This window comes from Paenibacillus sp. fava2, from assembly GCF_058313675.1.
The window spans coordinates 57,672-114,210 of the sequence record NZ_JBZFQH010000002.1 but is presented as its reverse complement, the minus strand read 5'-3'; the positions used below and the strand labels follow the sequence as shown (position 1 = coordinate 114,210).

The window sequence follows — 56,539 nt, the reverse complement described above, 5'->3', positions numbered from 1 at the left end:
TATGCTTGACGGCCGGCTGCGCTCTTACAGAGCTTCTTCAGTTATCCATCTACAATATCCGTTTGATTGTCTGTTGCTGAGCTGCGGTCGGCTTCTTGTACGTATAGAACCATCACTCGTTATCAAAGTAAGAGTATCCTTGTTAATCTAACCAGCTGCGGATCGTTCGAATTTATGGGGAAACTGCTTCGGGGATGAAGAGCAATCAACAAAACTATCATTCAGATATTCAGTGCACTCCCCTTTCTCTAGCCGGGGAATCAAGGAATGAACGTAACCGATTCGCTTCAAAACAGCATATTTCAGAATGAAAACTGCTGACACCCTCTGTAGATATTTTCGATCGTAAGATAAAAACATCGGACATCTTATCAGACAATTTCTCTGACAGTTTGTATCACATTCTATAAGGAATATTGCTACTATTGTCGGACAATTCATCTGACGCATTTGCAGACAGTGAAATTACCTCTTTCTTAAAAAAGAGTAACGTTTGCTGACATTCTGGGCCGAGTTATTCAGAGGGTAGATTCCCTGGATCCGGACGTTCTTCACTGTTAGTCCTTTCTCTCACTAAGTCGATCTAACTCCCTTTGTTGAGAGTCTTCTTATATCACAATCATTGCTCCATAGCTGCCCCGTATATAGACTATCAGATCTTTTCAGGGAGAAATGAATCGAACTTATTCCCTCGCGCTTTAATGATGGTTTGTTTCAAAATCGTATATAGTAACTACAATAGAAGATATAATAGAAACCAAAAGAGTATCTTTAACGGAACATCCGCTAAAAACCCTTTATATTAAAGGTGTTTTTAATAGATACTATAATAGTATCTATTAAAGTATTTTTGTTCTATTCGTTAATAATTACCTAGAACAAACATTGCATTTCAACAGAATACAGTCAGAAAATACGATTTTTTCCGTCAAAATTCGATATGGAAACCAATTTAGAAACCGTAATAGTAACTACAAAAAAAGCTTGATATATAAGGGTTTTTTAGAGGTTGATTATTTATTATTTACTTGATATAATTATTGCAGTAACTGTAATGGTATCTATAAGAACGGAGGTGGTGATTTTTTAATGGAAATACAACTTCACCAAAAGTACATAGGGGTTGAATTCAGTCAGGAGCAGCTGTCTATGTTCACAGATATCGTTGAGTCAGACATAGCTTTGAAGAGAATTCTGCTAGCTATTGGCCAGCATGCGGACTCCCATAAGAATGATGAACTCAATAGTGGAATCTCGATTAAGGAATTGGCGGAGAAGGTAAAGCTCCAACGAAGAGTGCTGAAAAAGGGGAAAAAATACGAAACAGTTGAAGCCAATATTGACCGGAAGCATGCGGAACGTATCGTCGATTCACTGCTGAAAATGACCTTGTGCTACTATAAGTCCTTCCACCCTACCAAGCTTGTTTTCTTGACTCCGCGTGGTCGTAATGTCGCCGGAGAAGTTATTCGCAGAACACGAAGTATAAATTCAAATTAGTCTGAAACCATTCTATATTAAGGAGTGAATAATTTGACATCATATCGTGAAAACACCCCCTCTATTCCAATGACAATCGTAGGATTTGGACAAGCCGGTACACGTATTGCAGACAGGTTCGCAGCATATAAAACTATGGATGGTTCTCCTTCATATACTACGCTTGCTTTAAATTCAAACGATGGAGACTTGGAAGAACTCAAATTTATTCCGCAGGATAACCGGTTGTCTTTGAAGCTTGGGGGATTGGGAAAAAACCCGGAAAAAGCCTTGACCATTCTCGAAGAGAATGCGCAGGTCAAAGAATCTCTAAAATCATTCATCACAACAAAGGTCGGCGTTAAGGATCAGCTCGTACTGTTTATCGCAGGACTTGGCGGTGGTACCGGTACTGCCACCATTATTAAAGCGATTGATGAATTTCATGACCACCATAATATGAGTAAGGTCAGAAAGGAAATGCAAGCAATCCGAACTACTGTTGGTGACCTTGAATTTAGAAAAAACATTAAAACCTACCAGCAACAGGCTTTCATCAAAGTTAAGGATCAATTTGTTAAAATCGGAGTGATTGCCACAATCCCTGTTCGTAGTGATGGTCCCGATGTTTTGCGGCAAGTCAATGATTTTGCTTCCCGGATTTGGAACATGGCTAAGAATCCCACGAAAGGGATCGCCTTCGTCACCTTCCCAGACAACCAGATGTTCTATGATCGTTTTGTTGCGGAACAAGGAACCCTGATGCCAAAGATTAAGAACTATAGGGATTTCGCAAATAATGAAATCAGTTCAATTCTTCATGAACTTAACACTGGCACGAATGGTAGTGGGACGTCAGTCATTTTTGACTCGAATGACTTTAGACGTATTGTGCTTGAAAAGGTTGGATGCTTGGTCATGAATCGGGTAGAAACAAACGTTAAGGCTATTTCCAATAGTGATGACCTGACCAAGTTGTTTGTCGATTCCCTGGATAGTAATAACCTGCATGACTCTATCGCACTTGTAGAGCATGCTGAAGATGGGTCATCCCAGTACGCCAAAATTCAGCATGTTGGACTGTTAGGAATTATTCCTCCAGACCTAAATAAATTTGAAAGCTCCTTTATTGATAATGCGAAAGAAGAAGTAGCAAGTAGGCTGCCTCTGCTTGGAACTATATTTTCCGGTTATTTGAATGAGCCGAATAATTTTAAAGCGACTGCGTTTTCATTTTATAAAACAGAAGCTCTCCCTTCCCGGCTCTCTAAGGGACTCGTAACAGAGTATGAAGAATATATGGCCAAACAAAGAGCTGTGACCTTTAAAGAAGAGTCTATCCAACAAATAGCTGCGGCCCAAGAAGAAGTATTCGATTTTGATATGGACCTCAGTGAATTTGGTATTGATGGTATTGACGATCCAGATGCCCAAGCTACTGAGTCAGATAAATCCAGCGATGACTTAATTGATAATATGGACTTCTCTGATATTGATCCTAACTCGCTCACTTAAAGCTAATAGTAAAATGGCGCACTAAGACTTCCTCTAAGTCTTGGTGCGTCTTTTTATGCATTCTAGGAGTCCTCTTCCCCACCCGCGCATCCCTATCCAAGACTACCCGACATTAATTCATTGGTCTGCTTGTACTCCACTCAATATTTTTATCTAGTCTAGGCATACCATCTGCAGCGCCGGCTGGCCTCCTGGAACTGGACGGTTTATCGGACGCCGGGCGAACGGCTTGATTTGTTTCTTCTGCTGAAGATCTGTGCTGATGCACCTGGATGTATGGATGCAGTTGTGATCGCCGCCTGACGGCCTGCTTTTTTGATCTGGGCACACTAGCTGCAGCGCGGCTGGCCTGCCGGCATTGGACGGGTTACCGGACGCCGGGCGGTCGGCTTGATTTGTTTCTTCTGATGAAGATCCGGCGGATGCACCTGGATGTATGGATGCAGCTGCGGTCGCCGCCAGACGGCGCTGGTTCATCGATCTGGGCACACCAGCTGCAGCGCGGCTGACCTGCCGGCACTGGACGGGTTACCGGACGCCGGGCGGACGGCTTGATTGTTTCTTCGTCTGAAGGTCCGGCGGATGCACCTGGATGTTGGTAGCAGCTGCGGTCGCCGCCAGACGGCGCTGATTCATCGATCTAGGCACACCAGCTGCAGCGCGGCTGGCCTGCCGGCACTGGACGGGTTACCGGACGCCAGGCGGACGGCCGTTTCTGCTGCAGATCCTCTTTGGATGTATGGATGCAGCTACGGTCGCCGCCAGACGGCGCTGGTTCATCGATCTGGGCACACCAGCTGCAGCGCGGCTGACCTGCCGGCACTGGACGGGTTACCGGACGCCGGGCGGACGGCTTGATTGTTTCTTCGTCTGAAGGTCCGGCGGATGCACCTGGATGTTGGTAGCAGCTGCGGTCGCCGCCAGACGGCGCTGATTCATCGATCTAAGCACACCAGCTGCAGCGCGGCTGGCCTGCCCGCATTGGACGGTTTATCGGACGCCGGGCGGACGGTTTGATTTGTTTCTTCTTCAGAAGATCCGGCGGATGCACCTGGATGTTGGTAGCAGCCGCGATCGCCGCCAGACGGCGCTGATTCATTGATCTGGGCACACCAGCTGCAGCGCGGCTGGCTTGCCGGCACTGGACGGGTTACCGGACGCCGGGCGGACGGCTTGGTTTGTTTCTTCGTCTGAAGATCCGGCGGATGCACCTGGGTGTTGGTAGCAGCTACGATCGCCAGACGGCCTGCTTTTTTGATCTGGGCACACCAGCTGCAGCGCGGCTGGCCTGCCGGCATTGGACGGTTTATCGGACGCCGGGCGGACGGCTTGATTTGTTTCTTCTGCAGAAGATCCGGCTGATGCACTTGGATGTATGGATGCAGCCGCGATCGCCGCCAGACGGCGCTGATTCATTGATCTGGGCACACCAGCTGCAGCGCGGCTGGCCTGCCGGCACTGGACGGGTTACCGAACGCCAGGCGGACGGCCGTTTCTGCTGCAGATCCTCTTTGGATGTATGGATGCAGCTACGGTCGCCGCCAGACGGCGCTGGTTCATCGATCTGGGCACACCAGCTGCAGCGCGGCTGACCTGCCGGCACTGGACGGGTTACCGGACGCCGGGCGGACGGCTTGATTGTTTCTTCGTCTGAAGGTCCGGCGGATGCACCTGGATGTTGGTAGCAGCTGCGGTCGCCGCCAGACGGCGCTGATTCATCGATCTAAGCACACCAGCTGCAGCGCGGCTGGCCTGCCCGCATTGGACGGTTTATCGGACGCCGGGCGGACGGTTTGATTTGTTTCTTCTTCAGAAGATCCGGCGGATGCACCTGGATGTTGGTAGCAGCCGCGATCGCCGCCAGACGGCGCTGATTCATTGATCTGGGCACACCAGCTGCAGCGCGGCTGACCTGCCGGCACTGGACGGGTTACCGGACGCCGGGCGGACGGCTTGATTGTTTCTTCGTCTGAAGATCCGGCGGATGCACCTGGGTGTTGGTAGCAGCTACGATCGCCAGACGGCCTGCTTTTTTGATCTGGGCACACCAGCTGCAGCGCGGCTGGCCTGCCGGCATTGGACGGTTTATCGGACGCCGGGCGGACGGCTTGATTTGTTTCTTCTGCAGAAGATCCGGCTGATGCACCTGGATGTATGGATGCAGCCGCGATCGCCGCCAGACGGCGCTGATTCATTGATCTGGGCACACCAGCTGCAGCGCGGCTGGCCTGCCGGCACTGGACGGGTTACCGAACGCCAGGCGGACGGCCGTTTCTGCTGCAGATCCTCTTTGGATGTATGGATGCAGCTACGGTCGCCGCCAGACGGCGCTGGTTCATCGATCTGGGCACACCAGCTGCAGCGCGGCTGACCTGCCGGCACTGGACGGGTTACCGGACGCCGGGCGGACGGCTTGATTGTTTCTTCGTCTGAAGGTCCGGCGGATGCACCTGGATGTTGGTAGCAGCCGCGATCGCCGCCAGACAGCGCTGATTCATTGATCTGGGCACACCAGCTGCAGCGCGGCTGGCTTGCCGGCACTGGACGGGTTACCGGACGCCGGGCGGACTGATGGAACTGTGTTGAGTTACCAGGTACATAGGGAAGGGAGGGAGTCAAAAACTCCTGATTAACAGTAACTACTATCATTCATCCTCCTTGATATACAACTATTGTGAAATATTCATATAATGAAAAATTCACAATAAAAGCAGCCTGTAGTATGTATTAAGCAACTAAGCAACAGGGGGAGCCCCCCAACCAAAACACCTACCCTGTGGATAATTCGATAAGCTGAATTAAATATCCACAATCCGCTGAGAAAAGGTAAAAACGCTAATGCGTTTTCGCCGTTCCGGCTGATTGAAAACATTCTCCCCACGCCCGCCCCTACATTAAAGGTGAATTGAACTGCACAAAAGGCATTTCGCTTTGTTCTTTTGAGAAGGGGTGATGTGGACACAATTCACCTTATCCCGAAAGGTAAGCAACATCGGTGGTCGCTTACTGGGATAAGGTAGGTTTAAACAAACGGGTCAGCACTATCGGCGGCTGACTGCCGGAATTGTTTCTACCACGCGCTTTTAGCGCCTATTGATCGATTACTCTAACTGGTTACGGTTCCTATGACCAGTCTGCCACTACAGCATTCAATAGCTCATTCAAACCGGGGTCTAGCCTCCCCTGAACAGTTTCCAGCAGGGTTCTATCGGCTCTTTACCTCGTACTATTCGGAACGGTCGTTTCCCTGGATGGAGTCACATCCATATGGGTTACACTTCGTTTTGCCTTACGTTGGACTAGCTTTCGCCGGGGTTATGTGCTTGGAGACACGCCCAACATGCCCCCGTCCGTGCGATTGTCATCCCGACTGAAGGTAAACGGGGGCTAGGCCGGCTTCACTTTGCATCTGGTTAGGATGCAAGTGTGAGCCACGGATGAACGTGGCAACCCGGTAATAACCGCACGCTTGGGGTAAGGCTCCCTCCTGTACGATCGACAGTTTTTTTACGTGTTATTCCTGCCCGTTTTGTAACATAAACCACGGAGCTACGCTGTGCTCAGCAAGGATTAATTCCTATTCTTAAAAAAGACAATAGGAAACTAAGCCTTCAAAGGTCGCCAATTTGTTAAAAAATGTAAATCGACAGAAACCCAAGGCGTTATCATATTTTATTATGGTAGAGTTAGCTCGAAAGCCGCTCTCTAATTTTGGCAATAGAAAACCAGACCCCATGCCCTCAAATTTTCAAAAAAATCGAAAAGAGAAGGGGGGTAGCCTATTGATTTTTCACTTTTTTGGCAGCCAATCGGTTATGTACGCTCCTTCCAGCGCGGCCCTGGCCTTGGGGCTGAGTCCCTTAGACAACTAAAAAAGCCCTGTGTCTACCGAAATTGATCCGGTGGACACAGGGCTTTACGTTTGTCAGCAGAATGACCTATGAAACTTCTCCCATTTTGCTTCAAACGCTTGAAAGGACTGCGTTTGATATGCTAGAATAGTGTCATCAAGTTGTATAAACACAACCTAATCAATATTCACTGAAAAGAAGGTCATCGTAAGGCGCCTGTTTCTCCCGAAGGACTAGTTCGGTAGGAGCAGCTGAAGGGTTGGTAGCCCATGAGCCGCTGAAACGATGGCTTTTTTTTATTGTCAAGGGTAGTTAATTTGAAAGGTTACCAGGCATCTATCATTTTAGGACGCCTATTAACATTTACTATAGCACAGCTGCAAAAAATCATAAAGTCGAATTTTGGGTATAATTAAGAACCTTTCTCGAAATTGCCGTAAATTTCTAAATTCTTGATATGATACAATCATCAGTCAGTCCGGCCGATTCTTATATTTTGCGCTGGACGGGCGATAGGAGGGAAGCCGGTAAATGAAGCAAATGTTGCGAAAACGTGAGTTAATCGATGCTGTGAATGTACCCAAAAGCACGGTTTCCGATTGGATCATTGAATTTCATATGTTTATTCCGACGACAAAAGAGGGCTCTATCACCTATTACCGTCCCGATTGCATTGCAGTTCTACTTGAGATCAAACGGCTGCGGGAAGAGAATTACGCAAAACCCGAGATTCTTCGTGAATTAATGAGCCGGTTCCCTATTACCGTAGAGGGAGCCGCTGCGGATGAAATCCGTATAAGTTTAGATAAAGAGCTTGAGTCTACATATCCTGATCCTCATGTGACTACTCGTATGATGGAGGAAATTACAAAAACGGCTCTTGTTGTGGGTCAACATTCTGAGGACCTTCAAAAGCACCAGGAACGTTTGGACGGCCAAGATCTTCAGTTATCCGATCATACAGCTGCCATGCTGGATCTGCAAAGAAAACTAGATGAAGTGAAAGCCGAATTGGCCAGTACCCAGGAGCACTTGCGTAAAAAAAGTCGTTGGTGGAATCGTTGGTTCTGATAGGATAAAGTGGATCCGCTGAAGGTTGGTTTTTTTGAGAAATGAAAGGAAGAGATTAGTGCGCTTATTAAATCGTTCTATTAAAGCATTTCCGATAGAAGGGTGGATCACTCCGGATCCAAAGAATTCAAACCTTCTGGATATTGACGAATCTATAGCGGTTATGAAGTTCCTTAATCCACTAATTGAACGGTCTTTCGAATACGCTGACAATGAGCCGCGAGACCAGCGGAGAACAGGCGGTAACACGAAAATGGAACCTGAAGCCAGTTTTCTTGATGCTGCTAGCGGTGAGCGTGCTATCGTTGAAATCAAACAATTCCCTTACGAAGCGCTTCAAGCTAAGGCAGCTCTATTGTTTAAACATCCTTATTTTTTTAATTTCTTTTTGGAGACTCACAAAAAATATTCTGACTCCGAAAGCTGCATTGTCTTTGATTTTTCTGTTAAAGATGTAAATGTGTCTCCAACATTAGCGATCAACGATCTGATGAAAATAGATCCGTTCGAAGGTGTTTCTAACAAATATCTCAATTTCAAGGCATCTAAGTGGCCTCGGAACACATCATTCACGCTAAATAATGGTGAGAAACTACACTTTGCAGAACATCCCGACAAGTTTTTTGTCATCGAGCATGAAGCAACCCCTATTTCTGAAGATCAGGCCGTCCAAGAAGCTACTAACTTTGAACTTTACGCCGATTTGCTTTACCAAAAATGGATATTAGGTAAATGGGATATGAAGTTTAATCAAGATGAATATAGAGAGTACAAGAAATATCTTTATCTTAAAATTAGAATGGAGAATTCGAAACACTACGCTATATCTACTGGGTATTTTTCGTTACAAGCATTCGGAGACGCTTTTTTGAAGCGTTATGGTAAGACTGAAAGTGTCAGCCAGCTGGACGGTATTCTTTTTAATGTGGGCAATCACTATCAGCTTGTAGATTGCGCTGAAGAGGGGTTTACGTGGAGGGCGCTGCAGTTTCCAGAGTCCTGAGCCCCCGTAAAAGCGTATGTGCGAGACGATTCGCGTTCTAGCAATATTCCTCTCACTTCCTGAAATCAAGAGCTCTAAAGCCGTTTAAGAACGCCTGAAGCTACAACAAAGCCCCGGTCTAATGAGATCGGGGCCTTTCTTTATTCTTCCGGACTTGTAAGATACCGATTCAGGAGAGCCCAGACTTCCTTGTGCGTGTACATATTCGTGTCCGCACTTAATTCCGCCGGCACTTCAAGTCCAAATTCCTTCTCACACCAAATTTTCACCGTTTTGAGCTCTCTGCCTTCACCAACAGTGCCCATTATCTCTATAAGGGATAATTGCTTCTTCTCTGCAGTAAGCAATTTTTCATAATGTGCCTCTTTGTTACCCTCGAAAGTTTCCATCAATTTCTTCATATCCATACTTCTCAGCTCCTTTTCTTATAATTCCATCCCTAAATTTCTTATCGGTTGAATATGTACCTGACTGGCCTGATCTAACATCATATTACGGGTTTGTTTAGACAAATAAGGCGCATTTTCAAACCGTATTTGCTTGATGTCATTCCCGCCGTGCACCTGGTACCGTAATGTTTCATGGCCATTCACCTTCTCATAAAAATAGCGGTCTACCTTTTGATGTAGAAGCTCGGCTGTCACTTGGTTCCCAGTAGGTAGCCCATCGGCTTCCTTCAGAATATGCAGCAGCTGCCGCGGCTCTGCTGGAGTGATCCACTTCTCCTGATTCGTTCCTATATTTGCCTTATTATAAAATTCAGCAAGCCTGGATTCGTTGATCTGCAGGACTTCCCCTTTATCCCTTACATAAAACTGTGAGGGATGCCTTTCCGTTGTGTCGTAGAGATATATCGAATCAACCAGGTTCTCGATCTGCTTAACTGTCTCCGGCACCTTTTGATGACTCTCACGTATGACCGACTCTGGAACGCGGCGCTGTTCGATGATGAAGCGCTTTTCTGCTCTTTGCAGGGCTTCATCCAATGAAACATCCGCAATCACGACAGAGACTTTATATCCATGGCTGCGGGCTAGACCAATCATGCGCTCGGCGCGCCCCGCTGATTTCATTGTTCCATCCAGGAGGATATTAATATTCTTTTCTAAGCCTTTGGAAAATAAGGCCTCAGCAATATCGCTACTTTCTTCATGCAGCCGGCTGGCCGTTGTATTCGGATCCTGCTGCAGAAATGAAGCGTGCTCCGGTAGCATTGATTTTATCGTATCTGAATCGATATGTATGACATGCTCATTGTCGTCTGCAAAGCTCTGCAGAAGTAGTTTAGATATCGATGTCTTTCCGGATGCAGATCCGCCGCCTAAAAAAATAACTAATGACTGGTCTGCAGGTGGCTGAAGGTGAGCCGTAAGATCCTGAATGATACGCTGATGAAGCATTTGGCGAAACTCTGTGTATTGGCCATTAAGAAAATATGCTTCCTTCGTGGTTTGGAAGTCCAATCGGGTTCCCCCATTTCGATGTATAATCTATCAATAATTATATCACCGCACTCAGGTAAGCAACTATAAACAATACCTCAACCTCATTGATTTAGATCACCCTAATTTGCTGCTAATTTTGTATTACTGGCAAATCAATGTTCGCCATTTCGGATGAACCAAACGAAAAAGCTCCAGGAGTGCCTTATATTCAAGTTGTCCCACACGGCTACCCGTAATACCCAGCGCCTGCCCTATAGCCTTCAGCGATTCTTTCTGACCGCCCCAGAGTCCAAAACGGCGGCTAATGATAGATTGTTTCCGTGTATCTCGCATGAAAGAAACATGCGTTTCAAAAATCCCCTTAAAGATCACTTCCTCTTCAGATGTTAACTTTACTGTTTGTTTTGGGTTTGTACGTGAACGGCCATAATACAGATCCTTGCAACCCTTTGTAAATACAATCATTTGCTCTTCGGTCATTGTATTATCCTCCTTAATTGTAGCCGGTCACTGACCGGCTACGTTTTTTATATAGCTTTATTTCAGAGAGGATCCGCAGCCTCCCATACTGAATTCATAATGGTTTAACGGTCCTAGTATCCAGTTTTAGCACTAGATCAATCACTTTTTTACGAATAGTCATGTTTTGGCTCACAGCCTTTTGGAGAATCTCTTTTCCTTTCTCCGGAATTAAACCTAAACCGTATTCCAGCAAGACTTCTTCAGCCTGCTGCAGCGCATCCCGCGCCTCCAGGATGTCAGCCCACAAACCGGAATCTTCAATGAGCTTTGAACAATCCTTCATCGCTTTTTCCCGCTGCTGCTCATCGTTAATAGCCCAGCTCGCCCGCGGAATGCTACCATCCTCATTCCGGATTTGATTCGATGAAATATACGCTTGTTCCATGACTTTATACTGCAGTTCTAATGCTTCATGAATAGACTTGGCCAAAAGGTAAGATTCTTGCTCTTGGTTACTGTTCTTAACCATATACCCGCCTCCCCTTAAACCCGCCTTCAGCTACTGACCCAGCTGCAGCAGGAAGATTTAAACTTACACGTTAGTCCGATGCTTCGCCGGGGTTGAAATCACCTCGATGAGCAGCAGCGCTATGATTAATAGTAAAGATAGGACTCCCCCAACCAGGAGAGATCCGTAAATAGTTTTCATGATTAACCCCTGATACCGCTGCACTTCTTCCAGAGGAAGATTATGTTTTTCGGATATTGTAAGCATCTGGTTAAACAAAGTGATTGTGGAGAATTGCAGAATAATAAAGAACACGCCGATAGAAATAATTAATTTTGTTCTCATTCCATCACCTTCCGTAGTGAAAATCTTATTTTGGGATCCGTCCATAGCCTGCAGTACAGAATAAACGTGACGAGACAACTGCAAAAACCAAAAAAGAAGGGAGCCGCAACGCAATTTCTACGGCGCTGCGGCCAGCGTCATGATTTATATCCATTCTGTTTTTTAAACAAATTGATCTTACTGGTGTAATTGTTTATCAGCATATCGAGTTTCATCGACAGTTCAAGTAAATCCGCGCTTACTATTCGGAGATCCCCGCCTCTTCGGTTCAATTCCTCCCGAGTAACGTCCACTTCAGCCGCAAGTTGATCAATTTCTTCTTTAGTGACAGGCCGCTCTGCATTTTGTTCACTCATGAATATTTGTCCCCTTCCTGGGACCGGGGATTATTTCCCCCGGTTACCCGCATACAATTCATTCGCAATAAAAGCAAACGCCTCATCCACCGTAGTCCCACGGTCATCTAGGAAGTTCTTCTGAAAGAACACTTCGATTACACGCATTTTCAGCTGCTGCTCAGGCGTTAAATCCAGATGGATATTATCCTTAGACTTAAGTGGGAAATTCACCACATTGTTTAGTGGTTTTCCCTCCTGCACCTGGTTACTACTCATAGCATGGATACTAACCAAAGGAGCCGGCTTCTTTTTCCGATGATCCTCCATCGGCCGCTCTTCTCGCATGAGATCCGGAAGATCCAGAGGTGCAGTACCCTCCAGAATACCTTCACTGATTAAGTCAATCTCTGCCTGAGCACGCTGGGGAATGTTAGCATCATTGAAACTAATCCCTCCTGCAGCATCCATATAATCTACAATTACACGCCGGCGCTCGTCGGATAGTTTACGACTTGTATTTAAATACCTAGCGCCGATGTAGGTTACACCCTCCCACTCATATCCGGTAGCTTTGTAATTGTCATCATGCGACCGAATCAAGGTATAACTTGCGAATCGATTTAGCACTTTTTCAATATCGAAAGTCATCGGCCCATCCGTCCACGCAACACGAACTGTATCGTAATCGGAAGTTAAGGAAAACTTCACTTTTGGAAACAATGCCTTAAGCGCCGCACCTATATGCTTTTTTGTCTCTTTACCGCTGATACTTACCTTTTCCATGGAAGATCATCCCCTTTTATTTGTTGAAAAACACTTGTGTTTATGTGAACCACCCCCTAACATCCGGCCACGTTTGCCGGGCTAGCCCGAGCGGCAATGAGCGGAAATCTTTAGGGGTAAGAACGAAGGTGTTACTTGTGAGCTTTCTGCTTTCGTATGAACTTTTCAAAGAGCAAACATCCGTGTAACGTAGCCGTCATAGCCCGATTAACCATGCCGGTTCTTGCCGTGCAAGGGTTTGCCCGAAGGGCCGGTGTTCTCGAAGAGATAAGCCGCCCTTGCACGGCAAGGTTCGGTATGGTTGGCTAAAATGACGGATACGTTACGCCTTCGGATGTTTGCGGCTGAAAAGGGCAGGAGAATGCAGATCGCTGTAACCGCCGCGTGATGCACCCCGTCCGCCTGTCTTCTTTGATTCCCCCCACAAGAAAGGGCCGGGGCATTCTTTCCCCGGCCTTGCACTTTGACCTTGACCTTTAGCCCTTCCGTGCCGCCGGGTACCCCTTTTTGCAGAGCTTGCGGCGCAAAAAAATTCGGAATGGAACAGACAGGGCGTCCTTCCCTGGCTGGTCGCTTCCGAATTTGCGGGGTGGCGGGGTTTCACGGCTGAAGAATTGGTTTGTTTTCATCATTTCAATTCACCTGAGACTCAAGTAAAAAAGTACTCTACTGAATTCTAGTTAACATATTTTAGGGCATTTGATATGTTATAATCGCCGGGTGTACACGCACATTAACCATTAAGGGAGAGAATCAAATTTGCCAGGACGACTAAACAGAGAATTTTCAGGCTTACAGCCAGACGTACAGAGGAAGCTTATATCCCAGTTCCGGCGAATTATAAATGCCGAAAAGAAAAGGGTACCAAGAACGGGTGGAATATATGAACCCATTCTGAACAAATTCGATATCGTGAAGGTCAGTATGATCGGAATCGGTAACGTCATGAACGATAACCATTATGCAGTCGTGTGGGATGCTCCGATCAAAAGCGAGACTATTGTAATTCTTCCAATCACAAGCAACGTAGAGCCAGGGAGAGAAAAATTCTCCATCGGTCCGATTATTGGATTACCGGAACCCGATCATTCGATTGATGCAAACCAGCCTCAAACCATTACCCGGAAAAGCATCATTGCTTATCCAACGAAGCCGGATCCTACAGGCATACCCGTGCACGTCAATCTTACTCAGACACAGCAAATGAAAACATTGGACCTATTTCACAAATCTATACTGAAGGAACCAATGTTAAAAACCGTCTTACTTGAGAAAACAGGAAATATGATGCCTACCGGACTAGATCCGGAAACACGGAATGACATAGACCGGCCTGTGAGCTATTTTATGCACCATGATTTTTTATTTTATAAGCTCCCGGAAAGCGAACAAGTGAAGACGATTCCTGTCACCGCGCTGGTAATGCCAATATCTGAAAAAAGAAGGCTTCTTAGAGAGTTGGCATCAGAGGATGTAACTGTCCGTGCAGCCGCAGAAAGTGTTATCGCAAACAAAATGAGGCAACGAGCTATTGCGGAAGCCGCCGCGGGGATCCCTGAAGAGAGCCTTGACAACTAATGGATATATGAGGTATTATTCGTTTACAAGGTTATATGAGTCCCGATCGGGAGCACTGAACCATTTAGTTTTAAGACGCTCGGTAGAGCTGAAAAACCCAAGGCCAACAAGCCTTGGGTTTTTCTTTGTTTTTCTACCTGCTCGTCCTCCGTAAAATCGTCCCAGTGCAGACAAACATTTTCATTTTGAGAATCGGTAGTAACTTATATAGATACATCTACAGAAACTATAAGCACAATCACTGAAAAATCGCTCTATACCAAGACTTTTATGCAGTTACTACACGGAACGAAAACTAACATCTTTTATGGATGATAATGGGGTTTAGAAAGTGAATTTGTGATGTTGATACTACTTTAGATACATCTATAGTATCTATATAAATCAGTGAATTGAGTAGCAATTCACAACCTATAGCGTCCGGAACGGACGCCCCGACTGCCGTGGCGGAAAATCCGACACGGCAGTCGGGCCGCGCAAAGCCTTGAAAAAACATGATCCATAAAAAAAAGAGCACGGTGCATTTATGCCCGCGCTGCTGCCTGTTCATCGAAATGTGCTTCTAAATTGGAAAGCTTAAGTTCACGAAAAACCCGGTTTAAAACCTCTTGCCCTACATTCCCTTTTGCACTCTCAATAAGAGAAATGCGTTTTTGAGTCGTTTCGGCCCGCTCTGCAAGTTCTTGCTGCGACAGATTTAGCTGCATCCTACGCGCGTACACGATATTCCCTATCACAACAGAAAAGCTATCAAGGTAATCCCGGACTTCCGGGATTTCCCTGGCTTCCTTCATCAGCTCTTCAAAATCTTGTCCTAATCTTCTTTCCATACGATCATCCCCTAAAGTAAATAGTTTACTTCCGGTGGGTCAAAAAACCCGAATATGCGTTTTCGGCCTCCATTACGATTCGTTCAAAATCGGGATCGTGTGTAGTCTGCTTAATAACAGCCCTCACGAAAACCAAAACTTGCTGATCTTCTTCGTAATGTTCAAAAAATACCGCCCGGAAGGCTCCCGTCCCCTGCCAGTTCACTCGGAACTCCAGCAGTGGAACATGATCCCTTAGCTTCTTAACCAACATAATAGTGTAAGGACGTCCATCTTCTAAGTGCGTTTCAAAATATTTTTTAAACGCTTCCTGCAGACCATAATTCCTTAAAAACTCCAATCCGCGAAGAACGAGCGAATAGAGCTGCAGGCGATCTGCATCGTTCTTTCCAGCCTCTCCAATCTGACGAATCAGAGTAAGCACAGGTTTATCACCTGTTTGTGAATCAGTTAGAAATTCAATTGTTGTTTTCATTATATCCTTTACGACATAAGATAGTCAAACGATCTGCGATCTTATGTCATTCCCCCCCTTCGTATTTGTCCCTCTCCCTCCATTATCTTTGAAGGTCAAGCTTTGGGCGATAGAAAAGTGGTCGGACCAGGTTTGACCTCTCACAACATTGAGTCTTCTCGTCTGACATTGTGTTTCAAGTCCTTGAATCCTTCCAAGCCGCTTTGTCTGTACCAGTTCTTGATATATGCTTTTGAAGCCAATGCCTTTCCATGGATGTCCGATCACCTCTTCTGTAATCACCCACTCCTTCAATATTTGAGGATGATGCTCTCCCAGGGTTTCTATTTCCTTTCGGGAAGCAAACGGGCAGCCTGCGCAAGCACAACGCTTTACAAAATGATAGACCTTGTTGTACGGGGCTTTCATCCAGAAAATCAGTTCCCAAACCTCTTCAATCGTAAATTCGAGCGCTGGGCGCTGAGTAATCCGCATTATAGTTTGATTCTTTTCTTCATAGGGCAACAAGGAACGGCTGGCCGACTCTGCCCAGCGCTCTCCGGAAAGCATGAGGGGGGCAGGATGCCGCACATCTATCGGTAATGCCTTGTGCTTGGATTCCCGGTAGGCTTGCCGTTCCTCTTTGGTTAGTTGATCCTGACCAAACATGGAACGGAATTTCGCTACTCCTACACTGCGGATCTGATCGAATCCGTTAGCATCCAGATAATCACGCTGCGGAGTCATCTTGCAATTCTTAGTGCAATGCCGAACACCCATTTTTGGCCAAAACGGCATCCGATGCCGCAACAATTGGTGAATCCCTACAGATTCAACGGTTGTAATCGGTACGTTGATCCATTTTTCAAATATTGGTTGAAAAGCATATGTTTCCGGCCATTCATCTTGGGTATCTGCAAACATGGCCATAATGCTTTTTCTCGGATACCGCATGGCCGCCATGATAAAAATGAGTTCGCTATCCTTCCCATTAGAAAAAGAAATGCAGACCTTCTGTTTAGAGGCAAGGGATGGAAGCCTATCTAAACTAAAAATGACTTTTTGAGCTAACCCCTCGGAGATTTGACCAGCCGCAGCTGCTGCCCTTAGCTTCCCGATCCATTCCGGGTAAGAATAGTCCGGCATACGTTCTGAAGGGGTATAGCCCTCCGGAACCGAAAATGTAAAATGCCCTTCACCTGTCGGCCCTTTACAACTCACCACCAGTTCATTATTTTCATTAATTTCAAACAGCGACATGACCGGGCGCATTGTTACATTTCCTCGTCTTGAGCGAATGGCTCAAAGTCAATCCAAAAATCATCAGGATAAGGATCATCTGCCCCTATCATATGCCCAACCAATCCAGTATCCATTTTCGGGTAAAGAGCATCTAATTCACGCGTATTCATGTTGTTCCCCATCCTTATACATTTAGTGATAAAGCAGAAATTCTCTATTGTTAGTAAAAATGCTTGATAATCGATTTGTATTTGAAATCCTCAATCTGCTTGCATATACTCAGATCCCACCTAAAATCCGGCCACGCCTGCCGATCTAGCCCGAGCGGCAATGAGCGGAATCTTTTAAGGTCTTGCTGGTGGAAAGCGCAGCTTTCCGCCGCGGTCGATCGTGGTGGAGCGTATGGGAGTTTTCAAGGAGCGAACATCCGTGTAACGTAGCCGTCATAGCCCGATTAACCATACCGGTTCTTGCCGTGCAAGGGTCTGCCCGATAGGGCCGGTGTTCTCAAAGAGAAAAGCCGCCCTTGCACGGCAAGGTTCGGTATGGTTGGCTAAAATGACGGATACGTTACGCCTTCGGATGTTCGCGGGTGAAAACGACCAGGAGCGCAGCCCGGCTGCTGCGGATGTCGCTGCGCTGGCCGCCAGCTGCTTTTGATCTTTGGGGTTTGGCATGATGGCGTAGCCATGATGCCGCTCTGCTTCGTGGTCCAGTATTGGAGCACAGCGGAAATTCTGGACCGAGCTTTCCCCTGCAGCTCTTTTCTTTTGAGAAGGGTTTAGCATCCCTGAAATACTTCGCCCGGTCCAAGTGGATTGAGCCGGCATGTTTTTGCCGGGGAGGGCCGCTTGGGCCACGCTTCTATCCGCAGGCACCGCCCCGGGGCGGTGGCTTCCTTGACGCGGTAAAAAAGGCCGGTTTCCCGGCCCTGTATTAATTCCAAAAGAATTTTTTCAAATACCATTGACCGCTTGCCTTATTGTAGTCAAAGTGGAAGCTCTCCGGATAATTGATAACCACATAAATATCTGTAACGTCCTCCGACACCTCTTTATAGGCCCTTACCATACTCCCGTTCATCTTTATCACAATCTGGGGTAAATGCTTGTAAAGTGAGCGGTCTGGTATCATACTGATCCGGTAAGAACCTGAAATTTTATAGGTATTCTCTCGAAGCACTTCTCCAATTTCTAAGTTCATTTTCCTCATCCAGGATCTGAGGGACTCTGGATTAGTGGTAGAATAAAGGCTGCTGGATCTGTGATATACGCTATAGTTCACTTTGCCTGCACCGTCCTTGGAAACATGCAGCGTCAACTGATCATAAAGTGATCCTAAATATCTTTTTTCCTCAGGAAGCTTTACGGGTTCGATCGGTTGAAGTAGCTCTGGACTAATACATTTTTTACCTGCACTTGGATAAATCAAGTCATTCAAGAGCAATAAATACTCGGTCGTTGATCCATAGACGATCTCTTGATATTTTTCGGGCTTAATATGAGAAGGCAGGCTTTTACAAATCCCCGCGTAAAATTCGCAATGGTCCTCCACATGTTTGTACAAATCACCCTCGAATCGATCTCTTTTTGTTAAATCGTAAGTTCCAGAATAGATATCTCCATTGGTAAACACAATGGTAAAATCCGTTTTATCATAGCCTTCTTCCGGAGCAGTGAAGGCCATTCTTTTCAGAACCTTATTTGCTTCTTCCCAACCGTAAACAACATGCTTTTTTCTGGTTTCTTCTATTGGACCCTCTGCCCGGATAATCGAAATCCGGTTTATTGCCACCTCAGTCGTATAACCGTATTTCAGTACACGGCGAAGCTGCCGATACTCCATATCATTCAAAGCGCTGTATTCTGGCCCCCATCCGGTTGGATCGGTTGCATGAGCATCTAGGATATTGCCGATATTTGCAAACTCAGGCAATAAACAAATCGCCTCTATTGCTGCAGCCTGTGATTTCTTAATCGTTTCTGGTCGCATTGTTTTTGTCATAATAACCATTCCCTTCGTATTCGCAGATGATTTATAGATTGTCCTAATTCAAATCTGGCCTCGTTTGCCGGTCTAGCCCGAGCGGCAATGAGCGGAATCTTTAAAGGTCTTGCTGGTGGAAAGCGCAGCTTTCCGCCGCGGTCGATCGTGGTGGAGCGTATGGGAGTTTTCAAGGAGCGAACATCCGTGTAACGTAGCCGTCATAGCCCGATTAACCATACCGGTTCTTGCCGTGCAAGGGTCTGCCCGATAGGGCCGGTGTTCTCGAAGAGATAAGCCGCCCTTGCACGGCAAGGTTCGGTATGGTTGGCTAAAATGACGGATACGTTACGTTTTCGGATGTTTGCGGGAGAAAAGGACCAGGAGCGCAGCTCGGCTGCTGCGGATATCGGCCGCGCTGGCCGCCAGCTGCTTTTGATCTTTGGGGTTTGGCATGATGGCGTAGCCATGATGCCGGCTCTGCTTCGTGGTCCAGTATTGGAGCATAGCGGAAATTCTGGGCCGAGCTCTCCCCTGCAGCTCTTTTCTTTTGAGAAGGGTTTAGCATCCCTGAAATACTTCGCCCGGTCCAAGTGGATTGAGCCGGCGTTTTTTGCCGGTGAGGGCCGCTTGGGCCACGCTTCTATCCGCAGGCACCGCCCCGGGGCGGTGGCTTCCTTTGCTTTGCGAATTCCGTGCAAAAAAAAGAACCTACTCAATTGAGCAGATTCGGATGATCTTTGTTACATTGAGAATGCAAGTTGTCCTGGCTCCATATTATATCGCTGCAGTGAAAGCGAACGTCCGGCACCTACGCAAAGATGGGGGAGATTCGATTTAACTAGCGCTTTAGAAAACGGCGGTGGAACAGCATTTCCGCACCGGGCGACTTGCTCTTTCTTAGAATATTTATTACCGTCTGCATCAACGGAAATGATGTATTCCGGAGGAAACCCTTGTGCAGCAAACAGTTCATGCGGCTCCAGCATCCGAAAGCCGATATCTATAATTTGATAGAGTACGCCTTGAATAGTAATCAGCCCCAGCGCTTCCTCATCACTCGATCCCAGATATTTAGCCAGGAACGTCCTAACTTCTGCGATGTGCAGCCCCCCGGCCGTAATGGTTGGCATCGGATCCGTTACCGCTTGGCCATCTTTACAGGTTCCGCGAAGCTTAATCAAATTACTCGTCACCAAGTCTGCAGCCTGCGGTTCACCCTCTACCGGATGCATAAATGAAGCATCCAAATCAGCACACTTCGCAGCTTCCATAAGCCGAGCGAATGCAACGGCAAATTTGTTACCGCCTGCGGTTATAGTCCCAACAGGCTTTTTAAGATCCAATGCCCGGGGAGCCTGACCTTTTCGTTCACCATATCCGACTTGAATCATAATTGGACAAACCAGATTATGCTCTGCCTTACTGGTTATCGTGGTCAGTGGCTTCGTCACCTCGGAATGGAGCCGATCACCACCAAATCCAGTTTGGCCAATCCGGACAATATAAGGGGTAACCATTCCCCAGCCATTTTTTGCTGTGATCGTCTGCAGAGGATCCTTGAGCGATTGCCCTCTAAACTGTTCCCCTTGATGATTTACCTTTATCAGATATGGGGCAAGGAATGGCATTTCACCGGATTCGGCAACTTGGATGATATATTTGTCTAATCCTCTAAAAATTCGGCGTAGTGTATTATCTGCAAGGGGCTTCTTACGCCCAAAAATGGACTTTACGGGAATGGACCAATCAATAATGCTTTCTGCTGCCTTCCAGGGTTGCCGCACTCCCCTCTGCACTTCCGACGAATCGGGAGCCGCATGAGTAGCTTCTGGCCATACAATAGCCTTTCCGTCACAACGGGCAATCAGGAATAGTCGTTTCCGCACTGTTGGTGCTCCGTAATCACAAGCGCGCAGCTCTTTCCATTCCACTTCATAGCCTTGCTTCCGCAGCTCATGAACAAAAGAATTAAAGGTCTTACCTTTTTTATTGGGATCCGGAATCCATTCACCTTGCTCATTTTTAATGAGCGGCCCCCAGGTTTTGAATTCTTCCACATTCTCCAAAATAATTACTCGGGGCTTGACGGTCGCAGCCCAACGGACTGCGATCCACGCTAACCCCCGGATATGCTTTTCAACGGGTGTACCACCTTTAGCTTTAGAGAAGTGCCGACAGTCCGGCGAAAGCCAGACAAGACCGACTGGACGCCCCAGGGCAATGATTCGCGGGTCTACATTCCAAACACTCTCACAGTAATGAATCGTATTTGGATGATTAGCCCTATGCATCGCAATGGCTGCCGGGTTATGGTTTATGGCAACATCGACACTTTCCCCAGTAGCTTCCTCGATCCCGGCAGAAGCTCCGCCGCCACCAGCAAAATTATCAACGATAAGCTCCCGTTCCCCGCGATCGTAAACCCCTTGCCAGTACAGGATATTCTTTAATTGAGTATTGGGCTGCGTAATTACATGGAATCTCTTTTGTCCGGCAGTCGAAGTTTTAGGTTTTGTCTTTTGCTGAATCATGTTCTATCCCGCCTTTCAGAATAATGTGAGTTGAATACATAACTCGTCTTCCTCTATAGATGTATTCACTTGATTTTTAGGCTCAATGAGCGGAGGCTTAGTTTCAACATCTTCAGCTGCTAAAACGGGTTTATCTTTTACCCGGTTCAGGGCTTTCATCTCCCCTAATACCCTCCGCCAGTGCCATACATCCGAAAAATACATCGGTGTGTACCAGGTATCTAAAGAATTGGACAAAGGCTCTGTCGGCGGTCGGGAAAGCGTATCTCCAACAATGACGTATCCAGCACAGCCCAATAAGGATAACTGAATGTAACACATCATTGCGGCTGTCTGGTCAATGTCCTGAGCCACGAAGAGAACATGCTGCTGGTAGTTGACTTCCTGTTCTCTCGCAGCATTAGCAAAGGCAATCAGTAGCGCTCCTGCCCCACATGCGGGATCGTTAACCGAAATATGCCCCTTCTCTTCTACACTTTCTTTGAGATCCACACACTGGATTTCAGCCATAAGCTTGCACACATGGTATGGAGTGAAAAATTGTCCCTTCCAGTGGCTCCCCAGCTCTAGCGCCATAAACAATTCCCCCAGAAAGTCCTGCTCTGGATTCGCTTCAAAAGCATTAACGACAATGGCAAAGAGTTCAGGGAATAATGCCTGTTCTTTAGCGTCATACCGTCTGATCGTTTCAAGATAGATATTTTCACGATGTTCAAAGTGCGTTTTATGTACCGCGTTCACAATCGATGTCGCTGCCAGCGTTACAAAATCACGCCATACCTGCCAGTTTTGTTGTTTGTAGGTGAGCCGACGAAAAATGTCCATGAACTGCTTTTCGTGTGCATCAAGCCCGGGAATACTTTTTGCCATTTTGTATACCTCCGTTGTTAGTAGTCGGAAAGCAGCACTATTGGATCTTTTTTATCACGACAGAAGATTTTGAGTAGACATAAGAGAACATCCAAATTTCCTTCGTTCTTGGAATAAAAAACTTCCAACAATAGGTGTCCTCGGTTTCCGGATTGACGTACCACTCAAAAGTGTCGATCTCATGTTCCATGTATTCTTCCATCAGCTTGCGGTTAATGGCTGTTTCAGCCTTTTTAATCTGAATTTTTGTTTTTTCCATATTGAACACTCCATTCAGGAAAATTGATTGATTTAGTCGATCCCCCCTACCATCCGGCCACGTTTGCCGGGCTAGCCCGAGCGGCAATGAGCGGAAATCTTTAGGGGTAAGAACGAAGGTGTTACTCGATCGTTCTGCTTTCGTATGAACTTTTCAAGGAGCGAACATCCGTGTAACGTAGCCGTCATAGCCCGATTAACCATACCGGTTCTTGCCGTGCAAGGGTCTGCCCGTAGGGCCGGTGTTCTCGAAGAGATAAGCCGCCCTTGCACGGCAAGGTTCGGTGTGGTTGGCTAAAATGACGGATACGTTACGCCTTCGGATGTTCGCGGGAGAAAAGGGCAGGAGAATGCAGATCGCCGTAATCGCCGCGTGATGCGCCCCGTCTGCCTTTCCTTCCTCGATTTCCCCCACAAAAAAAGGGCCGGGGTGCTTGTCCCCGGCCTTGCCCTTTGCTTTGTTCCTGCTCTCTGCCTCTTTTGCCCTTCCGTGCCACCGGGTACCCCTTTTTGCAGAGCTTGCGGCGCAAAAAAAATTCGGAATGGAACAGTCAGGACGTCTTTCCCTGGCTGGTCGCTTTCGAATTTGCGGGGTGGTGGGGTTTCACGGCTGAATTGTCACAGAACTATGAACTTCAAATTACCACCATCAAGCACCCTTGAGCACCTGGGGCGAGAACTGCATTGTCGCTATTGAATAACCAGCTGGTGCAGACTATACTGTTTCTCAGATTAAGAGCATCCAGGAGTTTCATATGTATAGAAATCAAAAAGAAGATAGAAAATTAGGAGGTCACATGAGCAAACCATTTAGACGTAAGATTCTGGCACTCTGTATTTGCTTCAGCATGTTCTCCGCAGCTGTAAATGCCACTGCGGCAACCGCCCCCCAGAATGTAACGACCGATCAGCTACAAACGAGCCTGGAAGAATTGAAAACGGATATGGTCACAAAGAAAGATCTTGAGGCATTAATAAAGCAGCAAGGGACTCCACTCACCCAGGAAGAAGTTACCCAGCAATTACTCAATGCTCAGAAAACAAGAATCGGTCTGCTGGAAGGTAATATTAGTTCACTCTTAACATTGATGGGATTAATAGTAGCTGTGCTAGCGTTATCCGGCGGGATATTCGTGTATTTCCTGAGAAAACTCTTCATTTCAAAAGTGGATCAAGTAGAGCAGCGATATGAAGAAATAAAAATGCTCAAAAATGACGTCCTAGCTGAAGTAGCTAAAGTACAGAGCCTAAGAAGTGATCTAAATGTAGCAATGCGTGAAGCACAAGACCTGCAAATCAAATTTAATCAAAGCATCGTGAAGTTCGACCAGGGGACCGATAGAATACACGGGTTAGCGAATTATATTGGTTTCGTAGAACTAAAGGCATCGCGTTCCGAGCTTATACGTACCTTCACAAACCTTGAAAGCGAAGCCGACCGACAAATTGAAGAATTGAACTTCTGGCTTGCCGGCACACTTCCGCACTATGAAATGGCAAAAATGAAGGCTGCAGAGATCTATAATGGAGACGTTACAAGCCCAGATGAGAGTATTGAAGACATGCTAAATTACTCCGTGAAAGGATTGAATAGAGAAAGGTTGAGCTTCTGGGAAAATAGTAAAGACCCATTAGAGTGGACTGATTATGCAGATGTAGATGTTAACAATATGGAAGACCCACTCACACATACATTTTTGGAATGGAATAGTTACTACTCAGATATTACTAAGCTGCACGGAGTCATTGGTTCTCAAATAGCTCTAAACCCAACTAAATTCAAGCCAAAAACACAATCTGTAGACAATCCACCTTCAGAATAAGTAAAAACAGATATGTAACAGACCAGCGGCAGCTATGGACAGGGTTTCAGTCCTAGCTGCCGCTGGTTTTATATTGGAACAAAAGATTGACGGGACTGTGCGGCCTGTACGATGTAAGACGGTGGAGGCCGGAGCCCGCCGGTAGGTGCGCGACCAAAACCTGCAGATTCACACGACCGGGGGGGGCCTCCTGCAGTTTGCCGGCTACCTCTAAGGTGCTTCTCATTCCTTCAAGAATGGTGTGCCGGAGCCGCGCCGACCGGCGCGCGACCAGAGCGCTGCAGATCCGCACAGCCGGGGTTCCTCCTGCAGCTTGCCGGGTGCATCCAGGTTGCTGCTCATTCCTTCAGACCGGTGTGCCGGAGCCGCGGCGACCGGCGCGCGACCAGAGCGCTGCGGATCCGTACGGCCGGGGTTCCTCCTGCAGCTTGCCGGGTACATCCAGGTTGCTGCTCATTCCTTCAGCTGATGAAACCGGAGCCGCGCCGACAGGCGCGCGACCAGAAAGTTCCAGATCCGCACGGCTGGGGTTCCTCCTGCAGTTTGCCGGGTGCATCCAGGTTGCTGCTCATTCCTTCAGCTGATGAAACCGGAGCCGCGCCGGCAGGCGCGCGACCAGAAAGCTCCAGATCCACACGACCGGCGTTCCTCCTGCAGCTTGCCGGGTGCATCCAGGTTGCTGCTTATTCCTTCAGCTGATGAAAACGGAGCCGCGCCGGCAGGCGCGCGACCAGAACGCTGCAGATCCGCACGGCCGGGGTGACTCCTGCAGTTTGCTGGGTGCATCCAGGTTGCTGCTCATTCCTTCAGCTGATGAAAACGGAGCCGCGCCGGCAGGCGCGCGACCAGAAAGCTCCAGATCCACACGGCCGGGGTGCCTCCTGCAGCTTGCCGACTGCATCCAGGTTGCTGCTCATTCCTTCAGCTGGTGAAACCGGAGCCGCGCCGGCAGGCGCGCGACCAGAACGCTGCAGATCCGCACGGCCGGGGTGACTCCTGCAGTTTGCTGGGTGCATCCAGGTTGCTGCTCATTCCTTCAGCTGATGAAACCGGAGCCGCGCCGGCAGGCGCGCGACCAGAAAGCTCCAGATCCACACGACCGGCGTTCCTCCTGCAGCTTGCCGGGTGCATCCAGGTTGCTGCTTATTCCTTCAGCTGATGAAAACGGAGCCGCGCCGGCAGGCGCGCGACCAGAACGCTGCAGATCCGCACGGCCGGGGTGACTCCTGCAGTTTGCTGGGTGCATCCAGGTTGCTGCTCATTCCTTCAGCTGATGAAACCGGAGCCGCGCCGACAGGCGCGCGACCAGAAAGCTCCAGATCTACACGGCCGGGGTGCCTACTGCAGCTTGCCGACTGCATCCAGGTTGCTAAAAAAGCCCCACACGGAATTCGCGTGAAGCTATTATTTGAGCTGCTTTCTTTTATGTTTATACGGTATGCCAGATCACTTCCCCGGCATCCGTCTTATATTTGAGCAATTGTGAGGGATAGATACCTATCTTAACGGGATCACCGTTGATTAAGTACTCCATACGCGGCATACACGAACCAGCTGAATACACGGAATTCCCTTCGACTTCCTGATATTGAATACAAAATCCTTTGTCGTCAATGATCTCTGGGAGTCTCATCCACACTTTGATGTTGTTAAACCCATGCTGCAATTCATTGGGGAGGTTTAAATGAGGCCGATTGTCATCAGGAATCAAGTTAGCTAGTTTCCGTTCGATTGCGATAGCTGTTTCTTCTACAGAACCAAAAATGTCCTTCAAATTGCCATATGGTAATTCACCAGGTAGCAACTCAACTAGGTCGTGATCTTTCACAAACTCACGCATATTTACCCGGCAGTATGTTGGACAATCGTGCTTGTTAAAATACCGAGTTTGATTATTCACAGTCACAGCTACATAGGGCCCTGTTCCTGTATCGATCTTCGCCATTAATTCGTTAATTCTGCGGAAACTCTTAAGCAGATCGGGATATTCGGCAAGTACTACCTCAGAAATATCTTTCCCTCTAAAAACCGCCCAGTAAAGATTTGTATAATGAAATTTCCGTTTTGCCTCATCTGGATCTCGGAATTTTCCGATCCATCCCCACCCATATTTTTTTCCGTCCGGCTGTATCATGTAATAGTTACCTTTACTTTCACCTGTCGCCTTAAGATCCAGCACGGCTCTCCATTCTGTATTTGAAAGGAACATGGTAAGCGTCATTTCTTCCGGCTGAAGGTCTTTCATGTCTCCGTCCATTAGTAAAACTTCGTTATCAAAAATATCAAAACTGATTTGCATATGTACACACTCCCAATATTAGTTAATAGATAGTTAAAGAAATGCCCGGTGCAGTTCGACTGTCCCGGGCGCTGATGTTTAAGAGGGTATGAACAACATACTTGTCTAATATCCCCTTTTTTTGTATAATCACCTTACACACATCGCCCCCGCGAGTGTGAAGTAGTATCTTAAAAACCTTTCCAGCCGAAGGGTTTTTTTGTTATGTCTGAAGAAATGGTTTTCCTCATCTCCGAGTCACTGCTCTACGTTCTACCCCGGGATAAATAAACATGCACTGTCTCATATATACTGATTTAACCGGTTCTTTTATCTGGCCAGCCTTTTCCTGTGCTTTACTTTCCCGTTCCAAATCCCACATACAATACACAACCCCACCTACACAAAACAAAAAAATGAACACGCTAATCCAATGAGTACCAGTAAGACTGAACATAACAACACTCTCCCTCTAGTTTTAATAATATTGTTCAACAATCGCTGCCCCGAAGTTGAATTCACCTTGTCCATATTCATCGAAATAAACATTTCCATCGGTTGGCTCATCTTGATCGGCAGACAATATTTGTCGATACCGTTGACCCATTAGTGCAACTCCAACCTCGATTTGAATTGCTTTAGTCACGTTACAATCCACGCTTTGACCAAGTAGCTTTGTTCTTGTGCCTTCTGTCATCCATTCCGGAAATTCATAAAATGAAGGAACGTTTAGAAAGGCTGCCAGTTCATCGGATCGGAAGGGACGCCAAAGTGTTTCATCATTCGGGTGCTTGAAATAACTGGAGGTGACCTGATACCGCTTGTAGTTGGCCACTATGGCTGAAATCCGTTTGCTTTCCAGCCCTACTAAGGTATGATTCTTATCGCTCTTGAAGTTGTTATTTCCTTCCTTATGCAGCAGGCCATACATCACCGTTCCTTCAATCGCCCTCCATTCCCCTTCTTCCCAGCGCTTGCCGATCACTTCACCTACTGTTTTCCGGCGGTGTTCCGGAAGCTTTGGCATTTTCGGCCATTCGAAACGTATGTCTTCTCGGCTCAAAACTGCATATCCGCGTGTTCTTCCAGCAACAGAGCCAAGATCATAAGCATCGATGACCTTCTCATGGGCGTATGGGAAGAATGGCTGCAGCAGCTTTTTCAGATGAGCATACGAAGTGCTACCGAAATATTCCGGCACCTGTTCGATAATGACGGCCATGGCTCCAGTGGCTAAAACAATACGGGCATAGTGTGGCCCATGCCCCTCCGTGACACCTTGCGCCATCCTCCCAATTCGTGTGTACTCTATGCAGGAAGGGCTCAACCAGCACACATCTGCTTGCGGAATATAATCGTGGTGCTTACGGGTCAGATCACCTAAGTACGCGCTCCCCAATTGAAAATTATTAAGATATGCATCAATAGCTTCAGGCCAGATATCTGCTCCGCCCACCGCTTCATACAATCCGGAATCAACGGCGGACGCTGTAGCCATTCCTCCACCGCTGGGACAGGAATACAGCCGAAGTTTCTGCAAATCGTTCCCCTTCAGCTGAGGCTTCTCACAGTAGAAGAGATCGAAGGAATGTTCCTCGCGGATTACGATCATTCCCTCACTGATTAATAAATCTACTCGGCTGCGAGGCAAAAGCACCATCATGATTTCTTGACCATACGTTTCAAATAAAGGGCGTTCGTGGCTCCAGCTGGGACGTTTACGTTTAGAAACACGGTGATTTGTTTCCTCAGAGGAAATCCTTAAAATGACAGCATCACGGGTGACCGTTTGTGAGATTTGATCCCCGACCTTAAAGCCAGCTGCCTCTAAAGCAGTAGGCTCAATAAAGATGCGTGTGCTTTTCCGGTGATATCCGGTCAATAAATTGCGAATAAGTTTAATCTTAGCCATATGAACCACTCCTTATGTGGATTGAAAACAGATTATTAGAATATGGATCCCCTCCTACCATCCGGCATCGTTTGCCGCTCAGCCCGAGCGGCTTGAGCGGAAATCTTTAGGGGTAAGAACGAAGGTGTTACTCGATCGTTCTGCTTTCGTATGAACTTTTCAAGGAGCGAACATCCGTGTAACGTAGCCGTCATAGCCCGATTAACCATACCGGTTCTTGCCGTGCAAGGGTCTGCCCGATAGGGCCGGTGTTCTCGAAGAGAAAAGCCGCCCTTGCACGGCAAGGTTCGGTGTGGTTGGCTAAAATGACGGATACGTTACGCCTTCGGATGTTTGCGGGAGAAAAGGGCAGGAGAATGCAGAGCGCCGTAACCACCGCGTGATGCGTCCCGTTTGCCTGTCCTTCTTCGATTCCCCCCACAAAAAAAGGGCCGGGGTGCTTGTCTCCGGCCTTGCTTTTATTCTCTTTTAAGAAGGGTTTACTTCGATGAATTACTTCGCCGGCCGTAGGTAGTCACCAGGTTTCCCGGCAAAGCCGGGGGTGGCTGCAGAAGGCCACTTTATTTTCAAGGCTACCGCCCCGCGGCGGTAGCTTCCTTTAGGCCCCCAATAAGAGGGAGTCGAACGCCTGGTTGATATGCCGGTAGCTTTCGACCCTCTTCCGCTGGAGCCATCATCAGGCGATTATTTTCCTCTCATCCTTTCTAATTCTTTCTCTGCCTGTTCCCTAGTTTCGTGAAGTTCAGGAAGTGACATAACCCGGTTATGACTTATTGTGTAGCAAATGCGAAACCCTTGTCTGTTGAAATCCTGCGCTGGAGCGACAAAATAATTATTCATTTGCTTATCCTCCAAGGTTACATCCTCGCGGTTATGGATCTGCCAACTTTCCCAGCGTTCTTTTATGCCGAACGCTCCGAGAAAGGAATTAGCGCGGTCTAAAGTAGCAAAATAGCGATAATTGTACCGGGAGCACCATCCTTCTACTTCGTTGATTTCGTCTTCTGTGTAATGCTCTGCGTCTCGTTCGGCATCCTCCAGGTCAAACATCACTTCTCCGGCATCGTCCCATTCCCCGACAATCGGGATGCCATGTAGCGGACATAGAAACCTAACATTCATTTGTCTTTCTTCCTTTCCTCTATCGGCTGTTAATGCTGCCGATGAATTCATATATTTTTCTGCATGGTGCAGGCTTCGCATTCGTAGGAGCACCGCCCGGCGCGGAATTTTCCGCAACAGATCCGGGCGGCAGAAGTTTCAATTTATTGTTTTCCCGTCCATCCCTCTGGAATTTTCATTTCTTGAATTTCTGCATAAGCATACTTGAGCGTATAGGGAACAACATCCGGCTTAACTTCAACTGTCTTTGGATTCGCTTTAACTACTGTATCCCAGCTGCCACGGATTTTTACGAGATAGCCAGCCTTTAAATTTGCTTTATTAAATTGAATGCCTCCAATCTCATCCAATTTATTATGTAAAAATGCAAGCTTATCAAATTCTTCTTCGATTTTATCCAATAGAGTTTCCATGTATGACTCGTTTTGAGTCTCTTCTGCTTTAACAATTCTACGCTCGTATTCTCGGATGTTTTTTTGACATTCTTCAATTCTGTTACTTAAATAGGATCTATTCTTGAATTTACTCATACTTGCAGTTTGTGCAGCAGTCATAGCTCTATCGCGGAAATATTCGCTCTTACGGTACTCTTCGAATCCTTTGTTAAACCGGTTAAACATTTTTTCTCTTCGCCGCGCAAAGCGTTGGCTGCCGGCATGACCTGCGATTATCGGTTGTGTGAAAAATGCAATATCCCCGTGCATGTTGTTAATGTCTGATTGCAGGTTCTCTGCTCTTATTTCTGCGTTGTCTGCATATTTTTCTAAGCGCTCAATACGGGCTTCTGCTTTTTCTACTTGTCTTTCTACTTGCTCAGCATAGGACAAGCGTTCTCCAGTTTTACCGCCATCTGTAAAGCCTAGTTGAGTAGCTACACGGATAGCCGAATAATGATTTTTAGTTGAACGAGACACCCAAGCAGAACGAGAACCAGAGAAAAGAAATGCTCTTTGTATTGATTTTTTCTCAACCTCTGGAAGTGATTGATACTCTTGTTTAGAGAACTGCAATTCGATTTTTGAAGTTTCGAGATTTAAAGTATATTGTTTAGTCATTATGGTTTCCTTCTTTCAATGTTAGTGTTTGATTTAGTATGCTGCCCTGCCCGGAAACTACACCGGGCAGATAGGCCTTAAAGATACAGAAGGTAGGACACACATTCGCAATACTCTTCACGAGAAATCAAACCCAACTGATACGAACTAAATGCACGGGTAATTGCATATTCATTTGTTGGAATCTCACTGTTTACACGCCAATTTTTTCTCATCTAAACCACCCCTTATATAGATTAAAAACAGATTGTTAGAATCGGGATCCCCCCCTACCATCCGGCCACGTTTGCCGGGCTAGCCCGAGCGGCAATGAGCGGAAATCTTTAGGGGTAAGAACGAAGGTGTTACTCGATCGTTCTGCTTTCGTATGAACTTTTCAAGGAGCGAACATCCGTGTAACGTAGCCGTCATAGCCCGATTAACCATACCGGTTCTTGCCGTGCAAGGGTCTGCCCGATAGGGCCGGCGTTCTCGAAGAGAAAAGCCGCCCTTGCACGGCAAGGTTCGGTGTGGTTGGCTAAAATGACGGATACGTTACGCCTTCGGATGTTCGCGGGAGAAAAGGGCAGGAGAATGCAGATCGCCGTAAACGCCGCGTGATGCGCCCCGTCAGCCTTTCCTTCCTCGATTTCCCCCACAAAAAAAGGGCCGGGGTGCTTGTCCCCGGCCTTGCTCTTTGACTTTGACCTTTAGCCCTTCCGTGCCGCCGGGTACCCCTTTTTGCAGAGCTTGCGTCGCAAAAAAAATTCGGAATGGAACAGTCAGGGTGTCTTTCCCTGGCTGGTCGCTTCCGAATTTGCGGGGTGGCGGGGTTTCACGGCTAAATAGGTTTTCTGCCAGGAGAAAATAAAGTATTAGACTAAGGAAATAAAGTATTAGACTTAAAAAATAAAGTTGTAGACTGGGAAAATAAAGTTGTAGACTCTTTCAAAAAAGGCATAGATTGATTGCGCTTTAGAATGAAGCGTGAGGCATCGTCACGCAGCGGATTTGGGCTGCGTGGTGATGCCTGTTCTAAATAAAAATGCTTATAGGACCGTCCTTTGACGGGCTTCCTATGTTCTCTTTTGAGAAGGGTTTACTTCGATGAATTACTTCGGCGGCCGTAGGTAGTCACCAGGGTTCCCGGCAAGCCGGGGGTGGCTGCTAAAGGCCACTTCATGTTCAAGGCTACCGCCCCGCGGTGGTAGCTTCCTTTGAACTCCCCGAAAAGGGAAGTTCCCCTGATCGGTTATGCGCACTCTGAAACAACATATTCACCATACCTCTGGCTAGCTATCCATTCGACTCCTGAACGGTCTAGAAAGCCGTAACCATCCGAATACTCAGCAATCATAATCAAATCGTCTGTGTGCCATCCAGAAGCCTCTGAAATGGCTTCTAACGCATAACTGTAGTCCATTTTTGAATTCTCCTTTGAATTAGAATTAGAATTTGAATTACCTTACGCGTAGTCCGCACCACGGAGCGCCGTCAATGCAAGGCTGGGCTATTGAATTGAAGGTGTAGCCGGGCGGTCTAGTCCGGCTGCCCTGGCCTTCTTCGAGCTACTTCGCCCACCCCCGCAGGGGGCCAGGCCTTGCATTGTTTAAGGCGCGGAGTGGTAAGGTCGGAGCGTAAGGTCTTAAACCTTTATCCTTCAAAGGGAAGTGCGATAGCAGTTCACTTCCTTATTCTCTTTTAAGAATGGTTTACTTCGGGGAATTGACTTCGCCGGCCGCAGGCAGACACATCAATTCCCGGCAACGCCGGGTGTGGCTGCCTGCGGCCACGCTTTTATCAAGGCTACCGCCCCGCGGCGGTAGCTTCCTTTGGCGGCCCCACTTTTTTTCTGTTCTTTTGTAAAAAAAATACATCACCAGCCTACCTGCAGCTGATGATGTATGTTAAACTCCTTCCCTTATTCCCGCCCCCCTTTCTTCAAGCTTGTATCATTTTTTTCGTGAAGGAGAAATAGAATCGCATCGCTTCCGGTCTTTTTTTGGCCATTTTCAAAGCGCGAAGAGCTGCAGATTGATAAGCTTGTTTTTGGACTGTCATTGTATATTTACCTCCCCAGGTGTAGCTTACAGAATGGATAATTGCTTTTTGATTTTTTTGAGTTGTTCATTTAGTTCTTCTGCATATATAAATTCATATCGTCTGATAGCTTTCGATATTTGTTTTTTACAACTTTGAAGTTCGCCCTCCAGCTGCTCACGGCTTTTCACGCTCAGATCGTTCATTGGTTGTCGTGGTTCCATTTAGCAGTGCCCACCTTTCGAAACCACATTACTACACCCTGCAGCGCAGTACTCGGTCAAATTAATATAGAATAGTTTTCCTGAAGCATCTGAAGCACAGGTGATTTCAAAGCACTCCCCATCTTCAATTTCCAACTCATTGATATCAGTTTCAAATTCTTCGGCATGCTTTTGAATCGCCAGGTTCCCGGCCTTCACCTGGTCTGCAGCTATCACGGCGTAGCTGTAGGTTTCAGAATTGAGGCTATGGTCTATAATTCTGATGACATGTAATATTTGGTCTTCATTCATAGGTTTGTCCTCCTGTGATAATTTGTTTAGGGTGTCCGAGCTGTTTCCCCTGGCAAAAATAGTACTTTCATTGCGGATATCCGCTACGCCTCCCGGCGTTTCGGCCCATATCCCCCGGGCCTCATCAGGCGGTTCCATTCTTTCAAGACGAAATCTCTTTCCTCGTCCTGGAATTCCATTGGTCGGACATTGAAACCCTACTTCCAAAACTCCCCTATGCAGTCTTTATGCGGTGCATTTGCACGATAGAGGTCCGTTTCTATCCCCGCCTCCGCCAGTGCTCGGCCAATCGCGCTGCTACGCTTCAGATCAGTTTGATAAACTCTCTTATTTCCAGCTTGGATCCACACGTAATAGTATTTTGTATCCTCTTTGTCATGCTGTACCTCTCCAATAAGAGCATCATCCAGGAATATATAACGTGATTGCACTTTGAGAATTCTGGAAAGGCCGCCATATGTAGCTGCCCCTATTTTGCCTGTAGCCATAGAAAACCTCCTAGTTTAGCTCTTCAGCTTTGAATGTGTTTAGGAATATGCGTATTCGATTGATACTCTAACCATTTCGGGCTCTATCTTCACAATGAGCCCATAATATACCTTCTTGCCTAACCTTCTAGTCGCAGATACCTGGAACGTTTGATTATCAACTTTTCTGGAGCACTTAACATTTTTGTATCCACGGCCGCGCAACTCTTCCCCTATGAAAGTCCTCTCTTCTCTACTCGGCATATCCATTCCCCCCAAGGTAAGCCCTTCGGCTATTAATTGATAAGTGCGATGCCTCTAGGATTAGCCATCACAGAGCTGCCGCAATTTCATGCCATTTGTAACAATAAGGTCTCCCCAATCGTAAAAGGCAATCAACTCACCGAACTGTTCAGCGGCGTCCAATATATCATCCGTACCACATCGCTCAATCCAATTATTATCCGGAACCCCTTCCCAATCTGAAAACTGGTCACCTGTTGTTTCAGCAGCAAGAAATGCTTCTAAACTTTCCACTTGCAATGGCTGCCAGGTCCCATTTGGAAGCATCAGCACATCATCACCTTCTTTTACATGAACTAATGCCGCCCGTACTGTACTTGTGTCCATTTCTGTTGAGCCTCCTTGTAAATTGATCATGCATAAAGTTTCAGATAGTAAGGAATCATCGTTCTACCCTGTTCAAAAATAGCGCTGAACGGGATTAGAGTTACAATCTCTGGGTCTGCTTGTACCTTTGCGCTATCCCAACCGGGAGAAAAAGGTCTTAACTCAATCTCATTCCCTTCCCCACTCTTCACAATGTGAATGACTAATCCCGTTGCCCTCGCCTCCCCTGCAGCTGTGACTAAGTTCTCCTTTGTAACCTTCATCCTCTTGCATCGTCCCTCATGTTGCTCCTGATTTAGCTCATTTAGCGACCAATCTGATGAAACACTGTCGATGAGCTCCCAGTACTCAGCCCCCCAGGATCGGCCTTGGATGTGAAACTCACCATCGATATTAATTGCCGCATCGATCCGGACCTCCTGTTTTACTTTTGGTTTTATGGACTGAACATAAGCAGAAAAATAATGGTATGCTTTAGTAGATTCGATGTGAGAGATATTTTCGTAGCTCAATCCATTTTGTAAAATCAAGATTGCTCCTGCGACACTCATCTTTTCCATTTGACTCACTCCCCCTTTTGTTGATAGGACAACCGGGGCAACTTTCATTGACATTACAATTACCTCCCACTATAAATTAATATTTTCTCTTGTTTACTCACTCGTTCTTAGACTTTCAGCCATTGACTTGATGAGAGATGGAGAAGTCATGTAAGGATGACATTATTTTCCGGTGGAGCCGGTGGCGGGAATAGAGATTGGGGGAAATGGTCCCCAGCCCATGGATATTCCTATGATCGCACAATGGATATCCACACCTTTCTCTTGATGGCTTACCCTCCCATGTCACGCGGGGTCGTTGCCCTTACATTCCTTCGTTCTGCCTCTCAAGAGGTGGACGCCGTTTCTTGCTCCTTTACAGGGTCGTTGCCCTTATGGAAATGATTCCTACGGCTGCTCCGTGCTTCATTTGTCTTTGGTTATTCCAGTCCGGTGAGAAACGTGAATTCGGTTTTTCTTAAGCCGCCATCTGTAACTGGGCCTGACGTACTGGCCCTAAAACGTCGTTTGCATCGTACGAAATTTGCTTGGTCCCGAGCGTATGCAGGACACGTATGAGTTTCCCACACAATGCCACAAGGGATTGCTTTTTCTTCAGTGGATTCTGACTTCGCTTCGTGAAGTACTGGTGCAGCGCCTTAAACTCGGCGTTCTTGGCAACCATGGGCATCACTGCCCGGAACAGCAGAGCCCTTAGCCTTGCGCGTCCACGTTTGGTAATGCTCGACTTACCTTTTTTCTTTCCGGAACTGTTCTCTTTGAGATTCAGTCCGGCCAGCCGAATAATCTGCTGTCCATGCTCGTAACCACTCAGATCCCCTACTTCCGCAAGGAATCCTGCCAACGTAACAACTGCCACGCCCGGCACGGTAAGCATCTCCCCAGTACCCGGAATTTGTGACAGTAAACGTTCCACTTCAGCCAGAATCTCTTCGAGCTGTCTGGCGAACATTTCGTACTGCTCCAGAAGTGTTTTAATCTCTATTTTTGCTCCAGGAAGTCCTTCGGTCAGACCGATGGAACTTCTCGCCGTTTCCATGAGCTGCTGAGCTCGTTTGGCGCCTACGGCTCGTTTCACATCTTTCTTCCACCGCTGAACGATGGCTTCTGTCCCTAGCTCTACGATTTCACCTGGTGTGGGAAACTCGCCTAGCGTAATCCGTGAAGCCTTGCCTTCCCAGTCTTTAAATACCTGCGTGTACTCTGGAAAAAAGCGATCCAGCCAGTTTTGCACCCGTCTTTGCACCTGTCCGAAGTTCACCATGATCTTCTCCCGAAGATTCATGAGAATCCGCAGATCTGCGTAGATGCTTGTTGGCAATTTAGGTTCGCTGTATTTCCCGTTTCGCACCAAATCGGCAATGACTTTTGCATCTTTATAGTCGTTTTTCGTCGGTGAGTTATCTTCCAGTTCTTTGCTTTTGTGCACATGATGCGGATTGACAATGACGAGTGGAATGCCGTGCTGTCCCAAATACTCGGCCAGGTTAAACCAGTAGTGTCCGGTGGGTTCAATGCCGAAGAGGACGTCGCTCTTGGCATGCTCCCGCTGAAGCTCCTTCATCCACAGAACCAGTTGTTCGAGTCCAGTGCGGGTATTGGAGAACACACAATCCTTTCCGAGTTCAATCCCCCGAAAGTCGATGGCGCGAGCCACATGGGTTTCTTTGGCGATGTCTGCACCTACGACAAGGGTCTTGTCTGTAATTCTCATAATCCGTTGATTCTGTTTCTTTGATTGTTTATACTTCATATTGAGCGTCCTCCTTTTAATTCGGGCAGTGAATGGCCAACATTCCATGACCCAGCATACAGGAGGCGCTTTTTTTGTTCAAACCGCAAATTAATTCATTACAGGAATGACTCCTATATATAAAAATCTACTTGTATTCACTCAGAATCCCCCCTAAAATCCGGCATCGTTTGCCGGTCTAGCCCGAGCGGCGATGAGCGGAATCTTTAAAGGTCTTGCTGGTGGAAAGCGCAGCTTTCCGCCGCGGTCGATCGTGGTGGAGCGTATGGGAGTTTTCAAGGAGCGAACATCCGTGTAACGTAGCCGTCATAGCCCGATTAACCATACCGGTTCTTGCCGTGCAAGGGTCTGCCCGATAGGGCCGGTGTTCTCGAAGAGAAAAACCGCCCTTGCACGGCAAGGTTCGGTATGGTTGGCTAAAATGACGGATTCGTTACGCCTTCGGATGTTTGCGGGAGAAAACGACCAGGAGCGCAGCTCGGCTGCTGCGGATATCGGCTGCGCTGGCCACCAGCTGCTTTTGATCTTTGGGGTTTGGCATGATGGCGTAGCCATGATGCCGGCTCTGCTTCGTGGTCCAGTATTGGAGCACAGCGGAAATTCTGGACCGAGCTTTCCCCTGCAGCTCTTTTCTTTTGAGAAGGGTTTAGCATCCCTGAAATACTTCGCCCGGTCAAGCGGATGGAGCCGGCGCTTTTTGCCGGGGAGGGCCGCTTGGGCCACGCTTCTATCCGCAGGCACCGCCCCGGGGCGGTGGCTTCCTTTTGCCGCTGTGGTCTTGTGACCTCCAAAATGCTGTACAAAGAGGATCCTTGATCTTTGCCCTTTCCGTGCCGCCGGGTACCACCGGTTGCGAAGCGTGAGCGCAGCAAAAAAGCCCAATGGAACGGCGTAGCCGGTCGCTTGGGCTTTTAGGGGGTGGTGGGGTTTCACGGCATTATAGAAAGTCAAAATCAAGATTAATATTGCGCACACCGGTAGGGGCCTGGGGAACTGTGTCTCCAGGATTCAATCGACTATCCTCTAAAACACGTTCATCTTCATTCATATAAAAGCGCGGGGATTCGTGCAAAGCATCAAAAACCTCCCGCAGTGTTTTTCGTAATGTATTCCCGTTTCCGGCATAAATCAAATGCGGATTTACCATATAGCCTTCCGTTTTATACTTCGCAATAAACTGCAGTCCGCACAATTTTTTTAACGTTCTGGAGACGTTTGCTTTGTCGATATTAAGTTCCTGAGCAATGGTAATCTGTTTCTTACGTACCAGGTTATCATCCGTGCTCATCTTCTCGCATAAATAGAAAAAAATCCGATAATCCACTGCACTTAGGTTGTGATCCTGAAGGTGATGAAAGAATTTCAGGATAATTCCGCCCCAATAAACATTCGTAACATAACGATCCCTGTATCGCCTTGCCATTTGTCATCACCCTCACATTTGTTGTATATGCTACAATTTCCGACCCCTTTTGTTGAAGATTACACATCAAGAGTATGGCGTATTTACAACTTTCCTAAAAATCAGTGTATCAAAGAATCCTTTAAAATCAACACTTGGAAGCGACTTCAAAATCATTTTGTATGCCTCCATATAATATATAAAGAGTTGTACAATAAAAACATCAAGATAACCACCCTCAAATTCGAGTAAAGGAGACTACAATTTATGTATCAATGGATTAAAAACCATATCGCTTCACTCAGTATCATCATCACAATAGCCATTGCATGTTTCCCCCAGGTATTCACACACATCGGAGGCCTGTTGATGAAGTATTGGGTCGTGTACTGGCTCCCCGGGCTGCTCATCGTTATTGTTGTGCTGCTCATAGTCATACTGGCGAGAATAAGTAAAAACAATAGACCATCACCGTAAATAGAACAACAAACAATAAGACCAATGGCATCAGCGATTGGTCTATTACGCAAGGGTAGGCGTGTAGGGGTGGCCGGACGATCACCGGCTGTTCTTCCTCTTTGACAGCACTGCAGCGCCCATGAACGCACGCAGATTGTCTGCTGTCGGATGTTATCTTTCGGCTGCTTGTGACAGTGGGCATGCCTACTGCCCGGCGGGCAGCAGGCTTCTTTGTCTTCACGGTCTGAAGTGGCGCGAAGCGACAATTCAGACCATATGAGTGCACCATCAGTTTTTTTTGTTTTGAGAAGGGTTTGCCTCCATGAATCACTTCGCCCGGACTAAGTGGATTGAGCCGGCAGATCTTTGCCGGCGAAGGCCGCTTCGGCCACGCTTCTATCCGCAGGCACCGCCCGGGGCGGTGGCTTCCTTTATCTTGCGAATTCGGGCCTCAAAAAAAGGCCGACAGCTCAAGTGCTGCCAGCCAATTCTAATACCTGGGTTTAGTGTACCAGCGCAGCCCTCTTACCATTCCCAGGTAGGAAGTCCCTCGATGATAATTCCATCTGAATCCAATACCAGCCATATGCATTCGTTTTTATCTGCTAGCTCGATCAGTGCGGCCAGTTCCTCCGGGATATCCTTCCTTCCTGGCTGTACAAATACCCAGTAACCGTAATCACTTTTCCTATCAACGATAATGCTGGATGCTCCCCAGTCTTTCGCTGCATCACTAAGGAACGTCTCTGTTTCTTTCTGCACATGTGAAGTAGATACTTCCATGTACTTATAAAGCGGCAGCTTCTGCGGCAGTGTACGGAAATGTTTGGCATAGTGCTCTTGCCCGTTAAGTAAAATGAGGGAATTTCCTCGGTTATCTATTTGAGGCGCTAAGCAAAATGAAGCTTGCTTTTCATCCATTCCAGTAACCTTGTCTTTGCCCCAGTAGCTAACCGTAATACCGTAATCATTTTTCATCATTGCTGTGTACCCCCCGTTAATTCACCAATTAGATCCAGCAGTTCGGCTTCAGCTTCCTCCAGCTGACGTTGCGGTAATAAACCTAAATCATCCAGGGTACCGCCAAAATTCTCCGGCCCCTCCCAGGCGTCCTCCCATACCATCGAAAGATTGCCGTAAGCTATAGCCAGTGCCCGTAAAGCATCTTTTTGTTCCGCTTTAAATTCCATAAATATCGCTCCTTCACTTCGACTTAATTTCAATACATCGAACCAGACATTCCGGACAGATCGGCTCCATGCAGCAGCCTCCGTCTGCATGCTCATGACATTCCTCGGACACTCCCGCAGTGCCATCTGAATGTAAATCTGTATAGACTCCAGCAGGTGTCATCTGAAAATAGATATTGTCTGCTTCAGAATCCCCCAAATCACCACCACATACTAAAACATGATCGATCTCGCAATCGTTCGGGCAACTCCACGGCATACGGTCTACCTCCCTTTCTTAGAACGTGGGAATATGGGAATGAATAGAGCAGATACGATCAGATATATAACCCCAAATACAGACCAAGCAGGCAGGAGACAGATGGCAATCAGAAAATGCCATACTCTATATGTGTCTACATACAGCATCATCTGAGTAGTGGTTTCTCCGTTTTCCGAAACTGCACTGACCATATCAAACATCAAAACTATGAAATTTGTAATTAGCAGAACTACTAAAACTATCATCATTACTATCATCCAATGAATCCTCCCTCGGTAAAGGTCTTCCCGGCCCCGGGGAAGCCGGGGCCGGGTCGCCTGGTTTCTTTAAGCGACCTCTGATTTCAACTGCTGCTCGATCTGATAAATAATACGTTTCGCCGTAGTTTGGATCGTTTTCCCCGCCTCCATAATGGCCTGAGAATCCTTTGATCCGTTCCAGCCTGCTACATAAGAAAAGCTGTACTCACTCGTATCAAAACCAAAGTACGAAAGAACCACGAAAGCCGTCCCCTCAGCTTCCACTTCCCGCACATCCCTGGTCTTGTCTGAACCATCATGCAGCAGACCATGAGCCATTTCATGCACCAGTGTTTTGCACTTATGCAGTGCAGCCAAACCTTTTTTCACACCAATTGATTGTGTGAAATAATCAAAGTACCCCTTCACTCCATTCTCAAGCTTGATTTCCTCCACCGGGAACGGGCAGGCTGCCTTTACCGTCTGATAGAACCCGCGGAGATTTTCCGTATCCATAGACAACTCTTCAGTGAGTTTCGGTAGCTCTTTCCCATAGGTCTGGCTCACATCAAAAACCGATGTTAGACGCCAGCCTGTTCGCTGTGTCTCCGCTTCTTCTGTCTCTTCATCCACGACTTTTTTCGTGGTAGGAGCCCAGATTTTCAAACTGCTTTCCCCGGCCTTTACCCGGCGTCCCACAGAATTCCAAAACGATAGACTTGCTACCTGAGTGGCATTTGGATTTTGGAAATAAATCAGCATCATATTTTTGAAGGAATAATTGTGGAATTTGGATTGGAAGAGTAGCACCTCTCTCCAGGCATCGGAGGAATACACCATAGATACCCCTTCTTGCAGCAAGCTGGTCAACTCTTCAATTTTTTGTTTGGTCATATGAAACACTCCTTAGATGTGATTAATAGTGATTAAAGCCGCTTTGCCGGGCTGTCCAATTATTGGTAGTATTCATTTGCACAGGAAGAGCAAGCGCCGCGAATCTCCTGTTCTTCTCCTGCTTTCGTCATTGCTAAAGCTTCCTTATATGCTTCTTCTTCGCTCTCAAAGCAAATTAGATTCATATCACAGCCGCCCAGCGCACACATTTCTGTCGGCACTACCCAAGCCCAATCATCAAAAGAGTAGTAAAAACTAAACGCGGGTGCTTCAATTTCTCCGTCTTCGACTTGATGCCAGAATGCGGAATGGATAGGATCTCGCCGTTCATCACATTCTTCCACCTTAAAACTTTCAAGCTTCTGACTGCCGCATTTACTAATTGAAATGCACCGTTCCAAAATAGCGGCGAATGAATTTGTAATTGTTTGTTCTCCGTCCGGGTATACACAAAAGAAAATGGGTTTATCAGATTCAAGATCATCTTCGAACAATTTGACCTGTTCTGGTTCATCCTGCATCGCTTCCATAGCGCCCAAAGCAAAATCTTCGCAGTCATCTTCATCCCAAAATTCGACCTCGATCTTCACATCGCCATTAATCAAAAAGTCCGCAGTTTTGAAATTTTTCCAAGCCTCAAGACCAAAACTATCAAATTTAGCTGTTTCCATATATCATCATCCACCTTTTAAAAGTTTGAATTAGAACCTGGTTCCCCCTAACATCCGGCCACGTTTGCCGGGCTAGCCCGAGCGGCAATGAGCGGAAATCTTTAGGGGTAAGAACGAAGGTGTTACTCGATCGTTCTGCTTTCGTATGAACTTTTCAAGGAGCAAACATCCGTGTAACGTAGCCGTCATAGCCCGATTAACCATACCGGTTCTTGCCGTGCAAGGGTCTGCCCGATAGGGCCGGCGTTCTCGAAGAGATACGCCGCCCTTGCACGGCAAGGTTCGGTGTGGTTGGCTAAAATGACGGATACGTTACGCCTTCGGATGTTCGCGGGAGAAAAGGGCAGGAGAATGCAGATCGCCGTAACCGCCGCGTGATGCACCCCGTCTGCTTGTCCTTCCCTGATTTCCCCCACAAAAAAAGGGCCGGGGTGCTAGTCCCCGGCCTTGCCCTTTGCTTTGTTCTTGCTCTCTGCCTCTTTTGCCCTTCCGTGCCACCGGGTACCCCTTTTTGCAGAGCTTGCGGCGCAAAAAAAATTCGGAATGGAACAGTCAGGGCTTTTTCCCCTGGCTGGTCGCTTCCGAATTTGCGGGGTGGTGGGGTTTCACGGCTAAAAAAAATTCCCTTCAGCAGTCTTTTTCTCCAAATATGAAATCTTATACTACCTAAAGTGTAATCCAGGAAATGAGAGAGACGGATTGCGGAATAGGCTCGTTACTAAAATGCTTAAAGCGAATAACTTCTTAAGAAAAAGTATTTGTAGTATATCACTGTGCAAGTATAATTCCCCTTAACAAACCATCTAACTTTTCATGATGGAAAATTTCAAGTTTTTCAACTTCATCGGCATCACCGCACCACCACTCCCAATTGATGTATATATCAATTTCACAGGGTTCGAGCGCTGCGACTTTGTTTTCAGTACTCTCTGGTTGCCGGTAAAGTTCTTGAACAATCCTAACCATTTCATCTTCACTCATGCCGTATCCTTCATCTATGTAGGACGCCTTAAACTGGATGTAGGCAATGAGCAGATCCATGGCCACCGGCGCGATGGTAGAGACAAGCTTCATTTTCCTGTTGCGATCGCTACTATAGGTATGTGTCAGATAGTACGTATACTGCAGATCGGAAAATAGTCCCCCCTGAAGTTTGAATTGCTGCAGTAAGTCGATGGACTTTTCCCTAGAATAGCGAATGCCCCAAGGATCCGAGTCAAGGTAAGAGTCAGTTGATTCCTCAGTAACTGCGTTTTCAACAACATCCATCCAATTTTCCTCGGTGATGTCCGGTCCTTCAAGCTCACGCTCGATAGAAAATATAGCTTTACGATTAAGGATATTTTCACGAATAGAAATGCTATCCTCCCGAATGAACGCTGGAATCGAAAATTTAGAAACGGAAATGTGGCCTTTAACGAGAGCAAAAAATATAGCATCATCGTGTTCTTCAGCATCAAATGGAGTATGCAAAATATCTACTAAGGCCAGTGTGTGATAGTCGGTACCTACTGGATAGACCAGCTGCACACCTTCATTTTTGATAGAAAGAGAAAAATCAATAAAGTCCTGGAGTGAGGACGAATTTTGAAATTTTAATTTACCAACCAAAATTTTATAATTCGCTACTCTCGAATAGTGAATCCGGATCTCTTCATCTGGCATTTCCAAAATCCCAATCTCCGATACATGCACCAGCTTATTCCCTTGAGGTAGGGCGACAACAGCATATTCCATAAATAATCCCCCTTATGTTGACTGCCCATCTTACGCTGAAGATGGGCAGAGTATAGAATTACATAAATTCCAGAAATGCCGGCTTAGTAATTACGGCTACATCCCTTGAGTATGTTGGGCCATTTGCATAGGTTGCACTTTGCCGTCAGCAACGTCCAGCATAAGCGACTTGGTTTTTGGACTCATGTAGGGCGTTTCTTGAAAAGTGAGAGACTGCACTTCAGATTGTCCCTTGAGTATATAATCAAACTTCCCATTCTTTCCGAACCGGTACCGTTCTACTGCATGTTCAAGTTTCCCTGTCATGTCTTCGCCAGGAATTCCCTCGCCGCGCATAATAGCAGTTTTAAGATTTTCTTCGGCCAACGGATGGATCCATTGGGTGATGTCCTTAATGAGAATCGCTTCTGCCTCAACGGCCAGAACCGTAGCAAGGATCTGCTCACCGCTACCGATCAGATTAATCGTATTGGGTGGTGAAGCTTGACGGGCAATAAAACCTTTACCCGATCTCTTAATATCCATCGCCTTTTCATTTTTATAAAAGACTCTCAGTTTCTCATCCGGCCCTAAATTATCAAGCAGCTGGCGAACACGCTCAGCTTTAGCCGTTTCTTCGGTCGGGAGAATAGGTGCGGACGCATTCTCCAGGGAAAGCAGATGGACTGGCTGTTCAGGCTCTGCTAAAACCTTGGCCAACTTCTCTGCAGACTCTTCAATCCTTTTGGTTTCATGTCCATTATCGTGAACGGTACGCACCTGATACCCCTGCTGCTGATTACGATTTTCGGCTAATGAAATATAGTGAGTAGCATCATGGCTGCGGAGCACCAGCTGTTGATCCAGGGAGGTGAGGTGCTGAAGCACTTCGATAATCTCTTCTTGATACATGGGAACCATGACGATGGCAACAGCCGGCGGACTGGCCTTGAAAGGTGACAGGTCAATAGCCTCCTGGTTATCCTCACGCACCTGGTATCCCTGCAGCTTAACCGGCTGCTTTGTGGCCGGGAATACCTCTGCGGTAAATTCTTCTGCAGATTTGAAGAGTGCCGGGTTCTTAGAAGATTTGAAGGGCTTTTCAGCTTCAGACGCTGCATAGAGGGCTTTCCCTTCGACTTCCCGAGCTTCCCGGAAACCGGGGAGCTCGGGCCGCTCGCTCGGAGTGAGGCCGGCGATCGTGGAATATTGCTCGGGAGTTAAAAAATCAATCTGATACGTACTCCCATCGATCTGCAGCTGCGCACTTTGCAGCTGAGGATGAAAACGATCCAAGGTGTTGATAAATTCTTGACTATCCATGAGACTTTGATTTTCCATAGAACAACAGCTCCTTCAGGAATGTGATGAAAACTTGTACTTAGGAAAGGGAATCGGTCATCATCTATAATTATTACTCAAGCAAACCTTTCATCTATTTTCGGATGATGATTTCCATAAGCTTTAGAGCAAACTCTATTTAATAAACGAATACCGGTTAGCCTCTTTGTTATATCCCAGAGCACTATCAAAGGGGTCTTTCCCAGGGACAACAAAACCCGTAATTTTATCGGTCTTACCGCTTTTTAGCAGTTTTTTAATCTGGGATGCGGAAATTTTTTGAGTCAATATCTCTTTCCCAAGTTTGAATTTGCAGCCCTCACGCCAGCCACTGCAGCCGTATGACTTCTCTCCTTCAATCACTGGCTTCTGGCATAGCGGACAGGCACCCAGGCTGTTATCGGCGGCCGTAGGTTGTCGCGTCTCAACCTTTCCTTCTTTTAAGAAGAGAATTAAACTGTACGGTCCTTTCTCACTTGGCAGATCCTTAACCAGCACTTCCTTGCCGGTAAGCAGAGATTTTACAACTTTAGTCGTGAGTTCGGTTTTCCGGAAGGATTTCCAAATCGTAAATTTGCAGCCCTCTCTCCATCCGCTGCAGCCAAAGCCTTTAGGACCTTCAGTCACCGGCTTTCCACAAGTTGGACAAGATCCCAGGCTATTATCTTCAGCTGATGGTTTACGGGTTTCTATTTTCCCATCTATGAGCTTCAGATAAACTTCATAGGCGGGCTTATCATCCTTACCAGGAATATTTTTAAGCAGTACTTCCTTCCCTTCGATTAGTTCCCGGGCCTGCTTGGTTTTAATAGTGGATCCGCGGAAGTCCTTCCATATTGCAAACGCACATCCGTTTTTACGGTCGCTGCAGCTGTATACTTTGCTATGCTCCATGACCGCTTTTCCACATTTCGGGCAATCCCCTATGGCTTCGGTATTATCAAAGGCGCGCCCGTTGGACGGGAGACTTTGAATACGGGTGAACAAATCGTCCTTGCTGTCCAAAATATCATAGGTAAACTGTTTGAATTCACCCAGAAGATCCTGCAGCTGGCGCTGCCCTTTCTCTACCTCTCCAAGCTTCTTTTCAAAATCACCTGTTAATTCGATGCTGGCAATAGGATGTTCATGAACCATAGCCATGAAGGAACGGCCTTTTGTCATTAGATATACAAGGTTTTTTTTGATTTCTATATATTCTTTCTTCACAAGAGTCTGGACAATATTTGTACGTGTAGCAGGAGTTCCGATCCCCTTGTCCTTGATTAAATCAAGAGCTTCATCATCAAGCTCTGATTCATCGACTAGCTGGCCGGCATGCTCCATAAGCCGCTCAAGTTCATCATCCGTTAGTCGCTTAGGCTTGGAGGTTTGTCCCTTTCCAAGATCCGCAGCGGCGGTCTTAGCAGGCATGCCTTCCTGTAGATCCGGAATTCTTCCGGAGGATTTTTTCTCTTCACCTACCTCTGTATCTTCTTCCTCCTGCTCTGGTTTGAGCAACAATCGCCATCCGGGTCTTACCATTTCAACGTTCCGTGTAACAAACGTTTCCCCTGATACAAGCGTTATTGCTTCGGTTTCCCGGTCCAGCCCCTCCGGATGATGCGCGGCCAAGGTATGCTTAAGAATCAATTCGTAGAGCTTGGCTTCGTCATCGGTTACTTTATCCGGTGACTCTCCAGTATATTGAGCTGGATTTTTAGCCGTTGGTACAATGGCTTGGTGAGTTGCTGCTTTCTTGTCATCGGCAAACCGTGCATTCTCTCTCAAGCTCCGCAGATCCTCCGGAAAGAATTGTGCGTACTGACTCTTTTCTCGAAGAGAATTGAGGTGATTGGCCAACTCATCGGCCTTATTCAAAGTTAAGTGGCAGCTATTTACGCGCGGGTACGTAACATACCCTTTATCGTAAAGAGATTGTAGAGTATTGGTCGTTTTCACGGTGCTAAAACCTAGCGATTTACGCGCAGCCGTTTTAAGGGTTCGGCTATGAAACAGCTGGGGGGCAAGCCGCTTAACCTCTTTTACATTGAAGGTTTGGATTGATCCGGTCTGTCCTGCAATCTTTCTCTGCATTAATTTGGCACTGTCCTGGTCATTAAACCGGCTAACGGTTGTTTCGTCCGCTTTTTTGAACCATTGCCCCTTATAGTTTCCTTTCGCTGTCTGGAACTCTGCGGTTAACGTGTAAAACGGTTGTGGTACAAAATTCTCTATCGCCATTTCCCGATCGTATACAATTCGCAGAGTCGGGGTCTGGACACGCCCTGCAGATAGGATTGCACTTTCACCGGTAGCCTCTTTGGCTAACAGTGTGAAAAAACGTGAGGCTGTGAACCCGAGCCAATAATCGGCATACGATCTGGCCAGCGCAGCATCTGCGAGTGGCTTCATATCATCCCATTCGCGCAGCTGCTGCATTCCCTTAGTGATCGTGGGTTCAGTCAAGTCATCAACCCATAAGCGTTTATACTTCTTAGTGTAGCCTGCCTCATTCAGAATGAGGTTTCCGATATGTTCACCCTCACGATCAGGGTCTGTCGCCAAAATACATTCTTTACTGTTCTGTAGCAGCTGCTTGACGATATTGAACTGATCCGTCTTTTTAGGATCTACTTCTGTCTGCATTTCTTCCGGAATAATCGGAAGCGTCTCCCAGGACCACTTTTTATATTTTTCATATGTATCCGGCGCTTTAAGGCGGATAAGATGGCCTATTGCCCAGGTGACCACATCGTTATTTTTCAAGAGATAGTAGCCACGTTTCTTAGATTCAATCCCCAGAGCTTGAGCGATCTTTTCCCCCATATCAGGCTTCTCAGCCAAAATTAAACGGTTGTACATAAGCTAGTCTCCTTCAATTCCTGTTATTGTTCTGGATGCTGCTAACTGCTGTGCATTTTGCAAACACCATCGTTCAATATTCTTCAATTTCCCCGCGGCTTACTGCTCGTTTAATTATGAGTGCGGAGGCTGCTTTTTCTGCAGGGATCCGCACTGTACCTTTTAGCCGTCTGTCACGTTTTTTGTTAGAGGCCAGGCGATAACATAACAAAACACTATCGGCTTTTTCGAGCACGTAGTAATCATAATGATCGACGTCAATGATATCGCCCTCCATGGGTTGATTCATGCTACTCTCCCCTTACTTCCTTCAGGTGTTTTACATGGCAGTCTCTGGCTGGGACAACTTCCTTGACTCAGCATAAATGCTATCCCATTCCGTGTCGCTTAGTGTCTTCCCAGTGTATCTCTCAGAGGTTGAAAGGCTTAATTTTACAGGCATATCATTTTCGTATTCTGCTGTGGAATCGCTGGCAAATCCAGAAGTCAACATACGGTAAGCCTCCGTTCGAATCCACTCCTTCATGTATTCATCATCCGCAGCTTGTTCTGGAGTGACTAGAGCCATAAGATCACTGCAGCTTATTCGAAATTCAGCGCTCCCTTGTACTAAAACACGTTCTACGATTACTTCTTCTCTTGCCATAAGATATTAGCTCCTTAAATTGGGGTTGTAGATCTTAAAAACGATTAAAATCTCTGATGAGAAACAACACGATTTTTACCACGGCTTTTGGCCTTATACATGGCTTCATCCGCTTGTTTGAACAGTTCATCTGCCGAAACGTTCTCTTCGCAAAGGCTATAGCCTACACTTACTGTTACAGCTGTAATAACGATGGATTCAGCCTCTACCCGAGCTCGAAACTTCTCGGCTATTTCTCCAGGATCCGCATCTGGGTTTGTAATGATGGCCACCATTTCTTCGCCGCCATATCTACCGGATATTCCAACATCTTCAACGGAGCTCTTCAGAATTCTGGCCACCAGCTTTAGAATCTCATCACCGGTTTGATGCCCTTGCAAGTCATTGACCTGTTTGAAGTTATCGATATCAACGAATATAAGGGCTTGTGCTGTTTCGTTTTGAAGAAAGTCATTTACCTTTTTCACGAAATGCTTACGGTTATACAGTCCTGTTAATCCATCTGTAACGGAATGGTAAGAAACAGCCTCTACCATATCAACAATGCGATCATAAAAGATTAGCAGCATTACAAACTGTGCCCCAGTGTGGAACAACAAGCCCATGAACCACGTACCGGGAGGTTGTAAGAGAAGAGTCGTTGCCTGTAATAGCAGGCCAGCGATGAATAATAGGTGTGCTGTCCTGTAAAACTTGCTTTTGGGTAGCTTCGGAATGAGGCGCAAGATGAGTACGGCTATGTATGAGATCCCCAAGAAAACGGTAATCAAAGTGCCAAAGAGGGTATTGAACAGCAAGATGCCGGCCCCAAGTAGCGCACATCCAAGTGCAGCAAAATGAATAATAAACTGCTTCCAATTCCCCTTTAGAAAATAGTAGTGAAAAATCGCCTGCACACCAATGTATTGCATCAGGGAAAGTATAGTAGTGACTCTTGTTGTGGTTATATTCCCCGGGCTAGAAGCAGCAGCTACATACATGGAAAATCCAACGATGAATATGAGTGCTGGTATGATGAACAATATGAAATAGTTTTTTGTCCGCCAACGGCGATATAGTAGGTAATTAATGCCTGAAAGAGCAGCAGCGCAGCTGGCGTAGAGCAGCAAAGGACTCCACTCGAAAAGAGTAATCATAAGGTCCACCTTTTTGATTTGATGTAATTCGGATTGATATAATATTTCATTTTCTTCTTATCATTACTGAACAGATATCGACGGGCAACGTTCAGATTTGTAATTTTCCAAACCGGGATGATCGGACAGTATTGATATATGATGAAATACCGTCCGCTCACTTCTGCCTTTTTGACAAGTTACTTTATTCTATTGCCTATCCCAAACTACCATTTGAAACACGCTCCTTGTGTGATAAGCTATTTAAGGCAGTTCCCGGTGCGCATGCATAAAATCCCGCAGCAATCTCTTGGCTAGAGTGTGGGATTTTGGGGCTGCCCCTATATGCACATAATCGCAAGGTTCTCGGCTACACATTTTTAATGTAATGGCCGGAGTGTTTTCTGGTGGCCAATGACTAAAAATAAATTGTACTGGTCCTTGCTGTATTTCCACATAACCCACAGTTTCAACAACTCCGACACGACATTTCGGACAGTTACTATCGTTCAAACGACATACACCTCCTTTCCTGTGTTCGGCAGATCAAAGACTTGGATTAACCCCCCACTTTTACAGCATCACCCTCTTTCATCGAGATCGTCTTCGTAATCATCTTCCTCTTCTTGAGCTTGTTCATAAATATAAGTAGTGGCCTGAACTCTTCGGTGGTTAATAAAGAGCTGCAGGAAGATACTTATTAAAAACAATCCTGGCACAAACATGAGGTATTCAATAGGTACGGGCAGAGAACCTATAAGCCAATCTAAGCTGGTCGTTTCCGTTTTAGGCGGATGGTTCCAGACCGAATAGATAGTAAGTCCATACAAGGGCACCGCGTTGATGTAATACACCCATTTCCATCCCATATACAGAAAAGTTGCGACAATCCCGGTCCAGATCAAAAATAAAAAAAAGGGATAGTTATCCGTATAATCCTTATGGCCGGTGAGCTGATCTGCAATATTTGCAATGGCAAAAAAGATCAGCGTTACTATGTAGCTATACATATAGGCGGATTTTTTATTACTTTCTTCCATGTTAAAATTCCCCTTTGTCAAAGCGCGACTTGTCCCCTTCTTTGCAGAATTAGGCACTAAAACTGCGCTTTATTCTTTCGATCGTTGGATATTCATATATTCTCTCGATGAGAGGATGATCGTCATACGTGACTAATAAATCCGCGCAGGCAAATCCTTTGTGCAGCTCATCTAGCAAAACCTGCAATTTGTAATGGTCATCTTCATTATAAAAATACCGGTATAATTGCTCTCCCTGGGAAACATAGGGCGGGTCAAGGAAAATCGTCGCTTTGTCATTCCAGTACTCTTCTTCAATTAACTCCAAGGCATCCACATTGAGAACAGTTATTTGATCACTCATAGAGTGAATAAGTTTAATTCGTTTACACAGATCCTCCGGACGCCAGCGCGAAAGCAGCTTCTCTTTATTCCCTCGGATTCCCCCTAATGGATTTGCGGAGTGGATCCCGGAATATGCAAGCCGATTCACTAAGAGCATGGCCCAGGCCGCCTGGAACATGTCGCAGTTTTCGTAACCGGATTTAATCACTCTTCTGGCCTCAAAAAAGTCCTGGTGTGTTGGCGAATGATTAAGGATCTCCAGGGTCAACGCATCAGGGAATGTCTTAATGATTTGGAACAAGGAGTAAATGCCAAAATCATAATCATTAAGGATTAATTTTTGGACTGCACCGGCATGAAGTAGAGCCAGTTCTACACTCCCCCCGCCCGAATATGGACTAATCAGCACATCCGTTTTATCTGGATTAAGGTGACTGTAAATATACTGTGCGATCTTCCCTTTGCCTCCGGGATACCGGAGTGGACTTATACGCTTATGGAGTTTCACAGTCGTAAGTATATTGGTGTCATGATTCCTTTCCCCTTTCCTTTCTAGGATGAGTGTATACTTGCGATCTTCATCTGCAGGATTGAAGAACGTGTATCCATCGCAGCAACCGCACCAAAACCCTTTCCTGGCAGGATCAATATCATCTGATTGCGGATCAAATTCCTCTTCGCAAAATTTGCAAACGATAGCTTTCATTGCTGCCCCCTTCGATACTATTAGATAAGTGGATAATTAAAACAGCCTCTCATTCAGACTCACTTTATTGATCAGCATTGGGGAATTGTACGTTGTATCGTTAACAAGCTGAGAAACGGGATAACATTCTAACAAATCTGCACGATACGGCTGCAGAAAAGAACGCAACAGATCCATATCTTTGTTTTTACGGTCCAACCAAGCTGCTTCATCACCCTCTTTAAGGATAACAGGCATTCGATTATTGAAGGGAGCAACAACGCGGTTTGCTTCTGTTGTTAAAATCACACAAGCGCTCTGCTTCCCTTCAGGAGTGTTCCAAGAATCATATATGGCTGCCAAAGAGAATAGATTTCCTGAAGCAAGCTTTATTCTCATCGGCTGCTTCCCAGAGTCAGTGTTCATGAATTCATAAAAGCTGTCTGCAGGAATGATAATTCTTCTTCTCTGAAAAGACTCGCGGAAAGGCGCATAATCAGATACGTTTTCTGAACGTGTATTGTGAATAGGTTTCCCCGGTTTGTTGCCTTTCTTTTGAGAAGGGAGTCCCCATTGGATTTGGCCGGCCCTGTAACGAATCCCATCGTGGATTACAGAGAGTATGGACTGCATTGGTGCCACGTTATAATTCTTTCTGTATTCCGGAAGCTCAAGCTGTCCTAGAGCGTAATGATTGATAATATCGACGGCTTCAGCTGCTAAAGTGAACCGACTACTCATTACATTTCCACCTTTTGAAGATATATTTTTAATTTAATCCTTTTTCAGATGGTTTAGGGTGTGAAAGATCACATTTGAAATTCGGACATGGTAGCGGTCATCAGTTCAATTACTTGTAGCAATTGCATTTTCTCTTCCCAGCCTTTAAGGCTTCTTTCTGCGAATCAAACTTCATTATATCTGTTCGTTCAAAAAGCGCTCGACCATGTTCACAATTAAGATCATGAAACACATCAGAATCCTTGGAAGCCAAAAATATCCTGTTTGTTTGATCGTTTGTTCGTATATTTTTACGGTAGGCATACATTTTACTTATTAAGCGTTCTCGATCCCAGAGATCAATGCCCAACTTATCTGCAGTTTCTCTCACCTGCTTGGTAAATCCTCGATTGGTAATGATCCAGGCTTCTTGGCAGTGATAAAGTGTTTTAGCAGTAAACACTTGCTGTACAGCCTCAAATGTGACATTCTTTGCCCAGCATTTGGCTTGCACACAGATCCGCGACCCGGTTCTCGGTTCAGTTAGGATGCGATCCGCCCCCTTGTCTCCCTTGCCACCTATCTCTTCTACTTTGTATCCAAGATTTTCGAAATAGACAGTCAAATACTCTTCAAACTGAACGCCCGTCATACGATCAACTTGAAAAATACCCGACTCTTTCAATCTTGTTTTTTCTCGCTTTGATTTGGCCACTCCCGAAATCCACTTGAATAGCTGAAATACCAGGTCTAATATCAGCAGACTAATTAGGAGTTTACCTACGAAACCATTCAGAATTGAATAGAAAAATTTACTTAGTGGATCCTTTTGATCTATTTTATCCTTTAGCCCGAAGACCGCATAACAGATAAATACCAGAGAAGCCACTTCAACGAATAACTCTTTTGTGCTCTTTCGGAACCGTCTATGTCTTTTACTCATTCCTCTACCTCTATCCGGATGTTTATTTAGCCCACGTTTACATCGCAAGCCCCTTAATCCGCTGCATAGTTTGCTGCCCATTTGGTTTCTTCTTTTTAAAAATCCCCTTCACCCTCCTGAACCGTACACTTATGTCTGGTATTAAAAAGAGGCTTGATTAATAATCTCTTTTACTTCCTGCATATAACGCAGGTGATCCGCTAAAGTAATCTTCGATTCCTTCCGGTTCCGGTACATTACTTGAAGATATGCTATTGCTTCACTTTCGGTTGAGAGCTTGAGTTCCCTTTGTATTGCAACAAGCTCGGCTTTTATAGCTGGAGGAACTTTAATGCTTTTTCTGTTGTCTCCCATATTCCAACCTTTCTGGCGGTTTCTTCACCCCCGTACATATAAAATTGCAGTCATATCTATGAGGAATGCACCTGTCTACATTATACCACATTTTGTCCCCAAAAACCTGTGATTTGTCCCCGGAATCTCTGATTATATCCTTTTCTATTCGGGATGATTGGTTTGAATTGACAGCGACAACAAATAAAAATGCCCCATGTTTATATGGGGCATTCGCACTGTCGGATTCGTCAGCCATTGTATCAGAACCCTTACCAATCAGGACAGAGTAATTATTCGGTTATAGGGGGCGTTAGAGTCACCGTTCGCGTGGATGCTTGGTATTCAACTAAATACCCTGCTGTTTCAAACACCTTTCGCACAGGAACGTAACCTAATTCAAGTTCGCTTGCCTGTTCCTTATCAAGTTCTAATGGTACATCATTTTGTGTAATAGACCAATTCTTAAAGAGATTAACTTTTACAGTATCTGAAATCGAGAGAGTATCCGTATGTGTATCTGGATCTGCCGTATATGAATCAACCAATGGCAGCATCGACGAGCCATTTATGTATAATGTTCCATGTATATTTTTCGCCTCTATTTGTTGTCCTTCATACGGACCCGATAAAAGAACAACATTATTAACATTTTGAGATTCAGTATTCATGCGCATAACAAGGCCCTCTTTTTGAGCAAATGCTGTTGAAGCTAAAAGTAATATTCCACATAAAATCCCTAATGTCATAATGCGAGTTTTCATAATCCCTTCCTCCAATTTATTTGAATTATTTTGTTATGTAACTTTGCTTTCTATTGTTCGTCCGTTCTCAACACTCATGCTCGACGTTCATCTTCAATTAAATTTACATCCTCTTCATCTTCATTTAAGACCTTAACTGTCTTGAGTTCCCCGATTGCATGTTGATATACGTTATCCGCAGATCCGCAGCGCGGACAGGCTGGGCAATAATCCAAATCTGTTGGAGCATCGATATCAAAAAACACATGCGGTCCCTTGTGATCCGCAAAATAGTTGTCATCTACTAGGTTGGATGATTCACAAACGTAAATAACTCCATTTCTTATTAATTGAAAATAGCTTTCCATTTTATCACCTTCCTAACTCACTTAATTTGGCGTTCAATTCCGCAGCTGCTGAAGCTGTGATTCCATTTCCTTGATCTATCATAGCCTGGTTAATACCTATGTATTTCAGATTGCTTCTTCATCTTCATAAAAATCGCAATCCATATCTCTTAAAATACCGTTAACCGGTAATGTCACCGGAATACGGTTTTCACAACACAATATTCATTATGTTGTTAATTAGAGTTGACGCTCAGCCCCCATGCATAGTTTTCACAATCAGCTTCTTCCTTTGCTAAATCTTCTTCTGTTACTAGTGGTCGGATCAGCTCTGAGTATTCCTCAAACGTGCCAAGATCATCCCCCAATTCTAAGCACCAAGGTAGATGGTCCCTCTCCCACAGCATACGAATGTGTTCATCTATTGTGCGCAATAGCTTTTTCGGACCATTCATTCTAATACACTCTCCTATTCACTAAGAACTCTGAGCCATTACGTCCAGCTGATCGACTCCATAACGTTTTCATTTAACCAGTAACGGTGACAGCAAATAAATTACCTAAAGAATCTTCAACAATGTGTGTGAATTCACTGTTTTCTAATTCTTCAATGATTTTGATAGTACCATCATTAAAAGCATTTCTTATTAGGGCACGGTCACTTGAATCAACGACAATCTCACAATAGACATAACCCACCGGAATCCATTTTCCATCTTTATTTTCATTATCTTCATCCACATTGAGCCAAACTGCATTTACAATTTCAAACATTTATTAACCCTCCTTAAATCTACGTCCAGCTGATCGACTCCACCGCAGCCTCCAGATCCTCAGCACCAGGAGTCGTATAAATCATAGTCATAGCAATGTTCGGTGTGCCGTCTTTCTTGTAATGCCCCATTAGGATTGCCACTTGCTGCAGGTCATTTCCAGCAGCGAGTAAATCATGACCAAAGGTGTGCCTGAGGCAATGACTTGAAAGGTGCTCTATCTTTGTACGTTCCCGGTATTTTTCAACTATGTGCTGAACGCCACGAACAGACATTTTCTTAGAGCGTTGAGATGAAAAGATATATGGACCATCCGAAGAACGATCCTTTAGATAAGCCTCTACAGCAGAGCGAGCTTCCGAATTTAGTGGAACTTCCCGATCCTTGTACCCTTTCCCTCGGATATATACCTTCCCTGATCTCGAATTGAGGGTAAGCTCATTGGTCATGAGTTCACACAATTCATGAACGCGTAACCCCACCTTGAGCAGCACAACAATTATGGCATACTCCCGTTTATCTCCACTTTTCCGAACCTCACGCAATAATTTGTTATGATCGTTTTTTGTTAACCATTTTGGAGTACGCCTGGCAACCGGTGGTTTTTGAATGGGACCGACCGGATTAACCGGTATGTATTTCATAGAAGCAAAATAATTGAAAATGGCGTTCAGATGTACAAATGTTAATTGCATGGTCGATGGTTTGGCTGGTCCTCCGTTCCGGCCGCCGTGCTCTAACATGTGCCGTTTGTAATCCGCAATATCCTTCTGAGTCGCCATCCCTGGATCAGTTAGATCCGGATCACTCTGAAGCATCCACCTCCGGAACTTATTCCAAGTAGCTTCATAATTTTGGATTGTTCGATTGTCCAGTGCCTTTTCATCAAGATGTCTTAAAAATGAATCGAACATTTGCTGCATGTGTGAATCCCTCATTTATAGAAGATGACGAGTTTTTTAAGACTTATGAAACGGTCGAATGCGGTCTCGTTACTTCCATTATATCACAACTCGTCATCTTCTGTATAGAGAAGACGACGAAACGTAAAAACCGTCTGTATCACAATCCATTAAAGGAGCTTTTATGCTATCGCTATAAATTAGGAACATACAAAACGCCGCCAAGCATAAGCTTGACGGTTTTTTGATTTGTTACTATACCACAAA

The 56,539-nt window shown here is 46.1% G+C and carries 61 protein-coding genes; 11 read left to right on the top strand and 50 right to left on the bottom strand.

The features are described from left to right. The first annotated feature begins 1,089 nt into the window (after positions 1 to 1,089). From AC4G46_RS32675 to AC4G46_RS32660, 4 genes are all read left to right on the top strand, one after another. Positions 1,090 to 1,500: a hypothetical protein gene (locus AC4G46_RS32675; protein ID WP_491129043.1), complete on the top strand. Its 411-nt coding sequence runs from the start codon at positions 1,090 to 1,092 to the stop codon at positions 1,498 to 1,500. 33 nt (positions 1,501 to 1,533) lie between these two features. Further along, positions 1,534 to 2,994: an FtsZ/tubulin family protein gene (locus AC4G46_RS32670; RefSeq protein WP_491129042.1), complete on the top strand. Its 1,461-nt coding sequence runs from the start codon at positions 1,534 to 1,536 to the stop codon at positions 2,992 to 2,994. Positions 2,995 to 3,266: 272 nt separating this feature from the next. Further along, positions 3,267 to 3,503 carry a hypothetical protein gene (locus AC4G46_RS32665; protein ID WP_491129041.1) on the top strand — a complete coding sequence of 79 codons (237 nt, stop codon included), beginning with the start codon at positions 3,267 to 3,269 and terminating at the stop codon, positions 3,501 to 3,503. A 230-nt stretch (positions 3,504 to 3,733) separates the two neighbouring features. Then, the gene (locus AC4G46_RS32660) at positions 3,734 to 3,868 is read left to right on the top strand and encodes a hypothetical protein (RefSeq protein ID WP_491129037.1); all 135 of its coding nucleotides are present in this window, start codon (positions 3,734 to 3,736) and stop codon (positions 3,866 to 3,868) included. Between the two features lie 61 nt (positions 3,869 to 3,929). On the opposite strand, the gene AC4G46_RS32655 is transcribed toward AC4G46_RS32660, so the two are convergent. Continuing rightward, positions 3,930 to 4,361 (bottom strand): hypothetical protein, encoded by a 432-nt coding sequence (locus AC4G46_RS32655; RefSeq protein WP_491129040.1) that lies wholly within the window; start codon positions 4,359 to 4,361, stop codon positions 3,930 to 3,932. Between the two features lie 152 nt (positions 4,362 to 4,513). Between AC4G46_RS32655 and AC4G46_RS32650 the strand changes: the two genes are divergently transcribed. Beyond that, positions 4,514 to 4,648, top strand: coding sequence for a hypothetical protein (locus AC4G46_RS32650; RefSeq protein ID WP_491129037.1), 135 nt, complete (start codon positions 4,514 to 4,516; stop codon positions 4,646 to 4,648). Between the two features lie 69 nt (positions 4,649 to 4,717). Here the strand turns inward: AC4G46_RS32650 and AC4G46_RS32645 are convergent, their stop codons facing one another. Together AC4G46_RS32645 and AC4G46_RS32640 are read right to left on the bottom strand one after the other, a co-directional pair. Continuing rightward, positions 4,718 to 4,873 carry a hypothetical protein gene (locus AC4G46_RS32645; RefSeq protein ID WP_491129039.1) on the bottom strand — a complete coding sequence of 52 codons (156 nt, stop codon included), beginning with the start codon at positions 4,871 to 4,873 and terminating at the stop codon, positions 4,718 to 4,720. Positions 4,874 to 4,924: 51 nt separating this feature from the next. Next, entirely contained in the window at positions 4,925 to 5,140 is a 216-nt protein-coding gene (locus tag AC4G46_RS32640; protein ID WP_491129038.1) for a hypothetical protein, read from the bottom strand. Between the two features lie 152 nt (positions 5,141 to 5,292). Between AC4G46_RS32640 and AC4G46_RS32635 the strand changes: the two genes are divergently transcribed. From AC4G46_RS32635 to AC4G46_RS32625, 3 genes are all read left to right on the top strand, one after another. Further along, positions 5,293 to 5,427, top strand: coding sequence for a hypothetical protein (locus AC4G46_RS32635; protein WP_491129037.1), 135 nt, complete (start codon positions 5,293 to 5,295; stop codon positions 5,425 to 5,427). A gap of 1,949 nt (positions 5,428 to 7,376) precedes the next feature. Continuing rightward, on the top strand, positions 7,377 to 7,916 hold the full coding sequence (locus AC4G46_RS32630; RefSeq protein ID WP_491129036.1) for a MerR family transcriptional regulator: 540 nt from the start codon (positions 7,377 to 7,379) through the stop codon (positions 7,914 to 7,916). Between the two features lie 58 nt (positions 7,917 to 7,974). Then, complete coding sequence (locus tag AC4G46_RS32625) at positions 7,975 to 8,919, top strand: hypothetical protein (protein ID WP_491129035.1); 945 nt, start codon at positions 7,975 to 7,977, stop codon at positions 8,917 to 8,919. 140 nt (positions 8,920 to 9,059) lie between these two features. Here the strand turns inward: AC4G46_RS32625 and AC4G46_RS32620 are convergent, their stop codons facing one another. The 7 genes from AC4G46_RS32620 to AC4G46_RS32590 all read right to left on the bottom strand — a co-directional run bounded on the left by AC4G46_RS32620 (position 9,060) and on the right by AC4G46_RS32590 (position 12,800). Then, positions 9,060 to 9,326 (bottom strand): hypothetical protein, encoded by a 267-nt coding sequence (locus AC4G46_RS32620; RefSeq protein WP_491129034.1) that lies wholly within the window; start codon positions 9,324 to 9,326, stop codon positions 9,060 to 9,062. Positions 9,327 to 9,344: 18 nt separating this feature from the next. Then, positions 9,345 to 10,382, bottom strand: coding sequence for a zeta toxin family protein (locus AC4G46_RS32615; protein WP_491129033.1), 1,038 nt, complete (start codon positions 10,380 to 10,382; stop codon positions 9,345 to 9,347). Between the two features lie 123 nt (positions 10,383 to 10,505). Continuing rightward, complete coding sequence (locus AC4G46_RS32610; RefSeq protein WP_491129032.1) at positions 10,506 to 10,844, bottom strand: sigma factor-like helix-turn-helix DNA-binding protein; 339 nt, start codon at positions 10,842 to 10,844, stop codon at positions 10,506 to 10,508. A 94-nt stretch (positions 10,845 to 10,938) separates the two neighbouring features. Next, the gene (locus tag AC4G46_RS32605; protein ID WP_491129031.1) at positions 10,939 to 11,355 is read right to left on the bottom strand and encodes a hypothetical protein; all 417 of its coding nucleotides are present in this window, start codon (positions 11,353 to 11,355) and stop codon (positions 10,939 to 10,941) included. Between the two features lie 63 nt (positions 11,356 to 11,418). Beyond that, positions 11,419 to 11,724 carry a hypothetical protein gene (locus tag AC4G46_RS32600; RefSeq protein WP_491129134.1) on the bottom strand — a complete coding sequence of 102 codons (306 nt, stop codon included), beginning with the start codon at positions 11,722 to 11,724 and terminating at the stop codon, positions 11,419 to 11,421. Between the two features lie 92 nt (positions 11,725 to 11,816). Further along, positions 11,817 to 12,035, bottom strand: coding sequence for a Spo0E family sporulation regulatory protein-aspartic acid phosphatase (locus AC4G46_RS32595; protein ID WP_491129133.1), 219 nt, complete (start codon positions 12,033 to 12,035; stop codon positions 11,817 to 11,819). Between the two features lie 30 nt (positions 12,036 to 12,065). Then, on the bottom strand, positions 12,066 to 12,800 hold the full coding sequence (locus tag AC4G46_RS32590; protein ID WP_491129132.1) for an LPD29 domain-containing protein: 735 nt from the start codon (positions 12,798 to 12,800) through the stop codon (positions 12,066 to 12,068). Positions 12,801 to 13,559: 759 nt separating this feature from the next. On the opposite strand from AC4G46_RS32590, the gene AC4G46_RS32585 reads away from it, so the two are divergent. Continuing rightward, positions 13,560 to 14,378 (top strand): hypothetical protein, encoded by an 819-nt coding sequence (locus AC4G46_RS32585; RefSeq protein WP_491129131.1) that lies wholly within the window; start codon positions 13,560 to 13,562, stop codon positions 14,376 to 14,378. Between the two features lie 524 nt (positions 14,379 to 14,902). On the opposite strand, the gene AC4G46_RS32580 is transcribed toward AC4G46_RS32585, so the two are convergent. From AC4G46_RS32580 to AC4G46_RS32560, 5 genes are all read right to left on the bottom strand, one after another. Next, the gene (locus tag AC4G46_RS32580) at positions 14,903 to 15,208 is read right to left on the bottom strand and encodes a helix-turn-helix domain-containing protein (protein ID WP_491129130.1); all 306 of its coding nucleotides are present in this window, start codon (positions 15,206 to 15,208) and stop codon (positions 14,903 to 14,905) included. 25 nt (positions 15,209 to 15,233) lie between these two features. Next, positions 15,234 to 15,683, bottom strand: a complete 450-nt coding sequence (locus tag AC4G46_RS32575; protein WP_491129129.1) for a hypothetical protein — start codon at positions 15,681 to 15,683, stop codon at positions 15,234 to 15,236. A 24-nt stretch (positions 15,684 to 15,707) separates the two neighbouring features. Further along, complete coding sequence (locus AC4G46_RS32570; protein WP_491129128.1) at positions 15,708 to 16,934, bottom strand: phosphoadenosine phosphosulfate reductase domain-containing protein; 1,227 nt, start codon at positions 16,932 to 16,934, stop codon at positions 15,708 to 15,710. Positions 16,935 to 16,936: 2 nt separating this feature from the next. Further along, on the bottom strand, positions 16,937 to 17,074 hold the full coding sequence (locus tag AC4G46_RS32565) for a hypothetical protein (RefSeq protein ID WP_491129127.1): 138 nt from the start codon (positions 17,072 to 17,074) through the stop codon (positions 16,937 to 16,939). Positions 17,075 to 17,840: 766 nt separating this feature from the next. Beyond that, positions 17,841 to 18,908: an LPD25 domain-containing protein gene (locus AC4G46_RS32560; RefSeq protein WP_491129126.1), complete on the bottom strand. Its 1,068-nt coding sequence runs from the start codon at positions 18,906 to 18,908 to the stop codon at positions 17,841 to 17,843. A 306-nt stretch (positions 18,909 to 19,214) separates the two neighbouring features. Here AC4G46_RS32560 and AC4G46_RS32555 point away from each other — a divergent pair, with 306 nt between their 5' ends. After that, positions 19,215 to 19,610, top strand: a complete 396-nt coding sequence (locus AC4G46_RS32555) for a hypothetical protein (protein WP_491129125.1) — start codon at positions 19,215 to 19,217, stop codon at positions 19,608 to 19,610. Between the two features lie 20 nt (positions 19,611 to 19,630). Here the strand turns inward: AC4G46_RS32555 and AC4G46_RS32550 are convergent, their stop codons facing one another. Genes AC4G46_RS32550 through AC4G46_RS32540 form a run of 3 tightly spaced genes read right to left on the bottom strand, consistent with a single transcriptional unit; the run spans position 19,631 to position 22,550 of the window. After that, complete coding sequence (locus AC4G46_RS32550; RefSeq protein ID WP_491129124.1) at positions 19,631 to 21,421, bottom strand: DNA cytosine methyltransferase; 1,791 nt, start codon at positions 21,419 to 21,421, stop codon at positions 19,631 to 19,633. 15 nt (positions 21,422 to 21,436) lie between these two features. Beyond that, positions 21,437 to 22,291, bottom strand: a complete 855-nt coding sequence (locus AC4G46_RS32545; protein WP_491129123.1) for an N-6 DNA methylase — start codon at positions 22,289 to 22,291, stop codon at positions 21,437 to 21,439. A 37-nt stretch (positions 22,292 to 22,328) separates the two neighbouring features. After that, entirely contained in the window at positions 22,329 to 22,550 is a 222-nt protein-coding gene (locus AC4G46_RS32540; RefSeq protein WP_491129122.1) for a hypothetical protein, read from the bottom strand. A gap of 796 nt (positions 22,551 to 23,346) precedes the next feature. Here AC4G46_RS32540 and AC4G46_RS32535 point away from each other — a divergent pair. Beyond that, complete coding sequence (locus AC4G46_RS32535; protein WP_491129121.1) at positions 23,347 to 24,372, top strand: hypothetical protein; 1,026 nt, start codon at positions 23,347 to 23,349, stop codon at positions 24,370 to 24,372. Between the two features lie 1,429 nt (positions 24,373 to 25,801). On the opposite strand, the gene AC4G46_RS32530 is transcribed toward AC4G46_RS32535, so the two are convergent. The 32 genes from AC4G46_RS32530 to AC4G46_RS32375 all read right to left on the bottom strand — a co-directional run bounded on the left by AC4G46_RS32530 (position 25,802) and on the right by AC4G46_RS32375 (position 56,293). After that, on the bottom strand, positions 25,802 to 26,671 hold the full coding sequence (locus tag AC4G46_RS32530; RefSeq protein WP_491129120.1) for a hypothetical protein: 870 nt from the start codon (positions 26,669 to 26,671) through the stop codon (positions 25,802 to 25,804). Positions 26,672 to 27,128: 457 nt separating this feature from the next. Continuing rightward, on the bottom strand, positions 27,129 to 28,562 hold the full coding sequence (locus AC4G46_RS32525) for a DNA cytosine methyltransferase (protein WP_491129119.1): 1,434 nt from the start codon (positions 28,560 to 28,562) through the stop codon (positions 27,129 to 27,131). Positions 28,563 to 29,246: 684 nt separating this feature from the next. Next, on the bottom strand, positions 29,247 to 29,735 hold the full coding sequence (locus tag AC4G46_RS32520) for a hypothetical protein (protein ID WP_491129118.1): 489 nt from the start codon (positions 29,733 to 29,735) through the stop codon (positions 29,247 to 29,249). A 92-nt stretch (positions 29,736 to 29,827) separates the two neighbouring features. After that, complete coding sequence (locus AC4G46_RS32515; RefSeq protein ID WP_491129117.1) at positions 29,828 to 30,739, bottom strand: DUF3560 domain-containing protein; 912 nt, start codon at positions 30,737 to 30,739, stop codon at positions 29,828 to 29,830. A gap of 1,231 nt (positions 30,740 to 31,970) precedes the next feature. Further along, complete coding sequence (locus AC4G46_RS32510; RefSeq protein ID WP_491129116.1) at positions 31,971 to 32,141, bottom strand: hypothetical protein; 171 nt, start codon at positions 32,139 to 32,141, stop codon at positions 31,971 to 31,973. Between the two features lie 664 nt (positions 32,142 to 32,805). Then, positions 32,806 to 32,982 carry a hypothetical protein gene (locus AC4G46_RS32505; RefSeq protein ID WP_491129115.1) on the bottom strand — a complete coding sequence of 59 codons (177 nt, stop codon included), beginning with the start codon at positions 32,980 to 32,982 and terminating at the stop codon, positions 32,806 to 32,808. Further along, entirely contained in the window at positions 32,983 to 33,273 is a 291-nt protein-coding gene (locus tag AC4G46_RS32500; RefSeq protein WP_491129114.1) for a hypothetical protein, read from the bottom strand. A 197-nt stretch (positions 33,274 to 33,470) separates the two neighbouring features. Further along, entirely contained in the window at positions 33,471 to 33,761 is a 291-nt protein-coding gene (locus AC4G46_RS32495; RefSeq protein WP_491129113.1) for a hypothetical protein, read from the bottom strand. Between the two features lie 303 nt (positions 33,762 to 34,064). Next, on the bottom strand, positions 34,065 to 34,370 hold the full coding sequence (locus AC4G46_RS32490) for a hypothetical protein (protein ID WP_491129112.1): 306 nt from the start codon (positions 34,368 to 34,370) through the stop codon (positions 34,065 to 34,067). Between the two features lie 26 nt (positions 34,371 to 34,396). Next, positions 34,397 to 34,984, bottom strand: a complete 588-nt coding sequence (locus tag AC4G46_RS32485; protein ID WP_491129111.1) for a hypothetical protein — start codon at positions 34,982 to 34,984, stop codon at positions 34,397 to 34,399. Between the two features lie 403 nt (positions 34,985 to 35,387). After that, complete coding sequence (locus AC4G46_RS32480; protein ID WP_491129110.1) at positions 35,388 to 36,683, bottom strand: IS110 family RNA-guided transposase; 1,296 nt, start codon at positions 36,681 to 36,683, stop codon at positions 35,388 to 35,390. Positions 36,684 to 37,620: 937 nt separating this feature from the next. Then, positions 37,621 to 38,106 (bottom strand): replication/maintenance protein RepL, encoded by a 486-nt coding sequence (locus AC4G46_RS32475; RefSeq protein WP_491129109.1) that lies wholly within the window; start codon positions 38,104 to 38,106, stop codon positions 37,621 to 37,623. Between the two features lie 963 nt (positions 38,107 to 39,069). Further along, a complete protein-coding gene (locus AC4G46_RS32470) occupies positions 39,070 to 39,525 on the bottom strand; it encodes a DUF5983 family protein (protein WP_491129108.1) in 456 nt (151 codons plus the stop codon). After that, a complete protein-coding gene (locus AC4G46_RS32465) occupies positions 39,522 to 39,734 on the bottom strand; it encodes a hypothetical protein (RefSeq protein ID WP_491129107.1) in 213 nt (70 codons plus the stop codon). The genes AC4G46_RS32470 and AC4G46_RS32465 overlap by 4 nt, the downstream gene beginning before the upstream one ends. A 588-nt stretch (positions 39,735 to 40,322) precedes the next feature. Then, the gene (locus tag AC4G46_RS32460) at positions 40,323 to 41,129 is read right to left on the bottom strand and encodes an ArdC-like ssDNA-binding domain-containing protein (protein ID WP_491129106.1); all 807 of its coding nucleotides are present in this window, start codon (positions 41,127 to 41,129) and stop codon (positions 40,323 to 40,325) included. Positions 41,130 to 41,188: 59 nt separating this feature from the next. Further along, on the bottom strand, positions 41,189 to 41,800 hold the full coding sequence (locus AC4G46_RS32455; RefSeq protein WP_491129105.1) for a hypothetical protein: 612 nt from the start codon (positions 41,798 to 41,800) through the stop codon (positions 41,189 to 41,191). Positions 41,801 to 42,568: 768 nt separating this feature from the next. After that, a complete protein-coding gene (locus AC4G46_RS32450; protein WP_491129104.1) occupies positions 42,569 to 43,537 on the bottom strand; it encodes a hypothetical protein in 969 nt (322 codons plus the stop codon). Positions 43,538 to 43,633: 96 nt separating this feature from the next. After that, entirely contained in the window at positions 43,634 to 44,857 is a 1,224-nt protein-coding gene (locus AC4G46_RS32445; RefSeq protein ID WP_491129103.1) for a hypothetical protein, read from the bottom strand. 135 nt (positions 44,858 to 44,992) lie between these two features. Continuing rightward, on the bottom strand, positions 44,993 to 47,701 hold the full coding sequence (locus tag AC4G46_RS32440; protein ID WP_491129102.1) for a type IA DNA topoisomerase: 2,709 nt from the start codon (positions 47,699 to 47,701) through the stop codon (positions 44,993 to 44,995). A gap of 73 nt (positions 47,702 to 47,774) precedes the next feature. Next, positions 47,775 to 47,990, bottom strand: a complete 216-nt coding sequence (locus tag AC4G46_RS32435) for a hypothetical protein (RefSeq protein WP_491129101.1) — start codon at positions 47,988 to 47,990, stop codon at positions 47,775 to 47,777. A gap of 30 nt (positions 47,991 to 48,020) precedes the next feature. Next, the gene (locus tag AC4G46_RS32430) at positions 48,021 to 48,347 is read right to left on the bottom strand and encodes a hypothetical protein (RefSeq protein WP_491129100.1); all 327 of its coding nucleotides are present in this window, start codon (positions 48,345 to 48,347) and stop codon (positions 48,021 to 48,023) included. Positions 48,348 to 48,391: 44 nt separating this feature from the next. Next, complete coding sequence (locus AC4G46_RS32425; RefSeq protein ID WP_491129099.1) at positions 48,392 to 49,483, bottom strand: GGDEF domain-containing protein; 1,092 nt, start codon at positions 49,481 to 49,483, stop codon at positions 48,392 to 48,394. A 560-nt stretch (positions 49,484 to 50,043) separates the two neighbouring features. Continuing rightward, the gene (locus AC4G46_RS32420; protein ID WP_491129098.1) at positions 50,044 to 50,502 is read right to left on the bottom strand and encodes a hypothetical protein; all 459 of its coding nucleotides are present in this window, start codon (positions 50,500 to 50,502) and stop codon (positions 50,044 to 50,046) included. A gap of 49 nt (positions 50,503 to 50,551) precedes the next feature. Next, positions 50,552 to 51,532, bottom strand: coding sequence for a DNA adenine methylase (locus AC4G46_RS32415; RefSeq protein ID WP_491129097.1), 981 nt, complete (start codon positions 51,530 to 51,532; stop codon positions 50,552 to 50,554). A 36-nt stretch (positions 51,533 to 51,568) separates the two neighbouring features. Beyond that, complete coding sequence (locus AC4G46_RS32410; RefSeq protein ID WP_491129096.1) at positions 51,569 to 52,252, bottom strand: SOS response-associated peptidase; 684 nt, start codon at positions 52,250 to 52,252, stop codon at positions 51,569 to 51,571. Between the two features lie 109 nt (positions 52,253 to 52,361). Then, positions 52,362 to 53,174, bottom strand: coding sequence for a restriction endonuclease (locus AC4G46_RS32405; RefSeq protein WP_491129095.1), 813 nt, complete (start codon positions 53,172 to 53,174; stop codon positions 52,362 to 52,364). Between the two features lie 141 nt (positions 53,175 to 53,315). Next, positions 53,316 to 53,528 (bottom strand): hypothetical protein, encoded by a 213-nt coding sequence (locus AC4G46_RS32400; protein ID WP_491129094.1) that lies wholly within the window; start codon positions 53,526 to 53,528, stop codon positions 53,316 to 53,318. Positions 53,529 to 53,800: 272 nt separating this feature from the next. Beyond that, positions 53,801 to 54,271, bottom strand: coding sequence for a hypothetical protein (locus AC4G46_RS32395; protein ID WP_491129093.1), 471 nt, complete (start codon positions 54,269 to 54,271; stop codon positions 53,801 to 53,803). 74 nt (positions 54,272 to 54,345) lie between these two features. Further along, a complete protein-coding gene (locus tag AC4G46_RS32390) occupies positions 54,346 to 54,618 on the bottom strand; it encodes a hypothetical protein (RefSeq protein ID WP_491129092.1) in 273 nt (90 codons plus the stop codon). 215 nt (positions 54,619 to 54,833) lie between these two features. Next, entirely contained in the window at positions 54,834 to 55,052 is a 219-nt protein-coding gene (locus AC4G46_RS32385) for a hypothetical protein (RefSeq protein WP_491129091.1), read from the bottom strand. A gap of 73 nt (positions 55,053 to 55,125) precedes the next feature. Then, entirely contained in the window at positions 55,126 to 55,371 is a 246-nt protein-coding gene (locus tag AC4G46_RS32380; protein ID WP_491129090.1) for a hypothetical protein, read from the bottom strand. Positions 55,372 to 55,390: 19 nt separating this feature from the next. Then, a complete protein-coding gene (locus tag AC4G46_RS32375; protein WP_491129089.1) occupies positions 55,391 to 56,293 on the bottom strand; it encodes a tyrosine-type recombinase/integrase in 903 nt (300 codons plus the stop codon). Positions 56,294 to 56,539: the final 246 nt, after the last annotated feature.

Excerpts from the sequence above, each read along its gene's own strand:
- AC4G46_RS32675 (WP_491129043.1), top strand. The coding sequence starts at position 1,090 with ATGGAAATACAACTTCACCAAAAGTACATAGGGGTTGAATTCAGTCAG.
- AC4G46_RS32665 (WP_491129041.1), top strand. The coding sequence starts at position 3,267 with ATGTATGGATGCAGTTGTGATCGCCGCCTGACGGCCTGCTTTTTTGAT.
- AC4G46_RS32660 (WP_491129037.1), top strand. The coding sequence starts at position 3,734 with ATGGATGCAGCTACGGTCGCCGCCAGACGGCGCTGGTTCATCGATCTG.
- AC4G46_RS32650 (WP_491129037.1), top strand. The coding sequence starts at position 4,514 with ATGGATGCAGCTACGGTCGCCGCCAGACGGCGCTGGTTCATCGATCTG.
- AC4G46_RS32645 (WP_491129039.1), bottom strand. The coding sequence starts at position 4,873 with ATGAATCAGCGCCGTCTGGCGGCGATCGCGGCTGCTACCAACATCCAG.
- AC4G46_RS32635 (WP_491129037.1), top strand. The coding sequence starts at position 5,293 with ATGGATGCAGCTACGGTCGCCGCCAGACGGCGCTGGTTCATCGATCTG.
- AC4G46_RS32630 (WP_491129036.1), top strand. The coding sequence starts at position 7,377 with ATGAAGCAAATGTTGCGAAAACGTGAGTTAATCGATGCTGTGAATGTA.
- AC4G46_RS32620 (WP_491129034.1), bottom strand. The coding sequence starts at position 9,326 with ATGGATATGAAGAAATTGATGGAAACTTTCGAGGGTAACAAAGAGGCA.
- AC4G46_RS32610 (WP_491129032.1), bottom strand. The coding sequence starts at position 10,844 with ATGACCGAAGAGCAAATGATTGTATTTACAAAGGGTTGCAAGGATCTG.
- AC4G46_RS32605 (WP_491129031.1), bottom strand. The coding sequence starts at position 11,355 with ATGGTTAAGAACAGTAACCAAGAGCAAGAATCTTACCTTTTGGCCAAG.
- AC4G46_RS32600 (WP_491129134.1), bottom strand. The coding sequence starts at position 11,724 with ATGGACGGATCCCAAAATAAGATTTTCACTACGGAAGGTGATGGAATG.
- AC4G46_RS32595 (WP_491129133.1), bottom strand. The coding sequence starts at position 12,035 with ATGAGTGAACAAAATGCAGAGCGGCCTGTCACTAAAGAAGAAATTGAT.
- AC4G46_RS32590 (WP_491129132.1), bottom strand. The coding sequence starts at position 12,800 with ATGGAAAAGGTAAGTATCAGCGGTAAAGAGACAAAAAAGCATATAGGT.
- AC4G46_RS32580 (WP_491129130.1), bottom strand. The coding sequence starts at position 15,208 with ATGGAAAGAAGATTAGGACAAGATTTTGAAGAGCTGATGAAGGAAGCC.
- AC4G46_RS32575 (WP_491129129.1), bottom strand. The coding sequence starts at position 15,683 with ATGAAAACAACAATTGAATTTCTAACTGATTCACAAACAGGTGATAAA.
- AC4G46_RS32570 (WP_491129128.1), bottom strand. The coding sequence starts at position 16,934 with ATGCGCCCGGTCATGTCGCTGTTTGAAATTAATGAAAATAATGAACTG.
- AC4G46_RS32565 (WP_491129127.1), bottom strand. The coding sequence starts at position 17,074 with ATGAATACGCGTGAATTAGATGCTCTTTACCCGAAAATGGATACTGGA.
- AC4G46_RS32560 (WP_491129126.1), bottom strand. The coding sequence starts at position 18,908 with ATGACAAAAACAATGCGACCAGAAACGATTAAGAAATCACAGGCTGCA.
- AC4G46_RS32550 (WP_491129124.1), bottom strand. The coding sequence starts at position 21,421 with ATGATTCAGCAAAAGACAAAACCTAAAACTTCGACTGCCGGACAAAAG.
- AC4G46_RS32545 (WP_491129123.1), bottom strand. The coding sequence starts at position 22,291 with ATGGCAAAAAGTATTCCCGGGCTTGATGCACACGAAAAGCAGTTCATG.
- AC4G46_RS32540 (WP_491129122.1), bottom strand. The coding sequence starts at position 22,550 with ATGGAAAAAACAAAAATTCAGATTAAAAAGGCTGAAACAGCCATTAAC.
- AC4G46_RS32535 (WP_491129121.1), top strand. The coding sequence starts at position 23,347 with ATGAGCAAACCATTTAGACGTAAGATTCTGGCACTCTGTATTTGCTTC.
- AC4G46_RS32530 (WP_491129120.1), bottom strand. The coding sequence starts at position 26,671 with ATGCAAATCAGTTTTGATATTTTTGATAACGAAGTTTTACTAATGGAC.
- AC4G46_RS32525 (WP_491129119.1), bottom strand. The coding sequence starts at position 28,562 with ATGGCTAAGATTAAACTTATTCGCAATTTATTGACCGGATATCACCGG.
- AC4G46_RS32520 (WP_491129118.1), bottom strand. The coding sequence starts at position 29,735 with ATGAATTCATCGGCAGCATTAACAGCCGATAGAGGAAAGGAAGAAAGA.
- AC4G46_RS32515 (WP_491129117.1), bottom strand. The coding sequence starts at position 30,739 with ATGACTAAACAATATACTTTAAATCTCGAAACTTCAAAAATCGAATTG.
- AC4G46_RS32510 (WP_491129116.1), bottom strand. The coding sequence starts at position 32,141 with ATGGACTACAGTTATGCGTTAGAAGCCATTTCAGAGGCTTCTGGATGG.
- AC4G46_RS32505 (WP_491129115.1), bottom strand. The coding sequence starts at position 32,982 with ATGGAACCACGACAACCAATGAACGATCTGAGCGTGAAAAGCCGTGAG.
- AC4G46_RS32500 (WP_491129114.1), bottom strand. The coding sequence starts at position 33,273 with ATGAATGAAGACCAAATATTACATGTCATCAGAATTATAGACCATAGC.
- AC4G46_RS32495 (WP_491129113.1), bottom strand. The coding sequence starts at position 33,761 with ATGGCTACAGGCAAAATAGGGGCAGCTACATATGGCGGCCTTTCCAGA.
- AC4G46_RS32490 (WP_491129112.1), bottom strand. The coding sequence starts at position 34,370 with ATGGACACAAGTACAGTACGGGCGGCATTAGTTCATGTAAAAGAAGGT.
- AC4G46_RS32485 (WP_491129111.1), bottom strand. The coding sequence starts at position 34,984 with ATGTCAATGAAAGTTGCCCCGGTTGTCCTATCAACAAAAGGGGGAGTG.
- AC4G46_RS32480 (WP_491129110.1), bottom strand. The coding sequence starts at position 36,683 with ATGAAGTATAAACAATCAAAGAAACAGAATCAACGGATTATGAGAATT.
- AC4G46_RS32475 (WP_491129109.1), bottom strand. The coding sequence starts at position 38,106 with ATGGCAAGGCGATACAGGGATCGTTATGTTACGAATGTTTATTGGGGC.
- AC4G46_RS32470 (WP_491129108.1), bottom strand. The coding sequence starts at position 39,525 with ATGATGAAAAATGATTACGGTATTACGGTTAGCTACTGGGGCAAAGAC.
- AC4G46_RS32465 (WP_491129107.1), bottom strand. The coding sequence starts at position 39,734 with ATGGAATTTAAAGCGGAACAAAAAGATGCTTTACGGGCACTGGCTATA.
- AC4G46_RS32460 (WP_491129106.1), bottom strand. The coding sequence starts at position 41,129 with ATGACCAAACAAAAAATTGAAGAGTTGACCAGCTTGCTGCAAGAAGGG.
- AC4G46_RS32455 (WP_491129105.1), bottom strand. The coding sequence starts at position 41,800 with ATGGAAACAGCTAAATTTGATAGTTTTGGTCTTGAGGCTTGGAAAAAT.
- AC4G46_RS32450 (WP_491129104.1), bottom strand. The coding sequence starts at position 43,537 with ATGGAATATGCTGTTGTCGCCCTACCTCAAGGGAATAAGCTGGTGCAT.
- AC4G46_RS32445 (WP_491129103.1), bottom strand. The coding sequence starts at position 44,857 with ATGGAAAATCAAAGTCTCATGGATAGTCAAGAATTTATCAACACCTTG.
- AC4G46_RS32440 (WP_491129102.1), bottom strand. The coding sequence starts at position 47,701 with ATGTACAACCGTTTAATTTTGGCTGAGAAGCCTGATATGGGGGAAAAG.
- AC4G46_RS32435 (WP_491129101.1), bottom strand. The coding sequence starts at position 47,990 with ATGAATCAACCCATGGAGGGCGATATCATTGACGTCGATCATTATGAT.
- AC4G46_RS32430 (WP_491129100.1), bottom strand. The coding sequence starts at position 48,347 with ATGGCAAGAGAAGAAGTAATCGTAGAACGTGTTTTAGTACAAGGGAGC.
- AC4G46_RS32425 (WP_491129099.1), bottom strand. The coding sequence starts at position 49,483 with ATGATTACTCTTTTCGAGTGGAGTCCTTTGCTGCTCTACGCCAGCTGC.
- AC4G46_RS32420 (WP_491129098.1), bottom strand. The coding sequence starts at position 50,502 with ATGGAAGAAAGTAATAAAAAATCCGCCTATATGTATAGCTACATAGTA.
- AC4G46_RS32415 (WP_491129097.1), bottom strand. The coding sequence starts at position 51,532 with ATGAAAGCTATCGTTTGCAAATTTTGCGAAGAGGAATTTGATCCGCAA.
- AC4G46_RS32410 (WP_491129096.1), bottom strand. The coding sequence starts at position 52,252 with ATGAGTAGTCGGTTCACTTTAGCAGCTGAAGCCGTCGATATTATCAAT.
- AC4G46_RS32405 (WP_491129095.1), bottom strand. The coding sequence starts at position 53,174 with ATGAGTAAAAGACATAGACGGTTCCGAAAGAGCACAAAAGAGTTATTC.
- AC4G46_RS32400 (WP_491129094.1), bottom strand. The coding sequence starts at position 53,528 with ATGGGAGACAACAGAAAAAGCATTAAAGTTCCTCCAGCTATAAAAGCC.
- AC4G46_RS32395 (WP_491129093.1), bottom strand. The coding sequence starts at position 54,271 with ATGAAAACTCGCATTATGACATTAGGGATTTTATGTGGAATATTACTT.
- AC4G46_RS32390 (WP_491129092.1), bottom strand. The coding sequence starts at position 54,618 with ATGGAAAGCTATTTTCAATTAATAAGAAATGGAGTTATTTACGTTTGT.
- AC4G46_RS32385 (WP_491129091.1), bottom strand. The coding sequence starts at position 55,052 with ATGAATGGTCCGAAAAAGCTATTGCGCACAATAGATGAACACATTCGT.
- AC4G46_RS32380 (WP_491129090.1), bottom strand. The coding sequence starts at position 55,371 with ATGTTTGAAATTGTAAATGCAGTTTGGCTCAATGTGGATGAAGATAAT.
- AC4G46_RS32375 (WP_491129089.1), bottom strand. The coding sequence starts at position 56,293 with ATGCAGCAAATGTTCGATTCATTTTTAAGACATCTTGATGAAAAGGCA.